Genomic DNA, 57,156 nt, shown 5'->3' on the forward strand with positions numbered 1-57,156 from the left:
GAACCCGAAAAGCGGCGGATCGGCGTGCGCGTACATGGGTACGGCGAGCGGCATGACAACGGCCGCCAACAGCAGGATTCCGCTGATGACATAGGGCAGCGGGCGTGCCGGACCCCGGGTGGGGGAATCGTGGGTGACATTCGTGGCGGACATGAGCGGCTCCTTTGGGCCCTGCATTCCTCGAAATTTCCTGACTTGCTCATGGTAAGGACAAGCGGGGATCCACGGATAGACATCTGGGAAAAAACCTTTGGACAGCTCCCGCCCCGGCCGTCCCTGACGCCACCTGCTGCGGTGCGGTCGTGGCGGTTCCCAAAAACTGGCAAAATGGAACAATGCCCACCCCAGAAACCGTCACGGACCTCATCGCGCCAGGACACACCACCGAGCCGCATTCCACCCCCGGCGCCCCGGCGTCACAAAGTGAATTCGGCTTTGCGGTCACCACGCGCCTGAACGACACCTGCACGCCCGACGACGGCGCCATCGAACGCAACGGCGGAAAATTCCAGGGCCGCACGGGCGTCATCACCACCCCGCACGGGACCATCAAGACCCCGGCGTTCATCGCCGTGGGCACCAAGGCAACGGTGAAGGCGGTGCTGCCGGAGGCCATGGACGAGCTGGGTGCGCAGGCGCTGCTGTCCAACGCCTACCACCTGTATCTGCAGCCCGGCGCCGACATTCTTGACGCCGCGGGCGGGCTGGGCAAGTTCATGAACTGGCAGGGCCCAACGTTCACCGACAGCGGCGGATTCCAGGTCATGAGCCTGGGTTCAGGCTTCAAGAAGGTCATCAACATGGACGCCGCAGCCGCGTCCCCGCACGCCGGGGCCGACGATTCGGTGGCCGTGGGCAAGGAGCGCCTGGCGCACATTGACGACGACGGCGTCTGGTTCAAGTCGCACCTGAACGGGGACATGCACCGCTTCACGCCCGAAGTTTCCATGGCGGTCCAACACCAGATCGGGGCCGACATCATGTTCGCCTTCGACGAGCTCACGACGCTGCTGAACTCGCGCGGCTACCAGGAGATGTCCCTGGAACGCACCCGGCTGTGGGCGCTGCGCTGCATCGCCGAACACTTCAAACTCACCGAAGAGCGCCGCGGCAAGCCCTACCAGGCGTTGTTTGGCGTGATCCAGGGCGCCCAATATGAGGACCTGCGCCGCAAGGCCTCCCACGATCTCGGCGAAATGAACTTCGACGGCTTTGGCATCGGCGGGGCGTTGGAGAAGGAAAACCTGGGCACCATTGTGCGCTGGTGCTCCGAGGAACTGCCGGAGGACAAGCCGCGCCACCTCCTCGGCATCTCCGAACCCGACGACATCTTCACGGCCATTGAAAACGGCGCCGACACCTTCGATTGCGTCTCCCCCACCCGGGTGGCCCGCACCTCCGCGTTCTACACCCCGGACGGCCGCTTCAACCTCTCCGGCGCCAAATACAAACGCGACTTCGGCCCGCTCTCCGCCGAGTGCGACTGCTACACCTGCGAAAACTACACCCGCGCCTACATCCACCACCTGTTCAAGGCCAAGGAAATGGTTTCCTCCACCCTGGTCTCCATCCACAACGAACGCTTTGTGGTGAAAATGGTCGACGACGCCCGCCTCGCCATTGAGGACGGCACGTTCTTCGAGTTCAAGGCCGAAACGCTGCGCCGCTACTACCCGAAACGGTAAGCGCCAGCAGTCCTTCTACAACTTCGGCGGGTGGTTGCGCAATCGGCGGGTGGCAGACCACCCGCTTTTTGCGCAAACACCCGCCGAAACGGTGCCGGCCGCGAAGCACTGCTCAGGCGGACGCCACGTAGGACGGTTCGTGGCGCTTGAACCACCGGATCACCCATGTGGTGATGGGGATGAACAGGAACTCCACCGCGGTTTTGTAGACAAAGCCCACCACGACGTAGTTGGCGAACATCGAGAAGCCCACAATCCCGATGACCGGGGCGGCAATGGCACAAAAGATCAGGGTGTCAACGAATTCGCCCACACCGCTGGACCCCATGAGCCGCGCCCACAGCTTCCGCTCGCCCTGGCGGGCCTTGAGCCGGACCATGATCCAGGAATTGATGGTTTGTCCGGCGAGGAATCCAAGGAGGCTGGCCAGCACGATCTGCGGCACCGGGCCCAGCGCGTCTTCCATGGCGTGTTGTTTTGCCACGCCGTAATCATCGGTGAAGCCGGGCAGGACGATGATCACCCAGTAGCACAGGGACGCAAAAATCGAGAGGGCGAAGGTCGTCAAAATCGCTTTGCGGGCCACCTTGAACCCGTAGATCTCGCTGATCACGTCGCCCAAAATGTAGGCGAACGGGAACAGGAAGAACCCTCCATCGGTCACGATCGGGCCAATGAGCACGCCCTTGGACGCGCCAATGTTCGAAAGAATGACGATGACGGCCATGGCAGCCAGCAAGATCCCAAAGTAGGGGCTGCCAACGGCGGCGAAGGTGGGGACGGCAGTGTTCTTAAGCGGGGTTGCCGAAGCATTGCTTTGCAGCGGGGACATGATGAGTCTCAAATTTCTTTTGTTTAAGTGGTTCGCTCATACCGGGGCCCCGCGGGGAGGCCTGGCCGGTCGGCTGTATTATCACTGGGCCCGTCTGCACCCGGACCACCCCTTATTCTGCCATGTCCGGGATCTTCTGCCCACACGGGCGTTGGAAGCGTTAGGCTGAAATGGAACGCCAAGTGCAACGCAGGTGAAGCTGGGAGTTTCTGAAATGAATTATTGGTGGGTCAGTCACGGCCGCAACTACGAATCAGCCATCAACGACGGCACCCTGTGGTGGTGCCGGAATCCCCACGGCGCCGCTGACGGCTCCGGGGAGCTCATCAAGGACCTGCGCAAGGGCGATGTCGTGTTCAACTACTTCGGTCCCTATGTCAGGGCTGTCAGCGTGGTTTCGGAAACATGGGAGGACAGCCCGCGCCCTGAAGGCTACGAGCAACAGGTCGATGAGCCCGGGCAGGGCTGGCTGGTGCGCACCCAGCCACTGGCACAAAACCTGCAGCTGCACCGCGAACGTGCTGCCGACATCACAGCTGTCGGCGAACCCGGCCCCTTCAACGCGGCAGGAAAACCACAACAACGCTACCTTTCCGCCCTCACCGCCGAAGAAGGCCAGGAACTCCTCGCGGAAGCCGGCGTCACGGCCCCGCAGTCCTCGGCAACAAGCCTCCGCGGCCTGCCCGGCAGCACCTGGGGCGCCGACGAGCCCGACGAAAAAACCCTGACCACCATCCGCCTCGAACAGGCCCACCTGCGCAAGAACCTGCTGCGCGGGCGCATGACCGCCCCCTGCGCCATCTGCGGGGAGCACTACCCGGCCCGGTTGCTGATCGCCGGCCACATCAAGCCCCGCACCCGAAGCAACGACGAAGAGCGCATGGATTTTGAGCACAATGCCATGCTCACCTGCGCCTTGGGTTGCGACGCCCTGTACGAATGGGGCTATGTGGTGGTGGATGCCAAGGGCCGGATCAAGGCCGGCCAGCCCGCTGAAACGCCCCGCATCGAGGCCGCCGTGGAAGCACTTGTGGGCCGCAACTGCACAGCCTTCGATGAGCACACGGCCGCGGCCTTCGAGGAAAACAAGCGGCTCATGCTGGAACCCCAACCGTGAGCCCAACCCGGGCCCTCACTGCTTGGTGACAACGGGCTCCTGCAACTCGGTGACCCACTGCTGGGGGTCTGCACCCATCCCGTAGTCGAGGTACAGCTCCCGGTTCAGCCCGGTTGAGGTGTAGTCGTTGGCGTCAATCCACCGTGCCAGCTCCTGCACCGACGGCATGACATTGTCCATGACACCGCGGTGGATGAGCGTCGCAGCCTGCCCCACCGACGGCAGTTCAACGACGTCGAACGCCCCGTCGCGGACGGTTGCGGGCACCTGGGCGCCGGCATGCACGCGGACGCGGCCGCCGTCGAGCGCTTCATAATAGGCGACACCGGGGCCGGTGGGCTTGATCCCGGCGGCCTCCAGCGACGCGTACAGCTGCCCGTACAGCGGCTGGATGACGGGGCTGATCGACGACGGCTCAAAGCTCTCCGCCTCGGCCGAAAGCTCAGCGAGCCGGAGCGCGGGCAGGGACTTGATGGTGACTTCGTATTCAGGCATGACGCCCTCTCTTTCAATGACGCGGAGTCTCGCCTCGACCGCTGCAAGCCGGACCGTGTCGGCGGCAAGCTGGTCAGCCAGCTCGCCGCGGCGCAAGCGCAGCATGCCGCGCAATTCCCCGGCGCCCAGGTTCTCGTCCAGGATCCGGGACACGGTCTCCAGGGTGAAACCAAGGTTCTTCAGCGCCACGATGCGGTTCAGCCGCGCGAGCTGCGTGGCCTCGTAGAGCCTGTACCCGGTGGAATCAACGCGGGCAGGACGCAGCAATCCGATGGCGTCATAGTGGTGCAGCGTGCGCACCGACACCCGGCCGGCCCTGGCGAAATCTCCTATTTGAAACATGACATCTTCAGGTTTACCGCCTCACACCGTGTCAGGGTCCAGCCCCGGTTCCCCACCTGCGCCCGGCCGGCTATTTGCTGAAGCCGAGGATGTCCGCCACCTTGGTCCAGCCTTCACCGGCGGCAAAGCGTTCCGCCTGCTCTTCGCCGGCGATCAGGTACAGGGTGTCGGCGCCATGGGTGAACGCCTCCTCCCCCAGCCCCGCAACCATTGCCTGTTCGAACACGTGCTCCAGCTCCGCATGCCCCTCGTCGACAACCAAGGCCGCTATAACAGCCAGTTCCTCCCCAAGGCTCAGGCGCCCGCTGGCCACCGGCCGGTCAAAAAGCGCCACCTCAACGAGGTCATAGTTCTCCATGGGGGCGGCCGCGAGGTAGGCGTCAGGGGGCAGGTGTGGGACCAAATCGAGACTCTCCGTCTCAGCGCAAAGCAGCACGTTCCGGGAGGTGGGGCGCAACCCCTTCGTCGTGGCGAAGTCCGCAGCCCCCGCTGGATCAACCGTAACCAGGAGCAGCTCACCGCCGGAGGCCGCGGGTGCGGCCTGGGCGGCATCATCCCCACCGGGCCAAACCATGACGTGTTGGGCCCCCATCGTGACCACGGCACCGGCCACGCCGGAATCCACGTCGTGCAATGCGGCCCAGGCCCGGGCCCAGTCGTGAAATGCATCCTGCCAGATGGCCATGTCCTCATCCTTTTCTCAGCGTGCCAGCACTCCCGCAAAACCGGACGGTCGCGGACGCAGGCCGCACGAGTGCGCAAACCAAGCATAGGCACACCCGGACCATCCAGCCACGAATTCCGGTGGCCACCGCAGCATTGCGCCCGCAGATCGGCGGCAGCCGCTACCATCGAGCCATGACCTCATGGCAGCAGGATGTCCTCGGCCCAAACTTTGAACAGCTCACCCTGGACCTGCCGGCATCCTCGCCGGCCACGCTGGTGCGGTACGCGGGCGACGCGCCCCGGTGGCCGTCCTCAGCCCTGGCCGGCGCCGACGTCCTGTACGTCCACGGCTGGTCTGACTATTTCTTCCAACAGGATCTTGCCGAGTTTTGGCACCGTGCCGGGGCGAACTTTTACGCGCTTGACCTGCACAATTACGGGCGGAGCCTGCGTCCGGGCCTGGTGCCCGGGAAGGTTTCCTCCCTGACCGAGTACGACGCCGATATCGCCGCCGCGCTTGCAGCCATGGGGCGCAGCGGGGCCGCCGAAGAGGTGATGGCGCAGCCTGCCGCCGAAGCGGCCGCGGACCAGCAGACCTTTGAGTCGGCTTTCCTGGAAGAGGCCCGGCACCGGCTCAGTGCCGCCTTTGACGCCCTCACCGGCAGGGAACGGGAGGAAGAGCATCACGAACCCGTGCGCGAGCGTCCGCTGGTGCTGTTGGGGCATTCGACGGGCGGGCTGACGCTGAGCCTGTGGGCCGCGCGGCACCCGGGTGCGGCAGCCGCCGTCGTGCTTAACAGTCCCTGGCTTGAGTTCCAGGCCAGCGAGGTGGGCCGGGCCATGGTTGCCCCGCTGATCCAGGCGCGGACAAGATTCAAGCCGCTGGCGCCGCTGCCCGGCATCGACCCGGGGTTTTACACGCGGGCCGTTTCCAAGCGGTTCGACGGCGAGTGGGACTACGAATCCACGTGGCGGCCCGACCGTGGGTTCCCCGTCACGCCGTCGTTCTTAAACGCCGTGTTTCAGGGGCAGGCGCAGGTGGCCCGGGGCCTGGGCCTGCAGATGCCGGTGCTGGTCATGCTCTCGGACAAGAGTTACCTGCAGCCGAAGTGGTCATCCAGCGCCCTGGCGGCCGACGTGGTGCTGAACGTTGACACCGTCGCCAAGCGGGCCCTTGATCTGGGGTCTCTGGTGACGCTGCACAGGATTCCCGGGGCGTTCCACGACGTGTTTCTGTCCCCGCCCGCGGTGCGCGCACAGGCCTACGCCGGCATGGGCCGCTGGGTCGAGGCGGCCCTGGATGCCGCGGCACATCGACGCTGGGAAGAGCGGGCGGAGCGGGCGCTGGCGCGGGCGAAGGAACGGGCGCAGGAACTTTAGCCAGGCGGGAATCTTCGGCCGGCGCCGGCGGTTGGACGTGGTGAAGCCCGAAAGCGCAACGAAAGGACCACCACCATGAGTTCCACCATGCAGGCCATGAGCTACGCACGCTACGGCGGCACCGACGTACTGGCACAAACGCAACGCCCAACACCGAAGGTTGCACCCGGTGCCGTGTTGATCCGGGTCAAGGCCGCAGGGGTCAACCCTGTTGATTGGAAGATCATGTCGGGCGGCCTCGACGGGTTGATGGACGTGAACTTCCCTGTCATCCCGGGCTGGGACGTGGCTGGCGTCGTCGAGGCTGTCGGCTTTGACACGCCCGATTTCACGGTGGGCGACGAGGTCTACTCTTATGGCCGCCGCGACACCGTCCAGGGCGGCACTTTTGCCGAACTTGTCGCCCTGCCGGCAGCAATTGTCGCCCACAAACCCAGCTCCCTGTCCTGGGAACAAGCCGCGGCACTCCCCCTGACGGGGTTGACGGCCCAGCGCACCATCGATGCCCTGGGGCCCCTCGACGGCCGGACGTTGCTGATCCACAACGGCTCCGGAAGCGTGGGCCGCACGGCCATCCAGTTGGCAGCCCACGCGGGGGCCCGCGTCATTGCCACCGGATCGGCCAAAAACCATCCCCGGCTGCGTGAACTTGGCGCCGAACCGGTTGAATACGGGGCCGGATTGCAGGAGCGCGTCCGGGCGCTGGCGCCCGACGGTGTGGATGCCGTGGCCGATTTCGCCGGCGGCGTCCTCGAGGACACCCTGGCCCTGCTCAAGGAAGGCGGCAGGCAGGCCTCCATCGCCGACTGGACTGTTGCTGAGCACGGCGGCCGCTACATTTGGGTTCGACCCGACGCCCGCGAACTGGAACGGTTGAGCGCGCTGGTCGAGGACGGCACACTGAGCGTGGATGTGGCCGAAACCTTCCCGATGCAGGAAGCCGCCCAGGCTTTCGAGTCGAGCATGTCCGGCCACGGCAGCGGCAAGATCGTGCTCACTCCCTTCACAAGCTGACAACCGTCGCAGCAGGCCCCTGCCTCCCGTCCCACCAAATGCTCTCGCAGCAATGGTGCGTTTTTGGCCAACGCGCTCGCAGCGAGTGCGAGAGCGTTGGCCAGAAAGCAGCCAAAGGTGCGAGAGCGTCGGCAGGCGGGCGGCGCCGTCGTCCTTTGCGGACCCCTGCCGTGAGGACCGGTAGTGCGGACCCGCGCTGTGAGAACGTCATTGAGGGCGGCTGCGGCTACGGTTAAGGGGTCCCGTCCCGATGACCGCAAGGAACCCTGTGGCCCCGAAGAACAAAAAGTCCCGTTTCGGCAACCCGGCCAAGGCTGCCGCCGACACTGCTGCGCGCGGCAGGACGGTCGTATCGTCGGCGGACTCGCGGCTGCAGCGGGCCATGGAGTCGTTGTCGCCGGGATTTGTGGCCTGGCTGGAGGCGCAGGGCCGGCCGGACAAATCGATCGATGCCAGCTTGATGATCGTGGACGATTTCTTTGACATGTACCGCATCATTGAACCCCAGACCGATCCCATGGCGCTGGTTCCCGCAGCAGTACAGGAGGTCATGGAGGTCACGGCCCATGCCAATCCGCTGGGCGTGCTGACCCTGCGTGCCGGCGTTCGGGATTATGTGGACTATCTGGCTCATGCAAAGCTCTGGACGGGATCCGCTGAGGACCTCGCGGCGGTCCAGGCTGAGCTCCAGCGGACGGGCAGGGACGTGGACCCGACAGACGTTGACCGGGCAGACGTGGAAGAGGACTTCCTGGCGCCGGAGGATTACGAATTCGCCGACGTCTACATCCCGGAACTGACGCAGGAGGAAATCCTGGCGACAGTCTTGAACACTCCATTGTGGAAAAACACGATGGCGCTGCTCGACTGGATTGGGGATGGCAGGGATGTCACCGGGCACCACACGCTCCAAGCCGCTGAAGAAGGCGCGGCAACACTGACCCACAGTGGTTTGGGGATGCTGGGCAACGCCGCGAGTTTCACCACTCCCGCAGATCACGACGCCGCACGGCTTACCCTGTACTGGGAAATGTTGGATGTGGCGGGCCTGATCACCATCGACGATTCGCAGGTTTTCGTCACGAAGCCGGTGGTTGATTCTTCGGCTGACGAGGACGACATCATCGAGACCATGAGAGAGCTGATCGGCCTGTTCATTTTCACGGTCACGCTGGCAGGCTCCGAAGATGCCGACTACGAATACTGGCAATTGGAAATGTCGGATTGGTTGACCCAGTGTTCTTCTGTTGCCCCACCCTCATCGGCGCCGATGATCCAGGCCTTGGAAGACCCCGAATCTGTGCACCCGGATCTCCTGGCCATTGCCCAAAACATCGCGCACTGGGCCGAAGAAGGATTGGTCACCGTCGGGGCATTCATCGAGGTCCCGCCGGCCTACCGGGCGGACGTCTTTGACATGCTCAGCGATGACTTGCCGGTCAACGCAGTTGGCCCGGGGGCCGCGCCAGCATCTGAGTGACGCCGCTGGGCCCCAGTGACGCGGCGTTCGCCAAAGAGGCCGCGCCAGGCATCGGGGCGTGCGATGCGCCCACCAAACAGCCACGATTGGGCTGCTTCCACTCACTCTGACCGAAAGGAACTCTGTGGCCAAGAAGCCAGGCAAGTCCAAGAAGTCCCGCTTCGGCAACCCCGCCAAAGCGGCCAGCGACAACAAGGTGCTGTCTTTCACCGACGCCGCTGCACACCGCTCCGTGGAAAAGCTGCTGCCGGCCTTCCACGATTGGCTGGGCCGTGCCGGTGTGGATCCCGGGGAGCGGGAGCGCCTGTCCAGCCTTTTGATGAACTTCTTCAGGAACTACTCGGCCAGCGTGGGTGTCCCGGATGCCAGGGCCTTGGACGTTGACCTGACCACTCAAATACTTGCGGATGCCGGGAGGTTCCACCCTGGAATGCGCGTGGCCATGTGCACCGCCCTGGGCGCGTACCTGAAGTTCCTGTTGTCGATGCAGTTGTGGACAGGTCCGACGGCGGACTTGCAGCAGCTGGTGGCGTTGGCTGACCAAGGAGTCTTCGAACCGCCCGCCCGGGAGTTGGCGGACTATGTCCACCACGAGGGAATGGATCAGGCTGCCGCCGGTGTTGACCGTGCCGGGCGGCAGTATGTGAGCTGGGCTGTGGCACTGTTGCGCTGGATCGGCGACGGCCGGGAGCTGACTGCGACAGGCATGCTGCGGCGCAAGGACATTGCCGAGGCCGCCGCCTGCGTGGAAGTCAATTCCGTGGGGAGTGCACGCCTTGAGCTGCCGTCCTCCGACCCGGATGCCGTTCGAGCTGTCACTTCAATGGCGCATGTGCCTCGCCTGATGCAGTATTGGCGCGCGCTGATTGACATCAAGCTGCTCAAGGTCAGTGGGAAAAAGATTGAGCTGACCAAAGCGGGCAAGGCCTTCCTTGCAGCCCCCGCCCTGGCACCGCAGAAGACGGCCGAGCTGGCTTATTGCTTGTTCCATGACGAGATCGTCCCCTACGACGACTTTGTTCACCCGCGTTCCACCGTGGTCGCGGTCGGCCGGTTGTTGGCCGTTGCCGCATCCGCCAGGCCCGATCTGCCCATCCCCTTTGAACACGATGAATCCATCCACACCCTCCATGACAGCCGGTGGTGGGCGCTGGCGATAGATCGATCGATCAAAAACCTGACCACGGCCGGACTTGTGGAAGAGGGCCCCGACACCACAGTGCCTCCGTCCCTGCGCAGCGCGCTGGCTCCGGTGCTGGAAAGCCTCGACAAGGTGATTGCGGCGAGCCCGACCGACGGATGAGTCGGGCCTCTGTCTACCGGCGGGCCATGCCTGCTGCGTGAACACGCAGCTGCAGCAGCGCCAAGTTGATCAGCGGCACAGCCACCCCGAGTTCAGCGGCGCGGCGGGCGAAGTCCCCCACAATGTGCTCGCCCTCGTTCGGCAGCCCGGCGGCGACGTCACGGTACAGCGACGACGTGAACGTTGAGCCGGGCTGCGTGAGAAAGGCCAGCGTGTTGGCCTGCTCCGACTCCGGCACCGGGAATCCGGCCGCCGCTGACACCATGGAGACCTCCGCCAGCACCTCCGCGACAAATGCTTCGCCACCGGGCACCTCGGCAAGATCGCCCACAGGCCCGCGCATCAAGCACGTCACCACACCCGCCGCAACAATGAAAACCCATTTCTGCCACACCGCATCCAGCCCGTTGGGCGCAGCGACGACGTCAATTCCGGGCACGGCAACCTCGGCCAGGAGCCGCTCCAACCTCGCAGAAGTGCCGCCGCCCTGCTCCCCAAGGGTCCAGCGTGCCAGCGGCTGCAAGATCGCAATGTCACCGTCGCCGTTGATTGTGCCCACCAGGTGCACCACCGAGCCCAGCACCTTGTCCGCGCCAAACGCCGCCGCAAGCGCATCCATGTGGGCCATGCCGTTCAGGAACGGCACGATCAACGTGTCGGGCCCAACTGCTGCGGCAAGGTCGGCGATCGCGTTTTTAAGTCCGGCAGCCTTCACGGTGAGAAGAACGACGTCGAACGTCCCACCCAGCTGCCCCGCCGTGAGCACCCTTGGCTCGATGCGCAGCTCCCGCTCCAGACCGGCAATACGCAGCCCGCGCTGTTTCAGGAACGCCGCACGCTGTTCGCGGACCAGGAACGTCACGTCCCGCCCGGCCTCGGCCAGCCGGGCACCAAAATAGCCGCCCGTGGCCCCTGCCCCAACGATGAGAATTTTCATGCCGTTCCTATTCTTCGCGCACGGTGCCGGCGGTACTCGTGCCAGGTGAGCACCACTATCAGGATATCGAACACGGTCAGCGCCACCAGGCCGGCCGACGGCGTCAGGCTCAGTTGGTAGAGCTGGTACAGGATGAAGATGATGAGGACCGCGAGCATCCACGGGTAGGCCCACATTTTTTGGCGCAGCAGGGCGGTGACCAGGACGACCTTCACAATGCCGTGTGCCAGGAGGTAGATGGCGCCAAAGAGCACCACATGGTCGGTCAGTCCGGCGGTCCCCTGGAGGATGTGGTTGGCGATGAAGTCGTTGGGGTCATCCGTCAGTTCCGGCTGGGTAATGAGCACGGCCAGCTGTTTGATCTTGTCCGGGGCGACAAAAAGCAGAAGCGTGCCGCCCAGCAGTTCCAGCACGCCGTCAAGGCCCTTGAAAATGATGGCGACGTAAAAGAACCTGTCCCACCAGTCGGACTTGCGTGCTGCTTTCATCGGCCCTCCCGCCCCGTCCCTGTGGAGCGTAACACTCAAAGTTTCGAGGCGGCAGGGAACTAACGGCAGCCCGGCCCTGGCGCTTTGCTTGGGCGCTTTGGTTGACGCGGCGGCGGTGGCAGCGGAAGCTTGAGCGTACATGGTCCCCCGTCCGCGGGTGGATCATGCTGGCGCCGCGGCCGCACCTGGCCGCAGCAGCAGTCAACGGCAACCGTCAAACCGGGGTGGTTCGTGGAACAGGTCTCAGCAGACACGCTCAAACAGGCAGGCAAGGTCATTGCCGTGCATATTGCCTACCGCTCCCGAGCCGAGCAGCGCGGACGCACACCCGCCCTGCCGTCCTACTTCCTCAAGGCCACGTCCTCGCTGAGTTTGTCCGAGGCAGGCGTTGAACGTCCGGCAGGCTGCGAACTGTTGGCGTTCGAGGGCGAGATCGCCCTCGTCATTGGAACCGCCGGGCGCCGCATCAGCCCCGAAGCAGCCTGGTCCCACGTCCAGCACATCACGGCGGCCAATGACCTGGGCGTGTACGACCTCAAATATGCCGACAAAGGTTCCAACGTCCGTTCCAAATCCGGCGACGGCTTCACTCCTCTCGGCCCGGGCCTCATCCCGGCCGCAACAGTGGACCCCGCAGGCCTGCGCATCCGTACCTGGCTCAACGGGGCACTTGTCCAGGACGACAGCAGCACGGACCTCCTCTTCCCGTTCAGCCAGATCGTGGCGGACCTGTCCCAGCTGATGACGTTGGAACCCGGGGATGTCATTCTCACGGGAACTCCTGCCGGATCTTCCGTCGCCGTGCCCGGGGACGTGATGGAGGTTGAAGTCGACGAACCGGCATCGGGCCTGTCCACCGGCCGGTTGCGCACCTCCGTGGTCCAGGGCCGGACACCCATGGCTGTCTATGGAAACGGCCCCCGCAGCACCAACGCCGACCGCATCGACGCCTGGGGCTCCCCCGAGGCTGCCGGCCTGCCGCCCCGCGGCCTCAGCGAAGACCTCCGGCGCAAACTGACCAGCGTCGGCACAGCCACCCTCAGCTCCCAGCTGCGCCGCCGCGGCCTGAACAACGTCAGCATCGACGGCCTGGCCAGCACCCGGCCCGGCGTGCGCATCGCCGGCCCCGCCCGCACCCTGCGCTTCGTGCCCAACCGCGAGGACCTCTTCACCGGCCACGGCGGCGGCTACAACGCGCAAAAGCGCATCATCAATTCCCTGCACGACGGCGAGGTGCTGGTCATGGAGGCCCGCGGGGATCCCAGCGCGGGAACCCTGGGCGACGTCCTGGCTTTGCGGGCCCAGGTCCTCGGCGCCGCGGCCGTTGTGACCGACGGCGGCATCCGCGACAGTGTCGAAGTCGCGGCCCTGGACCTGCCCGTTTTCCACGCCGGCGCCCACCCTGCCGTCCTGGGCAGGCGGCACATCCCGTGGGACACGGACATGACCATCTCCTGCGGAGGGGCGACCGTCCAGCCCGGCGACATCATTGTCGGTGACGCTGACGGGCTGCTGGTCATCCCGCCGTCGTGCGCGGAGGAAGTGGCGGACGCCGCCATCGCCCAGGAACACGAGGAAACGTTCATCGCCGAGATGGTCGCGCAGGGCCACAGCGTGGAAGGGCTCTTCCCCATGGATGAGCAATGGCGGGCCAGGTTCACGGAGTGGGCGGCCGGCCGGCCACAGGTGTCCCCACGTCCCAACCCGGGGCCCGGCAGCCCGGCAGAAGGAGCGGATGCCCCATGACCGGTCATTTCATCCCCGACAATCTCCCCGCCCGGATCCAGCACTACATCGACGGCAAACATGTGGATTCGGACGGCGGGGAGAGATTCGACGTGCTGGATCCGGTGTCCAACAGCAACTACGCCACGGCCGCGGCCGGACAGCAGGCTGACATCGACCTGGCCGTGGCCGCCGCGAGCCGGGCCTTCAAGGACGGCCCGTGGCCGCATCTGAAGGCCCGCGAGCGCGCCCGGATCCTCAACAAAATTGCCGACGGCATCGAGGCGCAGGAACACCGGCTGGCCGAACTGGAAACGTTCGACACCGGGCTGCCCATCACCCAGGCCCGCGGGCAGGCGCAGCGCGCGGCGGAGAACTTCCGTTTTTTCGCCGACCTGGTCGTGGCCCAATTTGACGACGCCATGAAGGTCCCCGGCGCGCAGATCAACTATGTCAACCGCAAGCCGATCGGGGTGGCCGGGCTCATCACCCCGTGGAACACGCCGTTCATGCTCGAGTCCTGGAAGCTCGCCCCGGCATTGGCCTCCGGCTGTACGGTGGTGCTTAAGCCGGCTGAGTTCACCCCGCTGTCAGCATCCCTGTGGGCCGGAATTTTCGAGGAAGCCGGGCTCCCGCCGGGCGTGTTCAACCTGGTCAATGGGCTGGGTGAGGACGCCGGCGACGCGCTCGTCAAGCACCCGGGCGTGCCGCTGATCTCCTTCACCGGCGAAACCACCACCGGCCAAACCATCTTCCGCAACGCCGCCACCAGCCTCAAGGGCCTGTCCATGGAACTTGGCGGCAAGAGCCCCTGCGTGGTCTTCGCCGACGCAGACTTCGACGCGGCGATCGACTCCGCGTTGTTCGGTGTTTTCTCGCTCAACGGCGAACGCTGCACGGCGGGCTCACGCATCCTCGTGGAACGGTCCATCTACGACGAATTCTGTGAGAAGTACGCAGCCCGCGCCAGGAACATTGTTGTGGGCGATCCGCACGATCCCGCCACTGAGGTCGGCGCGCTTGTACACCCGGAGCACTACGCCAAGGTCATGTCCTACGTGGAGATCGGCAAGTCCGAGGGCCGCCTGCTCGCCGGCGGCGGCCGCCCGGCCGGCCTGGACACGGGCAATTATGTGGCCCCCACCGTCTTTGCCGACGTGCTGCCCGACGCGCGGATCTTCCAGGAGGAGATCTTCGGCCCCGTTGTCGCCATCACGCCTTTCGAGAACGACGCCGAGGCGCTGGCCTTGGCGAATGGCGTCAAGTACGGCCTGGCCGCCTACGTGTGGACGCGGGACCTGACCCGGGCGCACACCTTCGCCCAGAATTTGGAGGCCGGCATGGTCTGGTTGAATTCGCACAACGTCCGCGACCTGCGCACCCCGTTTGGCGGCGTCAAGGCCTCGGGCCTTGGCCACGAGGGCGGCTTCCGTTCGATCGACTTTTACACGGACCAGCAGGCCGTGCACATCACGCTCGGCGCCGTCCACACACCCCAGTTTGGGGCTGGGCAGCCATGAGCCCGCTCATCCCCACTCCGAGCGTGCCGCCGCCGGACATTGTGCGCTGCGCCTACATGGAGCTGGTGGTCACCGATCTGGCCGCCTCCCGCGACTTTTATGTGGACGTGTTGGGGCTGCACGTCACCTGCGAGGATGCGGACACCATTTACCTGCGCACGCTGGAGGAATTCATCCACCACAACCTGGTGCTGCGGCAGGGCCCCATTGCCGCCGCAGCCGTGGCGGCGTTCCGGGTGCGGACGCCGGCAGATGTGGATGCCGCCGAGGCGTATTACCAGGAGCTGGGCTGCCGCACCGAGCGCCGCCACGGCGGATTCGTCAAGGGCATTGGCGACGCCGTCAGGGTGGAGGACCCGCTCGGCTTCCCCTACGAGTTCTTTTACGAGACCACCCATGTGGAGCGGCTGACCCAGCGCTACGACCTTTACACGGCCGGTGAACTGGTCCGTCTGGACCACTTCAACCAGGTCACCCCGGACGTGCCGCACGGCCAGCAGTACCTGGAGCACCTTGGCTTCCGTGCCTCCGAGCAGATCCAGGACTCTGCCGGCATCACCTACGCCGTCTGGCTGCACAGGAAGCAAACAGTCCATGACACGGCACTGACCAATGGCGATGGCCCGCGCATGCACCATCTGGCCTTTGCCACGCATGAGAAGCACAACATCATCCAGATTTGCGACAAGATGGGTGCCCTGCGGATCTCCGACCGCATTGAGCGCGGTCCCGGCCGGCACGGCGTCTCCAACGCCTTTTACCTGTACATCCTGGACCCGGACGGGCACCGGGTGGAGATCTACACCCAGGACTACTACACGGGAGATCCGGACAACCCCGTCATCACCTGGGACGTCCACGACAACCAGCGCCGGGACTGGTGGGGAAACCCCGTCGTCCCGTCCTGGTACACCAATGCCTCCCCCGTCCTGGATCTGGATGGCAACCCGCAGCCAGTCACCTCACCCGAGGGCATATCAGAGCTGGCCGTCACCGTCGGCGCCGACGGCTTTTCCTACACCCGCGGCGGCCCGGCTCCCGGAGCAACCACCGAACAACGGGGCTTCAAACTTGGCGGACAGTTGTGAGGGGGCAGGCCCATGCTTGACGACGCCACCATTGCGCGCATTGCCGACGAGCTCGTCGAGGCCGCCAACACCCGGGTGCCCGTCCCGCTGCTGACAAAACGGTATCCGCAGATGTCGGTGGAGGACTCCTACCGGGTGCAGAAGCTGTGGCGGGAGCGCGGCGAAGCTGCCGGACGGCTGGTGGCCGGGCACAAGATCGGGCTGACGTCCAAGGCCATGCAGCAGGCCACCGGCATCACCGAACCCGACTACGGCGTCATCTTCAGGGATGCCGTGCTCGAAAGCGGCGCCACGCTGGAGTGGGCGCAGTACACCCGCCCCCGGGTCGAGGTGGAGCTGGCCTTCCTGCTCAAGGAAGATGTCAGCGGCCCGGGCGCCACCTTGTTCGATGTCCTGCGCGCCACCGAATATGTGACCCCGGCCCTGGAGATTCTCGATTCCCGGATTGAAATGGAGGGCCGCAGCATCGTGGACACCATCAGCGACAACGCCGCCCTGGGCGCGGTGGTGGTGGGCGGCACCGCGGTGGCCCCGGACGCTGTCGACCTGCGCTGGGTTGCCGCCATCCTCCACCGCAACCAAACGGTGGAGGAGACCGGGGTGGCGGCCGGCGTGCTGGGCCATCCGGGCCATGGCGTTGCCTGGCTGGCAAACAAGCTCGCCGCCCACGGCGATGTGCTCAAAGCTGGGGAGCTCATCCTGGCCGGCTCCTTCACCCGGCCGCTGTGGGTCAGCGCCGGAGACACCATTTTTGCCGACTACGGAAAGCTGGGGAGCATCACATGCCGCTTCGAGTAACTCCGGACCCTTCGCTGAAGGACGCGCTCGCGGCCGCCGCCCGGCCGCTCGTGGGCATGTGGGTGTGTTCCGGCAGCCCGCTCGTGGCCGAGATCTGCGCCGGGTCAGGCGTGGATGTGCTGCTGATCGACGCGGAGCACAGCCCCAACGGGATCGAGGGGATCCTGGCGCAGCTGCAGGCGGTGCGCGGCTGCCCCGTCACGCCCATGGTCCGTCCGCCGGTCAACGACCCGGTCATCATCAAGCAATATCTGGACCTGGGCGTGCAGTCGCTGCTGATTCCCATGGTCCACACTGTTGCCGACGCCGAGGCCGCGGTGGCCGCCGCGCATTACCCGCCCCGCGGCGTGCGCGGTGTTGGCTCGGCGCTGTCCCGGTCCTCGCGCTGGAACAGGATTCCGGATTATCTGGCCCGGGCCGAGGACACCATCACCGTCATGGTGCAGATCGAATCGGCCCAGGCCGTGGACAACGTCGAAGGCATCCTCGCGGTGGACGGCATCGACGCCATCTTCCTGGGCCCCGCCGACCTCGCCGCCTCCCTGGGCAGGCTGGGACAGCAGGGACACCCCGAGGTGCTGGCCGCCGTCGACCAATGCATTGCGGCGGCGAAGAAGGCGGGCAAGCCGGTGGGCGTGAACGCCTTCGCCGAGGCCACGGCCCGGCACTACCTCGACGCCGGCGCGGACCTGATTCTGGTGGGCGCCGACGTCACCTTGCTGGCCCGGGGCAGCGAGGGGCTGGCCGCCGCGTTCATCCCCGCTTTGACGGATGCCGACGACGACGGCACACCGGCCGGGCGCTGAGGCCCGGCCCCTCGGTTGACCAGCGGCTCAGCCGATCACTGGCTCAGCCGACAGTCAAGACTGTCTTGCCCAGGAGCCTTCCACCTTCCGCGTCTTCGTGCACGGCACGCATCTCCTGCAGCGGCCGACTGTCGACGATGTTGAGCTTGAACCGGCCCTGGTCCAGACGCGACACCATGTCGGCCAGGTGGGCGCCATTGGGCGCAACCCAGACACTCGCTGTCCGCACTGCGCGCTCCTCGTCGGCCGGCACGGCGCCTGCGGAGCTGACGGCAATGCCGCCGTCCGCGACGTAGGCCGTCAGTTTCGCCAAACCCTCCGGGTCGAGGCGGACGTGGTTGATCACGACGTCGAAAGACCCCCCAACGGCGGCTGGGCCCGCGTCCAGATCCAGCGGACCGACGACCCTGGCGGCGCCGTGCTCGAGCAGACGGTCGGCGTGCTGGGGCCCGTCAACGGCCGTCACCGTTGCTCCGGCGTCGGCGGCGAGTTGCACGACGATGCTGCCCACGGCGCCACCGGCACCGTTGACGAGCACGCTCTGCCCGGCCTGGATGTCGGCCAGCTCGATGGCGGCCTGCCGGGCTGCGAGCCCGGTCAGTGGCAGTGCCGCGGCCTCGACCAGCGGCAGGGTGCGGGGCGCGGCAGCGACGAACTCGGCTGCGATGACCGCGTACTCCGCGGCACCGCCATGCGCATTCAATGGGAGCATCCCAATGACGAGGTCATTGATGTGGAACCCGGTGACACCCTCGCCCAGTTCGACGATGGTGCCGGCAACGTCAAGGCCAGGCGTGATGGGCAGCGGAGTCGGGATGGCATCCGCGAGCACACCCAAACGGATGTGGCCGTCCACCGGGTTGAACGAGGTTGCCGCGACCTTCACCAGCACTTGGCCGGGGCCGGGAACGGGGAGTTCCACCTCCTCCGTGCGTAGGACCTCGGTGCCGCCGAACTGGTGGTAGCGAATTGCTTTCACAGGACTCTCCTCACGATTTTTATGATCAACGGCCCTGCGGTACTGAGGGCCGAACGTCGCCTTGGGACTTGCCTAGGCAACTGAGATAACCCTGCCTGACTTGCCTTGGCAAGTCAACCCCGAGCAATCTGGGGTACATTTGGTGTCATGAACGATTCCCCCCGATGGCTCGATGAGCACCAACAGGCGGTGTGGCAGGACCTGCTCACCGTCGTGATCGCACTGCCGACGCTGCTCGATCGCCAGCTGGAACGCGACGCCGAGACGACGAACTACGAATACAGCGTGCTGGCCCGCCTCTCCATGGCCCCGGACCTCACCCTCCGCCTGAGCGAGCTGGCCTCCCAATGCGACAGCAGCCAGCCCCGGATGTCCAAGGTCATGGTCCGCTTCGAGCAACGCGGCTGGGTCACGCGCAGCCCCGATCCGGACAATGGGCGGTACACACTTGCCACGCTGACCGAAACCGGCATGCAGAAAGTCGTTGCCAGCGCCCCTGAGCATGTGAACCGCGTGCGTGAGCTCGTGTTCGATCCGCTGAGCAGCACGCAGCAACGCAACCTTGGTATTGCGCTCGCCCGCATCGCCGGCACGGTCCGGGAAGAACTTGAGCACCGCAGCTGACGGCATCCCCGCAACAACCCCGGGCTTGCGGCGGGGTGGCTGCGAGCGTCCCCTGCATGGTGCTCGACTGCCAGGCATCAGGCCAGACCAGCCGAAGGAGAATCAAGGACATGTCATGGAATGAAGTGGCCGCGGGTGTCTTTGTCAGCAGGTTTGAAGCGGCAGATGTCAACGTTGTGGCCATTATCGGGCCGAACGGACTGACAATTGTCGACTCTGGAGGTTCGCCGGCAGAGGCGCGGGAGATCGTCGACGGCGTGGCGCAGCGATTCAACGTGCCGATCGTTGCCGTCATCAACACCCATGCGCATTACGATCACAGTTTCGGCAATTCCGTCTTTGCCGGCCTCGGGGTTCCGATCTTTGGACACCACCGGATTCCCGCCCACTACGCCGATTTCGAGGGGCCACGTCTGGCAGCGTGGCAGGCCAACCCGGCCCGCGAACCCGACAAGCACTGGCAGGAGGTTCTGCTGACCAGGCCCACCGTCCCCATCGACCGGCCCACGACGCTCACCGCAAGCGGCCGTGACATCAGGTGCATGCCAATTTCCCGGGGCCACACAGACACGGACTTGGCCGTCTTCGTGCCGGATGTCCGGGCGTGGATGCTCGGTGACGTGATTGAGGAGTCCGGCCCTCCCATGTTTGGGTCAGGCAGCTGGCCGCTTGACTGGCCAATCGCCTTGGACGAGGTTCTTCTTGAGCTGCTGCCCGGCGACGCCATTGTTCCGGGGCACGGCCAGGTGGTTGACCGGGCGTTCGTCACACGGCAGGCCTCCACCCTGCGCAGTGTGGCCGACGCCATCCGCGGCTCCCATGAAGCGGGGCACACGATCGACCAGGCGTTGCACGCCGCCGACCTTCCGTGGCCGGACTGGATGCTGCGTTCCGCCTTCGAGCAAGGCTTTTCACAACTCGGCACGGTTCCGCAGGATACGTTGTGATGCGCTGATTTTCCTTGGCGCCTGGAGCGATCAGTGGCGCCGGAAGGCTCTCCAGATTCTTGCGCCCAGAAGGAATGCGACGAGGATGATGACTGCCGGCACGATGAGCCACGCCCATCCGCCGGTCCAGCCAATACCCACCGCTTCCGCATTGGAGAAGGCTTCGACTCCAACAAACAGGAACGCCGAGTGCGCCTCCGCGGGTGCGGCGCTGTCAACCGCAGCGAGCATCCCTCCCGTGTAGGACAGGAATACAGCCCAGTAGGCCAGAAGGGCGATTGCCCCGATGATGACGCCTATCGACCACAGCGGGCGCCGCTCCCCCTCATCACCGTAGCGAGCCGCCAGAACACTGGCGGGGCCAAGGTCGGCCAGTGCACTGGCCAGATCCCTTGGGTCGGTCAGAAGTTCTTGGCGCAGGGATGCGATCGTGGCCTTGCGGTCGGCACCCCGCAAGATCCCTTCGAGATGCCATTCCAGGCGCAGCAGATAAGTGTCGATTCGCATGCGGTCGCGAATCGACCGCCGCGAGCCGCTGGTCATGCGGATTGCATCAGTCATCGGAGTGTCCTTCCAAGGTGAGGGCGTTTTCGACGGCGGCGGACACAAGCTGCCACTGCTGGCTTGCCGCAGCTTTCGCAGCCTGCCCCTGAGGGGTGAGTGTGAAGTACTTGCGGGGCGGGCCGCTGATGGACGTGACGGAACGTGTGGTGACGAGCTTGTCCCGTTCAAGCCTGGCAAGCACGGGGTAGATGAGCCCCGTACTGACGTCCAATCCAAGCTCGGAGAGCCGCTCGACGATCTCATACCCATATGATTCCCGGTCGCCGATCAGCGTGAGGGCGAGCAGTGGCAGCGCCGCGCGGATGACCTGCGCATCCTGCTGGGCCTGTATTCTGGACATGGTATTAGTAAAATACAAATACCGAAAATGCACAAGTCCACTGAAACTGCCGAAGCCCCTGCGGCTAGACTTCGCATGATGAACAAGGTGGAGAAGGAATTGACCAGCGCAACCACAACGTCCCCATTAGATGCCCAACTTTCGGCGTCGCTGGACACGTTCCTGGCTGAGCGTCCCCCCGATGCGGACGAAGATGTGCACATGGTGTCAGCCCTTGTGGATCACGTCATTGAGCGGTGTTCCAAGCCGGGTGATTTGGTGCTGGACCCGTTCGCGGGGTTTGGCACCACCCTTGAGCGGGCCGTTGCCCTGGGACGAAGGGCGCTCGGCATCGAATTGCTGCCCGAGCGTGCGGATTACCTGCGGGAACGCATTCCCGGCGCACGCATTGTTGAGGGGGATGCGCGGGAGCTGTACAGAATTATCCGCAGCACTGAACTGCCCCGCCCTGACGCCAGCGTCGCGCTGATTCTCGCCTCTCCGCCGTACATGACCTCAACGTTTCACGACGCCGACCCCCTCACCGGCTACGAGGAAAACAACGGGGACTACGGCCGCTACCTGGCCGAGCTTGGCCTGGTCGCAGCCCAGTGCGCAAGCATCGTTGTGCCCGGCGGCTTCGTGGTCTGGAACCTGGCGGACATCCACCACATGGGCCGCACCACCCACCTGATCCACGACTGCGCCCTCGTGCTCGGGCAACACCTCACCCCCGTGGGTGTCACCGAGATTCTCTGGGACAAATACCCCCACGACCTGATCGCCGACGCGCTGCTCGTGTTTCAGCGGCCGCCAGCGTAGCCGCCCACCTTCAAGGACAGGCACGACGGCGACCCACCGGCTGGGTACTCCGGCCCACCGAAACCAATGGATCACTCGGGCTCAAAAAAGTAATCCGGGGCGCTTTAAGGCCCTTGGTCACGAGACACCGGGAGGCTGCCGATGCAAGCGGGCGACGAAGCTGTGATTGCTGCGCTGCGTGACGCGGCAGAGAAGGGTTGGTCGGATCTCGCCGCCGGACGATACGACGACATTTCTGCTGAGAACCTCAACGACTTCATCGGACAACTCGGTGCCCGCGCAGCTCGGGACGGTTGATACGATAACGCTGCCTGACCACTTTGCCCTGGCCGGTCGCGCGGAAACCCGAGGTGCGGGCCCGCAAGAGCAGCATTGGACGGCAGTTTTCACAGTGTTCTGCGCCACCGGATCAACTCCGAGGCAGCATGAACCGTTCAAAAAACGCATCCAGCCCTGACATGGCCGTCAGCGGTAGCACGTTGGCCACGTACTGGTCCGGGCGCACCAGCACCACGGCGCCGCCGCGCGAGATTCCGCGCAGCTCAAAGATGTCATTCAACGGGTCGGCGGCGTACACCAGCTCGTATTCAATCAGCCCAAAAGGTCCCGTCCGTGGCAGGAACAGCGACGGCACCCGGCCCAGGGGAACGCCTTCGAAGTCCTGCTGCGCGATGAGTTTCACGTCAAACACGGCGTCGCTGTCCCCATCCACAGGCGTGTACTTCAGCAGCGGCGATTCCGGCGACGAGGAAATCCAGCGAGCCCAGTCCGAAAGAGCGGACGGCTCCCCCACTGCCGGCGCATCGGCAAATGCGTAGATGCGCCAGCGGCCGTCGGCCCGGTGGTGGTGACCCAGCTGCACGGGGTTGGCGTCGGCCACCCTGACCACCGGCGCGGACTTGAACCGTTTGCCGATCGGAAACCCCGTGGCCAGGTCCTGATGCACACCCTCTCCTGTGATCATCGACGGCTGGTATTCCGTCATGAAGCCGGCAGGAAACTCAAAGGTCCGCACGTAGAAATCTTCAAGCTCGGTGGGATTTTCAAAATCCTCCGGCCGCATCGCCATCAGCCGGGACCACTCCAGGTCGAAGTCGATCAAGTTCTTCGCGATCACCTGCCGCTCGGCCGAATAGGTGGCCAGCAGGCTCGCAGGACTCCGCCCCGCCAGCACATGCGCGAGCTTCCAGGCCAGGTTGAAGCCGTCCTGCATGGACACGTTCATGCCCTGCCCGGCCTTGGCGCTGTGCGTGTGGCAGGCGTCGCCCATGATGAAAACCCGAGGCAGCCGGCCGCCGAGCCGGTCCAGGGGGACGTCGTCGAACCTGTCTGTCAGCCGGTGCCCCACCTCGTAGACGCTGCTCCACGCAACGCTCTTCACATCCAGCGTGTAGGGGTGGAGGATCTTGTTGGCCTTGGCAATAATGTCTTCGATGGTGGTGTTGCGGACGGCATGCGCACCGTTTTCCACCACCTCGCCGAGGTCAACATACATGCGGAACAGAGAGCCTCCCTCGCGCGGGATGAGCAGGATGTTCCCGCCGTCCTCGGACTGGATGGCGCACTTGGCGCGGATGTCAGGAAAGTCCGTGACGGCCAGGACGTCCATGACACCCCAGGCATGGTTGGCGTGCACGCTGGTGTGCTTCGCGCCAATTGATTCGCGGACTGCGCTGTGGGCGCCGTCGGCACCCACCACATACTTGGCGTGCACAACGCGTTCGACGCCGGATCCGTCGCCTCCGGTGCGGACCAGTGTCACGGCCACCGGGTATTCACCGCTGGCGGCAATGTCCAGACCGCGAAACTCCCAGCCGTAGTCGGCTTTCATGCGCGAAGGGGAATACGCCATGACCTCCGCAAAGTAGTCAAGCACGCGGGCCTGGTTCACGATCAGGTGCGGGAATTCGCTGATGCCAGTTGTGTCGTCCGGGGCCCTGGCGGCACGGACAATCCTGCTGCGGTCGGCAGGATCCGGCTTCCAAAAGACGGTGGCCGTGATCCGGTATGCCTCGGTGATGATGCGTTCGGCAAAGCCAAAGGCCTGAAACGTCTCCACGCTGCGGGCCTGGATGCCGTCGGCCTGGCCAATCTCCAGGCGTCCCCCACGGCGTTCCACAATACGGGTGTTGATGTCCGGGAACGCGGCCAGTTGGGCTGCCGTGATCATCCCGGCGGGGCCGGTGCCCACGATCAGCACGTCCACCTCAGCGGGCAGTTCCTCCGGACGGTCCAGCCCGATCCCGGCGGCGGCCTTGATGCGCGGGTCCCCGGACACATATCCCTGCTGGTGGAACTGCACCGGCGAACCTCCTCGTTGCACTGTGTCTTCATCGCGTCCACTGTGTCTTCATCGCGTCCACTGTGTCTACATCATGTGCCACTTGGGCACCTCAAACAAGACCGGACCGGCGCGCCCAGGGCAAGGGTCCGGCGTCGTCCGTTGGCGGGCTACGGAAGCCGGGCGGCATGGGCGGCTGCAGTCTCCAAGAGCCGCGGCACACCGGTTTCCAGGGCGGCTCCGAAGGTCTCGCCATCGGCGCGTTCCCCGCGTTTCCACCGGGCGTAAATGGCTTCGCTGAAGATGGCCGCCTTCCAGAGCGCGAGCGTCTGGTACCAAGGCAGTGCGGTCAGGTCCAGACCAAAATGTGCGTTGTACCGCTGCGCCATTTCGGCGCGGTTGAGGTAGCCGGGCTCCGCCGTCACGGGTGTGAGCTCCAGCAGCGTGGCCGGCGTCCCCGCCTGCGCGTACGTCGCAGTGAGGTAGCCCAGATCCGCCAGGGGATCCCCCAGCGTGGCCATCTCCCAGTCCAAAACCGACTTCACATGGGCGGGGCCGCGCCGGCTGAACATCAGGTTCCCCAGCCGGTAATCGCCGTGGATCACGGCACTGCGCTGCGTGTCCGGCCGGTTCACTTCAAGCCACCGCGCCAGCTCAGCCACCTGCGGCAGGTCCCGCGTGGCACCCATCTCCCACAGCGCGGCAAACCGCGACACCTGACGTTGCAGGTACCCGTCCGGGCGTCCGATCCCGGCAATGTCGCCGCTCCCCACGTCCACCGAATGCAGCCGCACGAGCATGTCGGCCGCGGCTTCGCTCGTGGCGCGGCGCTGCGCCGGAGCCCCAAGATGCCCGGGCACGGTGTCCGTAATGACCACCCCGTCCACATGGCCCATCACGTAAAACGGCACGCCCAGCACATTCACATCCGCGCACACGGCCAGGATTTTCGGCACCGGAATGCCCAGCGGCGCGAGCAGCGACTGGACGTGGGCCTCCCGCACCATGTCGTGCGTGGACGGCGGCAGGGGCGGACGCGGACCCCTTCGAAGCACGACGTCGGTTCCCCTCCTTTTGATCCTGAAGGTCACATTGGACTGTCCCCCGCCGATGCGGTGCGCGTGCACCGGCCCGGAGCCGATGCCCTGGGCGTCGAAGAATTCCTCCACCCGTTCCAGGATCAGCAGCGGAGGTGCGTCCTGCCGTGCGGCTTCCTCCGTTGTCTGCACAATGTCCTGCATTCTGCGGCCCTCCTGCATGCTGGCCATCACCGCTCCCCCTCGTGGATGTGGGCTGCGCCCTGAAATGGTTCCCCGTTCTCCACGGCACGGCGCCGTGTCGATGCCGCCCGGCGGGCGATGGCCCATTTGTGAGTTTCGGTGGAACCGTCGTAGATCCGGAACGGGCGCACCTCGTTCAGGTATTGGATCAGCGGGAGCCCGTCCGAGACGCCGTCACCGCCGCACAGCTGGACGGCCCTGTCGATCACCCGGTACACCGCTTCGGAGACGTGCACCTTGGCCACGGAGGACAGCGCCGACCCGGCCTTCGGATCGACCGCAAGCAGGGCCGCGCACTTGGCAATGATGGCGTCGGAGGTTTCAATGTCGATGACGGATTGGGCAATCATGTCCTGTGCGATGCCCAGTTGTGAGAGGTGCGCACCAAAAATCTCCCTGCTGTTGGCGCGGTCGAGCATGATGTCCATGGCCCGGCGGGCAAGCCCCAGCCACCGCATGCAGTGCGTCAGCCGGGCCGGCCCCAGCCGCACCTGCGCATACTTGAACGCCAGCCCTGCTTCACCGAGGACTGCGGAGTCTGGGACGAGGACGTCGTCGAAATGCACATGTGGATGCCCTCCGGGGAGGTACCTGTCCACGGTGTGGATCGGCGCGCCAATCCGCACCCCCGGGGTGTCCATGGGCACCAGGAACATGGTGGCGCCGGCCTGCCCGGTGCCGTCTGGCCCAGTGCTGCCTGGCTTGGCGGCTTCCGCCCCGGTGCGCGCCATGACGATCGCAAACCCGGCGAACGTGGCCCCGCTGGTGAAGCGTTTGTGTCCGGTGATCCGCCAGCCATTGCCGTCGCGGACGGCAGTGGTGGAGAGGGCGTCGGGGTCGGACCCCGCACCGGGGTGCGGCTCGCTCATGGCAAAGCAGGAGCTGATCTCTCCGGCGGCAAGCGGAACCAGGAAGCGTTGCTTTTGCGCGTCGCTGCCGATCAGGTTCAGCATGTGCATGTTGCCCTCGTCCGGTGCCATGCAGTTGAGCACGGCGGCACCGATGGGCGAATACCCGGCTTCCTGGAACACCGGCGACCAGTGTTCGACCGGCAGCCCCTGACCGCCAAATTCCACGGGCACATGCGGGGCAAACACGCCGGCATCCCTCGCCGCAGCGGCCAGCTCCCGCCTGACCGCAACGTTCAGGGCCTGCCCCGGCCGCGGCTCGGCGGGGATCACGGTGTTGCGGATGAAGTCCCTTGTACGCTGCCGCAGGTCTTCAACGGAGGCCGGGTAAAGTCCGGGCCGGGGTGTGGTGTTCACGTGCCGCTCCTTGCATGGACGCCAAGCCGGGGTGTTGTGCCCGGACAGTGGCAGCCCGCCGATCGAAGGCTGCCGGCCCCGCTCATCCGAGCCCGCCCGCGTTGTGCAGGCCGCCGTCGAGGGTGAGGATCTGGCCCGTCACCCAGGAGGCATCGGCGGAGGCGAGGTAGGCAACTGCGGAGGCGACGTCGTCGGGCTCCCCCAACCGCCCCAACGGGTAGGACGCGGCAACTTCCGCCTCGCGCCCCTCGTACAGCGCACCGGCAAACTTGGTCTTGACCACGGCCGGAGCCACGGCATTCACACGAATTTCGGGCGCCAGCTCCATGGCCAGGGTGCGTGTCAGGTGCGACACGGCGGCTTTGCTGATGCCGTACAGGCCCAGGCCGGCAGCGGGAACGTCGCCGCTGACGGACGACACATTCACCACATTCCCGCCCCGCGCCCGAAACCCGAGCCCCGGATGCGCCAGCACGGCCTGCGTCCAGGCGAGCGTGCCGAGGACGTTGACCTCAAAAATTTTGCGCGCCGCGTCCAGTTCCACCGTTTCCAGCGGCCCGTATACGGGGTTGATGCCGGCGTTGTTGACAAGGATGTCCAGCCCGCCAAAATACTGTTCGACGTCGGCCAGCACCTGCGCGCGGTGGTCCGGGTCGTCCGCGCGCCCCGAGATGGCCATGACCGAGCCGTCCGGGAACCCGTGGGCGGCTGCGAGGAGCTGTTCCCCACCACGTGCGGTGAGAAAAACCCGGGCGCCCTCCGCCACCAAGCGGTGGGCGATGGCCAGCCCGATCCCTCTGCTGGCACCAGTGACCAGGGCTTTCCTGCCACGAAAGCGCTGCGCCGGGTGCGCCGTCGCGGGCGTGCTGTCTTGGGGCATGGTGATCCTCTTCGTTGAGTCTCCGGCTGCTTGGCAGCAACCACTGCCAGCATGCTGCGGTTTTCGGCAACGGTCAAGGGACCTCGGCCCGGGCGCGTGATTTCCCGCACCCGGATATCGTCTCAGCCCTTGTCGCGAAGTGCGTTGCGGTTTGCTTCCGTAGTGGCGGTCGAGACGTACAACTGCTCGGGTGTCAGGCCGTCGCGGTTAAAGGGCGGGCAAAGTTCGGCGCGCAGTGCATCCTCAAGGCCGGCGATACTGTCCGGTTCCGAAACCACACAGAAAGATGTGCCGAGGTTGCTCACCATCCAGGCGCTGAGGAGTTCCTCGTCCGTGTCGGTCAGCCGTGGGTGTGCGGACCGTCCGTGCCACTGGGCCTGCAGCCCCAAAATGGCTGCGAGCGAACGGCGAAACGTGGATTTTGAGGTTTGCACGTCATGGTGCCGGGCACGGCTGCGCAAGTTCGTTGCCCGGCCCACATAAATCAGGTCCCCACGCTTCAGGGGCCGCAATTCGGGCGGCCATTCCACATCCTTGGGCAGGCCGCCGGTCAGGAAACACTTGTAAATGCCGGGGCCGAAAGGCATAGCCTGCCACGCGGCCTTGGCAGGCGCAGTCTTTGTCCATTTGAGATCTTCCATGCGTCGACCTTACGGTACGCAGGCAGTGGGCAGTTGCGTCAAGGGCGCCCACGCTCTCCGCAAAACGGACCGGGAGCTTCATTCCCGGTCCGCCCGCAGGAATTTCTCGCTACGCTTCGGCGAGTTCCTCTTCCAGCTCAAATTCAACCGTCGCAACGACTTCCTGCGTTGCGGGATCAATCATGACGGCCTCGAGGTCGTCGTCGAGCATGATGAATTCGCCCTTGTTGGTCTTGAAGTGCCAGGCCAACACGGTTTCGCCGTTGTGCTCATGGTTGGGGTCTCCCATGGTGATCTTCTCCAAGCGGTGTCCGGCCATGTCGCAGAGCTCGCGAATAATCAGCTCAAACTCGGGTGCGTCCTCGAGCTCGGCTTCGGCTCGGCGCTCCGCCAGGTTTGTGACGGTGGCGACGCGCTCGGCGATGTGTGCCGCCAGCTCCTCGGGCTCAAGCACCAGCAGGCCTTCCTGGCCCCGCAGCCACTGCGCATTCAGGCCGGTGACGTCTTCCGTTTCAAACAGTTCCTCGAATTCGTTGTCGACGGCTTCCATGGCGGCCACGCCTTCCGAACGGTCCGCAGCTTCGTCGGCGTCATCCTCGAGGTACGCCTCCGTGTCGCGCTCGGACAGCAGATCGTAAAGTGCGGCGGTCCGGTTGAAGAGCTCCAGGTGTTCCCTCGCACCCATGCCCTCAAGCCCTTCACGGATGTAGCCGTCGAGTTCTTCGCGGTCAGGCGTCATGAAAACATACTGGGCAAATCCGCCGTCGAGCGCCTGTGTGAGATAGAAGTCAACGAAGTAGCTGCGCAAGGCGTTCGGGGCGATTTCCTCGGCATTCAGCAGGGCCAGGTACATCGCGTTAACAACTGTCACATTGTCGCCAACAACGTCCTCGTTGTCAGTGGTGGCGCCCTGGGCGGTCAATACAACTGGAAATTGGTGCGTGGTCATGAAAGTTCCTCACTCTTGGGAGCCGTGGTGCTCCTGACAACTTCACGCTATGTTGCGCCGCCGGACCTGAACCCCAAGGCCGGGTGAACGTCAGGCGAAGATCGGCGGAACATCTGCTCGCTGTTGCGCCCCACACCCCAGGCAACCCGCCCCTGCCGCGTACTCCTACCGCCCCTCGTGCGCCGCCAGGAACTTGTACACCTCGGTCTCGTCAACACCGGGGAAGGCGCCCTGCGGCATGGCTGCCAGCAGGTGCGAGTTGGCCCGCGTTGACGGCCATGCATTCCCGGCCCACTGGGCGGAAAGTTCCGCCGGGGGCCGGCGGCAGCATGCCGGGTCCGGGCACTTGGACTGCGAGCGCTCGGTGGTTTCCCTGCCCCGGAACCACTTCACGTGGGCGTACGGCACCCCAATGCTCAGCGAGTACTCCCCCGAGGAATGCCTTTCGGTCCGGGCGGTGCACCAGAACGTCCCGACGGCGGTGTCGGTGTACTGGTTGAACGCCCGGAACTTGTCGGGCACTTCAAAGACGGCCCGTGAGGTCCAGTAACGGCAGATGGACTGCCCCTCGATGGCGCCTGTGTGATCGGCGGGGAAGTTCACGCCGTCGTTCTCGTAGGCCTTGTGGATGATGCCCGATTCATGCACCTTTTGAAAGTGCGTCGTGATGCCCAAGTGTTCGGTGGCCAGGTTCGTGAATCTGTGGGCGGCCGTTTCATACGAGACGGAAAAGGCGTCCCGAATGTCCTCAATCGCCAGCTCCTTGGCGGCCTTGGCCTCCTTGAGGAAGTCAACGGTGGCGCGTTCGGGCATCAGCAGAGACGCCGCAAAGTAGTTCGTGTACACGCGCTGGCGCAAAAAGTCGGCATAGTTCAGCGGTGTCTGGTGCCCCAAAACGTAGTGGCCCAGCGCCTGCAGCAGCACCGAACGCGGGTCGTGATCGGATCGCTGGCCCTGCGTCAGATAAATTCGGCGATTCTTCAAATCCGTCACCGACCGGGTTGAGTGCGGCAGGTCCCCTACATAGTGCAGGTCAAAACCAAGGTGTTCGGCGACGTCGGCCGCCACATGGTGGGACAGCGGCCCCCGGTCATGCCCCACGGCATTCAACAGCTCCTGCGCCTGCTTCTCAATCTCCGGGTAATAGTTGTTGCGCTCACGCATTTCCATCCGCAGCTCGGTGTTGGCCCGCCGCGCCTCCTCGGGCGTTGCCGACTGCTCATCCAGGCGCCGCTCCAGCTCATGCTGCAGGCCCACCAGGGACTCGAGCACTTCCGTGGAAAGCCGCGAGCTGACGCGGACTGTGGGCAGTCCCAGCGACTGGTACAGCGGTCCGCGCTGCGCCCGTTCCAGCTCAATTTCAAGTGCGGCCCGGCGGCTCGGCGGCTCGGCCCCGAGCAGCTGTTCAAGTCCGACGCCGAGTGCCCCGGCCAACTGTTGCAGCAAGGTCAGCTTGGGCTCGCGTTTGCCGTTTTCAATCAAGGAAAGTTGAGACGGCGCGGCCCCCACTTTCGCCCCGAGGTCATCGAGTGTCATGCCCTGGGTTTTGCGCAGGTGCCGGACCCTTCTGCCCAGGGAAATGACGTCCAGTTCACCTGTGGAGGCAGCTCCCCGATCCCGTGGTGCCAGCGCTTCGCCTAAATTCCAGCCTGCATTATTCATTTCTTGAGGATACGTGAAGAAGTGCCAATCTTTCCACCATTTACCCCTAGCAGCCGCTTGAAAACCTCGGAATAGTGGAAATCACGAAGAAGGAACGCGGATCTCCAGACTCAGCGACGAATCCAGACCCGTCCTTTCGTCAGCACAACCACTACAAGGAGCGAACATCATGACTGCAGCATTTGAACCCGCAACGACGCCGGAGCAGAGCAACGCACAGGCTGCCGCCGCCCTCGAGCTCGAATGGGCAGCCAATCCCCGCTGGGAGGGCATCGAACGCTCCTACCCCGCTGCCGACGTCGTCAAGCTCCGTGGCCGCGTCCAGGAGGAACACACACTGGCCCGCCGAGGTTCTGAAAAGCTCTGGAACCAGCTGACCACTGCGGCACCGGGCGGCTACACCAACGCACTTGGCGCCCTCACCGGCAACCAGGCCGTCCAGCAGGTCAAGGCCGGGTTGAAGGCCATCTACCTCTCCGGCTGGCAGGTTGCCGCGGATGCCAACTCCAACGGCAACACCTACCCGGACCAGTCCCTCTACCCCGTGGACTCGGTGCCCAAGGTGGTCCGCCGCATCAACAACGCCCTCCTGCGCTCGGACCAGATTGAATTCTCGGAAGGTCTCCAGAGTGTTGAGGACTGGCTGGTTCCGATCGTGGCCGACGCCGAGGCCGGCTTTGGCGGCCCGCTGAACGCCTACGAGCTCATGAAGTCCATGATCACCTCCGGCGCGGCCGGCGTCCACTGGGAAGACCAGCTTGCCAGCGAAAAGAAGTGCGGCCACCTGGGCGGCAAGGTTTTGATCCCCACGGCCCAGCATGTCCGCACGCTGAACGCGGCAAGGTTGGCGGCCGACGTCGCCGGTGTCCCCTCCGTGATCATTGCCCGCACCGACGCCGAGGCTGCCACCCTGATCACCACCGACGTGGATGAGCGCGACCAGCCGTTCCTCACCGGCGAGCGCACGGCCGAAGGTTTCTACCACGTGAAAAACGGGCTGGAACCTTCCATTGCCAGGGCCCGCGCCTACGCACCCCACTCGGACCTCATCTGGATGGAGACCGGAACACCCGACCTGGAGCACGCCAAAAAGTTTGCCGAAGGCGTCAAGTCCGAGTTTCCCGACCAGATGCTTGCCTACAACTGCTCACCGTCGTTCAACTGGAAAAAGCACCTGGACGACGCAACGATCGCCAAGTTCCAACGAGAGCTTGGCGCCATGGGATACACCTTCCAGTTCATCACACTGGCCGGTTTCCACTCCCTGAACTACTCGATGTTTGATCTTGCCCATGGCTACGCCCGCAACGGCATGAGTTCCTACGTCGAACTGCAGGAGCGCGAATTCGACTCCGAAGACCGCGGCTACACCGCAACCAAGCACCAGCGCGAAGTGGGCACAGGCTACTTCGATCTGGTGGCGACCGCCCTGAACCCAAACAGCGGCACCCTCGCATTGGCTGGTTCCACCGAAGCCCAGCAGTTCCACTAACGGGCGGGGCGGACCCCTCCCTTACCTCCCCCTTCACATCGAGTTTGCAGTTGTTGGACCAAAACCGCCTTAAACGGCCCGATTCCGTCCAACAACTGCAAACTCGATGAATCCAGACTTGGAGAAATCCCATGAACTCAACGAACAGCCTGAACGGGATCACGTTCAACGGCATCACCCTGACAGCACCGCCCATCCACCGCCAGGAGGAAATCCTGACCCCCGAGGCCCTGGATTTCATCGCAGCATTGAACCGCACGACGACGGCGCGGCGCCTGGAGCTGCTGGCCGCGCGCCGGACCCGCCGCTCCCAGATCCTCAGCGGCTCCGACCCCCGCTACCTGCGCGAAACCTCCACCATCAGGGAGGACCCGAACTGGCGCGTTGCTCCCCCGGCCCCCGGGCTGGAAGACCGCCGCGTGGAAATCACCGGCCCGGTTGACCGCAAGATGACCATCAACGCCATGAACTCCGGCGCCAAGGTGTGGCTGGCCGACATGGAAGACTCCTCCACGCCCACCTGGGGCAACGTCATCCGCGGCCAGCTGAACTTGATCGACGCGCTGGAACGCCGCATCGACTTCACCAGCCCCGAGGGCAAGGAGTACAAGCTGGCCCCGGCGGAGGAACTGCCCACCATCGTGGTCCGTCCCCGCGGCTGGCACCTGCCGGAGAAGCACCTGCTGATCAACGGCAAGCCCATGGCCGGCGGCGTTGTTGACTTCGGCCTGTACTTTTTCCACAACGCCCGCCGGCTGATCGCCCAGGGCAAGGGACCGTACTTTTACCTGCCGAAGATTGAAAACCACCAGGAAGCCCGCCTGTGGAACGACATCTTCATCCAGGCACAGGACCTGCTCGGCATCCCGCAGGGCACCATCCGTGCAACGGTGCTGATCGAGACCATCACGGCCGCCTTTGAGATGGAGGAAATCCTCTACGAGCTGCGCGACCACGCCGCGGGGCTGAACGCCGGCCGTTGGGACTACCTGTTCTCCGTGATCAAGAACTTCCGCACCCGCGGCCCGCGCTTCGTGCTCCCGGACCGCAACCAGATCACCATGACGGCCCCGTTCATGCGCGCCTACACTGAACAGCTGGTCCGGGCCTGCCACCGCCGCGGCGCCATGGCCATCGGCGGCATGGCGGCGTTCGTGCCCAACCGCCGCGATCCGGAGGCCAACGCCAATGCGATGGCGAAGGTCCGCGCCGACAAGACCCGCGAGGCCAACGACGGATTTGACGGCTCCTGGGTGGCCCACCCGGACCTGGTGCCCGTCGCCATGGAGGTCTTCGATGAGATCCTCGGCTGGAACCCCAACCAGATCAGCCGCAGCCGCGAGGACGTGGAGCTCGACGACCGCGCCTTGCTCAACGTTGCCGGCACCGAGGGAAAGATCACCGAGCATGGCGTCCGCGACAACATCTGGGTCGGCATCCAGTACATCGAATCCTGGCTGCGCGGCCACGGTGCCGTCGCCCTGAACAACCTCATGGAGGACGCCGCCACCGCGGAAATCTCCCGCTCCCAGATCTGGCAGTGGATCCACAGCCAGGCCATCACCGACACGGGCGAACTCATCACCTACGACTGGGTCACCGAAATGCTCGAGGAGGAATTCGCCCGGCTCCCCCGCTTCGAGGGCGACCGATTCGACGACGCCCTGGAGATCTTCACGAACGTGGCCATGGGTGAGGAATTCCCCGCCTTCCTGACCACCGACGCCTACGCGAACTACCTGCACGCCGAGCAGACCGAACGGCAGCTCGCAGCAGCATAGATTTGCTTGCCTCCGCCGGATGCGACGCCACTGCAGGCCCGAAATCCGGGTCCCGGTGGGGCAGGCATGATTACCAAAAAGTACAACCTGATGTCCCAAAAAGTGCGACGGCGGTTGGCCGGGTTTCCCAGGAGACGCGCCAACCGTCGTCGTGCTTTGTGCGGAATAAACGCCGCGAATTCCGTGTTTGGGCAGGTATGAAGATTGAAATCTGGTCCGACGTGGCCTGCCCCTGGTGCTACATTGGCAAGCGCCGTTTCGAAACCGCCCTGAACGGCTTCGCGCACAAGGATTCCGTGGAGGTGCAGTGGCGCAGCTACCAGCTGGATCCCACCATTCCCGAGCACTATGACGGCACCGAGCTGAGCTACCTGAGCGAGCGCAAGGGCATGGACCCGACCCAGGTTGCCGGCATGTTCGCGCACGTCACCGAGCAGGCCGCGGGCGAGGGCCTGAGCTACAAGTTCGACGATGTTGTGGTCGCGAACAGCTTCAATGCACACCAGCTGCTGCACCTGGCCGCCGCGCGCGGCTTGGGAGACGCCGTCAAGGAAGCGCTGCTGTCGGGCCACTTTGAGCACGGCCTGGACATTGGTTCCCGCGACGCGCTCGTGCAGCTCGGCACCGAGGCCGGACTGTCGGCCGTTGAGATCAACGAGGCGCTGGACACCGACAAGTATGCCGACGAGGTCCGGCAGGACTTTGCCGACGCCCGCGCCATCGGCGTGACCGGCGTGCCGTTCTTTGTCATCGACAGGAAGTACGGCATCTCCGGCGCCCAGCCCACTGACGTGTTCAGCCAGGCGCTCGAGCAGGCGTGGCAGGAAGCCAACCCGCTGACCATGGTGGCCGCGGCTTCTGATGGATCGGACGCTGAGGTGTGCGGCCCGGACGGCTGCGCCATCTAAGAGTTCGCTGCGTTGGTGCTTTCGGGCCGGACGGGCAGCCACAACGTGCCGCAGCATGAGGGTTTCCACCACCTTGGCGGCTGTCCTTGAACGGAGCACCCCATGCCCGAACCGCAAAGCACCTCTTGGTTACAGCGCCTGCCGCTGTCCACCGTGATCGTCGCTGCCGTGGCGCTGGCGCTCGTTGCGGGATTGGCCGGCGGGTGGATCAGCAGCCTCCTCACCCGCCCGGCAACCACGGCAGCCGCATTGTCCGGGAGCTGCAACGCCACCGAGGTCGCCCAAGGCGTGCTGCCCGGCGTCGTCACCGTCTCCATCCGCAACGGTGAGGCGTCCGGCGTCGGAAGTGGCGTGATTGTGCGCCCTGAGGGCTACATCATGACCAACAACCATGTGATTGCCGCGGCCGCTGATGGTGGCACCATTGACGTGCTGTTCAGTGATGGCAAAAGTTCCGAGGCGGAGCTGGTGGGGCGCGATCCGAAGTCGGACCTGGCCGTCCTGAAAATGAGTGCCGCCAAGGCGCTGCCAACCGTCGCCCTGGGCAAGTCGGCCGGCCTCCGCGTGGGCCAGCCCGTTGTGGCGTTGGGCGCTCCCCTGGGACTTTCAAGCACCGTGACGGCGGGAATTGTCAGTGCCCTTGGCCGCAACGTGCCCGTTCCGGTGGATGCGGAAACCACTGCCACACTGGTGGGCGCCATCCAGACGGACGCCTCCATCAACCCCGGCAATTCCGGCGGAGCGCTCGTTGACTGCTCCGGAAAACTGATTGGCATCAACACAGCCATCGCCACCATCCCCAACGATCTTGACGTGGCCGGCGGCAGCGTGGGCATCGGCTTCGCCGTCCCGATCGACCTCGCTGCCCGCATCACGGACCAGCTTATTGACACCGGCACCGTGGCCTACCCGTACTTTGGGGTGAGCGCGGTTCCGCTGCCGCCCGCTGCTACCGAAGCTTTTGGGGTCGAAAACGGCCTCTACCTGCAGGCCGTCGCGCCCGGCGGGCCCGCAGCCCAGGCCGGGCTTGAGCCCAGCGACGTTGTGACGCTCCTGGACAACCGGCCGGCCACCAGCGCTGCGGTTCTGGCGGAGGTGACGCTGGCGAGGAAGGCGGGCGACACCGTCGAGGCCACCTACGTGCGCGCCGGCAAGACCTCCACAACGACCATCACGCTGGGTGCGCTGCCTTAAACGCTGCAGGCCTGCGAGTCGTGAGATGTGGCGGCTTGGATGGCCCAAAGCCGGCAGATCTCACGGCTCAGGACTGCCGAATGGTGGAGGCCGGCGGGTAGGCTACGATGGCGATTTTGGTCCCGTCCGGCGACCAGCTCGGCACGTTCATGGTGCCTTGTCCGCCAAATACGTAGGCAAGGTCCCGGATGGTGCCGTCCTTTTCCAACAGACGCACGACGACGGGCACATCCGCCGGGTGTCCCACCGTTCCCGGTGGGAAACTGACGTAGGCGATCTGTGTACCGTCCGGCGACGGATGCGGGAACCAGTTCACGCGTTCGTCATGCGTCAACTGCTCAGGTTTGCCGCCCGCGGTGGTGTTTCCGGGTGCTGGCATGCGGAACAGCTGGGCGTGGCCGGGCACCGTGGAGCCGCGTTCGGAGTTGAAGTAAATCCACTGTCCGTCGGGTGAAAACTCTGCGCCGTCGTCGGGAAACTCATCGTCGGTGAGTTGATCATCCGGACCGCCGGCCGCGGGCACCACATAAACGTTGGTGCGGACCTGTCCGCCGCTGACTTCCAGCCCAATGTAGGAGAGGGTTGTCCCGTCCGGCGAGACGCCGTGGAGGTAATGCTTGAAGTTGGGGCCATTGTCGTTCGTGACCCGGCGCGGGGCTGTGCCTGCCGGCGCTGCTGCCGGTTCCGCGCCTGCCGGCGCGCTGCCCGTTCCGCCAAGGTCCACGGCATAAATATGGCCGTCATCGCTGGAGACGTAGGCCGTGCTGCCGTCGGGGCTGAGGACGTGGTCATTGTTGATCTCGGCAATGTCCCCGAGGTCGATCTCTTCCAGCCCGCCGCCGGCACTGTCTGCATCAACTGGAAGCCGAAACAGCCGGCCGTCTCCGTTGATGATGAGACTCTTGCCGTCGGGGCTCCAATTGGGGGCCTCGAAGAGAAGCGTGTCGGATGTGAACCGTACGGTGGCGGATCCGGTCGCCACATTGACTAGTTTGAGTTCGGCTTGTTGTCCCGGAGGCATCTTGTGTCTTCCTGTTTCTGCGGCGACGTGGCAAAGCGGCGAGCGTCGGGGAAATTTACGCTGCGATCGCCAGCTTGCCACGTCGTCGGTGGTTAGGCGGGGAAGAATTCCCTGGCCGGGTTCGTGACTTCCGGTTGTTGGCGGTGCAGTTGCGGCTGGGCCACCCAGCCCACGCCGTTGGAGATCACGCGCTGCACCTGCGGGTGGTGGTAGACCGGGTACTCCTGGTCGCCGGGGCTGAAGTAAAAGATTCGCCCCTTGCCGCGGGAGAACGTCACACCGGACCGGAACACCTCGCCGCCGGCAAAGGAGCTGATGAAGATCAAGTCGTCAGGTTCGGGGATGTCGAACAGTTCACCGTACATTTCCTGCTCCGGGATCACGATGGGGCTGTCCACCCCGGCAGCAATCGGGTGTGACGGCTTGACCGTCCAGACCAGTTCGCGTTCGCCCTCATTGCGCCACTTCAGCGAGCAGGTGGTGCCGAGCAACTTCGTGAAGATCTTCGCGAAATGTGCCGAGTGGAGGGCCACCAGGCCCATGCCGCCCAATACGTGGCGCTGAACGCGTTCAGCCACTTCGTCGGCAACCTGGTCGTGGGCGATGTGCCCCCACCAGAGAAGGACGTCGGTGCCGGCCAGGGTCTCCTCGCTCAGCCCGTGTTCCGGGTCGGCGAGCGTGGCCGTGCTGATGGTGGCGTCCGGGTAAAAGGCACGCAGGCTCTCGGCGATGGCGCCGTGCATGCCGTTCGGGTACATCTCCTTGATGCTGGCGGGCTCATTGTTGAGCTCATGGACCCCTTCGTTCCACACCAGGATGTTGAGTTTCGTGTTCATCTCAGAGCCTCACTTCGCGTTGTTCACGGGCTGACGTGTAGCAGGCGTCAATGACAAGCGCCCGGCTCAGGGCGACGGAGCCGTCGTGGCTGCCCCATTCGTTTTCACCGGCGCGGATGGCGTTGACGAACTCTTCCACGACTGCCGGGTGGTTGCCGTCTTCCAGCGTCTCCGCTTCGTAATCGATGCTGGTCCCGTTGTCGTCGTCGGTGAAGATCCGCAACCCGGCTTCGGAAATCTCGTGCGACTGGGCCGCCCGCAACTCCGCACCGCCATCCGTGCCGTAAACGCGGAAGTCCATCAGGTCCGCCTGGTCGCGGTAGCTGGCCCAGCCGGCTTCCACCAGCAGGGTCACGCCACCCTCCAGCCGGATGAAGGCCGAGGCGAAGTCCTCCACCTCAAATTTATGGCTGGACGACGCCGCAATGTAGTTCACATCGCCGCCCCGCCCCTGGCTGCCCAGTTCCGAATAAGTGGAGGCGGAGACGGAAATGACCTTGGGCTCACCCAGCAGATGCAGCGCATAGTCCAGCACGTGCACGCCGATGTCAGCCAAAGGGCCGCCGCCGGCCAGCTCGGGATTGGTGAACCAGCTGCCGAGTGTGGGAATGCCGCGGCGGCGCAACCATGAGGCCTTCGCGTAGTAGGGCCGGCCCAGCGCACCCTCGTCAATGATGGATTTCAGCTTCGTGACGTCGCCGCGGCGACGGTGGTTGAACACGACGTCCAGGACGCGTCCGGCCTTGCGGGCTGCGGCAACCATGGCGGCGCCTTCCTCACCGTTGCGCGCCAGCGGTTTTTCGCTCAGCACGTGCAAGCCCCGTTCCAGGGCCGCCACGGTGATGGGCGCGTGCAGGAAGGTGGGAACAGCCACGCTGACAGCGTCCAGCCCGTCCAGTTCCACCAGGTCTTCCCACCGTGCGAAGCCGTGCGGGATGTTGAATTCGGACTGGATCGATTCGAGCAGCTCGGTTTCCATGCCGGCCACGGCCACAATTTCAACGCCGTCAATGGCGCTGAAGGCCTTGACGTGCTGCTGGCCCGCCCAGCCGACCCCAACAACTCCAACTTTCAGTGTTGCCGGCACAGTTTTCTCGTTCACTAAGGACACCATTTCCTGCTTGTCGGAGGTTCGTTGCAGTAGCAAAATTTGTGCGCAGGAGACCCCGCACCCCACCAACCTAGTTGAACTAATAACAGTGGTCAATCAAAAGTGAGCACGCCATTCCTCCGCTTTTTGAAAGGAATTTCAACGACTCTTGACCGCAGAAGGGCCCGGAGTTCGGACTTTCGTTCCAATCCCGTCAAAAGCATGGGAGGTTCCGGGCGGTCGCTGCCCGGCAAGAACGACGGCGGCATCTGGGTGAGCATCGCTGCTCACCCGGATGCCGCCGTTGACCGTTCAAGGCAACTGCCGCGATGGTTACTTCACGGCACCGGCTGTCAGGCCCGCCACAAAGTTCTTCTGGAGCAGCAGGAAGCCGATCACGATCGGGATGCTGACCACGACCGAGGCGGCCATGATCTGGTTCCAGTAGACGTTGGTCTGCGTCGAGTACAGCTGCAGGCCGACGGCGAGGGTCCGGTTCGCGTCGGTGGTCATGACGGAGGCGAAAAGCACCTCACCCCAGCTGGTCATGAAGCTGTAAATGGCGACGGCGACCAGGCCCGGCCGGGCCGTGGGCAGGATGATCTTAAAGAGCGCCCGCATGGGGCCACAGCCGTCGACCTTCGCGGCCTCGTCAAGTTCACGCGGGATTCCGTTGAAGTATCCTGCGAGCATCCAGATGGAGAAAGGCAGCGAGAACGTTAGATAAGTGATGATCAGCCCCGCACGGGATCCCACCAGCTGGATGCCGAAATTCGTGTTGATGTTCACGAAGATCAGGAACAGCGGCAGCAGGAACAGCACGCCTGGCAGCATCTGGGTCGAGAGCACCGCACCGGAGAAGAGTGCCCGGCCACGGAACGTGTAGCGGGACACGGCGTAGGCGGCGAAGACGGCGATGATGAGCGAGAGCACCGTGGATATGGTCGAGACGATGACCGAGTTCACGAAGTAGTCGGCCAACGGGATCGTCTTCCACATGTCGATGTACGGCTGGATCGTCAGTCTTTCGGGCCACCAGGAGAATGCACCCTGGACATCCTGGAGCGGCTTCAGGCCGGAGATGACCATGACGTAGATGGGGATGATGGTAAAGATGCTGAGGGCGGTAATCGTGACCACACGGAAGATCTTGGTACCGGTTGTGTCATGCATTGTCTTTCCTCCGGTTCATGAAGAGAACGTAGATTCCGCTGACAACCATCAGGAATAGCAAGAGCAGTACTGACATGGCAGCGCCGGATCCAAAGTTCCAGGTCAGGAACGAAGCGTTGTAAATATGGAATGAAATCAGGTCACCAGCCGGCGGCTGCGCGCCACCAAACAAGACGAAGGGCGTGTTGAAGTCGTTGAAGGTCCACAGGAACATAACCAAGACAAGTGACATGTTCACGGGGCGCAGCATGGGCAGCGTAATGGCCCACCACTGGCGCAGCGGCTTGGCGCCGTCAACGGCCGAGGCCTCGTAGACATCGGTGGGGACTGACTGCAAGCCGGCCATCAACATCAGGAAGGCGAAGGGCCACAGCCGCCAAATAGCCACGATGACCACAGCCAGGAAGGCGTTGTCACCAATGAGCCAGAACGGTTTGTCGCCCGCCAGGCCGAGGTTGTCGAAGAGCAGGTGGTTGAGGGCACCGTTGTCCTTTTGCAGCATGAACTTCCAGGCAATGACACCGGCGTACATCGGCAGCGCGTAGGGGATCAAGAACAGGGTACGGAAGATGGCGCGGCCACGGAACGTTTTCTGCAGGGCGACGGCTGCGGCCATGCCCAGTCCCCAGGAAAGGCCGACCACCAGAATGGTGAAAGCCACCGTGATGCCAAAGGATTTCAGCAGCCCCATGCCGACGGACGAGTTGAAGTCGAGGGCTATTTCGTAGTTTTTGAATCCCACGAACGGGGCATTGCCCCAATTGGAGATGAACATTTTGGTGAGTTTGAGAAAACTCATCCAAATGCCCGTCACCATGGGGATGACGTGGATGACAATCTCAAAGATCACGGCGGGGGCGAGCAGCGCATATGGCAGCCACCAGCCGGCGCGGCGGGGCTGGCGGGCTTTCCTTCCGGTTGCCCCGGCTGCGGGGCCGGAATTCTTTACGGCGGTGGATGCAGACACTGCGGACACGCACCTTTCTTTCATAAACAGTCGGTACTGGCGGGCGGTTGGCCAGGAACGGCCAGCCGCCCACCAGATTTAGTTTCTTGCCGCGGGCCCCTTGGGAGAAGCCGGCGGAGGTGGATGGGCCCCGCCCGCCTGATTCCCGGGAAATCGCGTCAGCGATTTATCGGGGAGGAGCTGGGTGGGGCCCCTGCGCCAGGTTCCCGATAAATCGCGTCAGCGATCTATCGGGCCGTCGCTGGGGACTATCCGGCTGCTTCGACTGCCTGCTGGGCGGTTGTCAGTGCGGCCTTGATGTCTTCCTTGCTGACGGTTCCGCCGGAGGCAACAGTGGCGAACATCTGGTTCATCGCCTTGCCCACGGTGCTTTCAAACTGGTCCTCGGCCGGCACGAGCGGCAGGGGCTTGGACTTGTTGGCGTAAATGTCGGAGAAGGTCTTGGCCAGTTCCGCATCCTCAGTGAAGGTGGGGGTTACGTCCGCCAGGACCGGAAGGGCTGCGAACGGCTTGTCCAACTCGGCTTGCGTGGCCTCACTGGTCATGAACTTCACGAATTCCAGTGCACCGTCCTTGTTCTTCGTGTTCTTGAAGATTGACATGTTGATGCCGGCAACCATTGTTGCAATGTCCTTCGCGCCTTCCGGGGCGGGGAATGCAACCACACCGAATTCGTCGTCCTTCATGCCCTGTGAGGCAATGGAGCTGTTCGCGTTGTTCTGGCTCAGGACCATCGCGGCCTTGCCGTTGGCGAAGTCATTGATGGCCTTCGTTGCATTGTCGTACTGGGCGTTGCCGGGGTCGACAACCTTGTCCGTCTGCATCAGGTCGAGGTACCGCGAGATGCCGTCAACAACGCCGTCGGAGGTGAAGGTGGGCTTGCCGTCAGCGTCGAAGAATTCGGCGTCGTTCTGGGCTGCGTTGATGAACGCGAAGTGGGAGTTCTCGGTGTAGCTGCCGGCCGCGAGTGAGAAACCGTGAACGTCACCGGAGGTGAGCTTCTTGGCGGCTGCAACCATTTCTTCCCAGGTTGTGGGCGGGTTCAACCCGGCGTCCTTGAACATGGCCTTGTTGTAGTAGAGGCCGTAGGCCAGACCGTACAACGGAACAGAGGTGGGGTCTTCGCCGGCGACTCCACCAGTGTCCATGGCGGTCTTGACGAACTTGTCCTTGCCACCGATGGCTTCAAAGGCTGCATCATCGAACGGCATGAAGGCGCCGGTTGACTGCAGGGAGGCCGCCCAGGTATTGCCGATGTTCAATACGTCAGGGGCCTGGCCGGAGGCAACGGCAGTCTGAATGCGGGTCTGAAGGTCGTTCCAGCCAATGACTTCGAGGTTGACCTTGATGCCGGACTCTTCCTCAAACTTCTTCAGCTGCGGCGTGAGGACTTCCTTGTCGTTGTCCAAGCTGGTGCCCTGGTTGCTGGCCCAGTAGGTAAGTGTCTTTCCGTCTGAATCGGAGGACGCGTCGTTTGCAGCGCCGCTGCAGCCCGAGGCTGTGAGCGCGAACGCTGCGATGGCCGCTGCTGCGGCGAGAGATCGAATTTTCACTTCGTTGACTTCCTTGTCTGTGGGGGAGGACCCTGAAAAAAATTTGATGTGTCGCGGCTGGGAAACCCAAGGCGGGACGTGAAACTAAACCTAGACGAACTTATGTCGACCGTCAATCAAAAGTGTGCCTCAATTTTAACTCTTACCGATTTGTAACCGTAGAAACGAGAAGGATGGCCGACGAAATCGCCTCCCGAACCGTCCACAACCACACGAAAACAGCGGAATATCAACGATCTCGTGGACAAGCTGCAGCGTAATGGAAATTACTGAACCGGTTCACTAAACGGGCCGCGTTACCAAGTTGTTACGATCTGGTGGGTGCCCTGGGCGGGCGCGGGCAGCAGGGCGCGGCCGCTCGAGCGGGAGTTCCCTCAGGCGTTAAACGCGTTGTCGGCCAGGGTCTCGCGCGGCAGCAGCACGCCCGGCGCTGCCGCAATATTGCGGGCCTCATGGCCGGAAATCAGCTCCAAGAGCAGCAACGCGGCGTTGCGTCCCATGTCGGCCACGCTTCTTCCCAGCGCAGCCACGGGCGGCGAGCTCAACTGGCACAGAATCGAGTCATCCCAACTCACCACCGAAACCTGCCCGGGCACGCTCAGGCCCAAGCGCCGCAGCGCCTGCAGCCCGCCCACCGCCATCAGGTCGTTGCCATAGACAATGGCGGTTGGGAAGCCTGCCGAACCCGGCACCAAACCCGCCATGAGAGCGATGGTGGCCTTGCCGCCGTCGTCCGCGGAATAGTCAGCCGGACACAGCACAACACTCAGGCCCAGGCGCTCGGCACGGGCCGTGATTTCAGCGAACTTGGCGGCCTCGTGCAACAGCTCCAACGGGCCCGAAACAAAGGCGATGCGCTTGTGCCCGAGCCCGTGCAGGGCGTCAACGACAGTGGCCGCGTCGATGTTCTGGGCAACAGTGACGTTGGCGCTGCGGACCGCCGGCACGGAATTCGGGTCAACGCCCATGCGCACATACGGCAGCCGGTAGCGGTCCAGCAGCGGCGGACGCGGATCCCCCTGGACGTGGTCAAACAAAATGACGCCGTCAACGCGCCGCTCCCCCGCCCATCGTTCATAGATCGGCAGGTCCCGGGCGGCGGGGTCCGCGACGTGCTGCGGGTCCACTATGCGCAGCAGCAGGTTCATGTCGTGGTCGCCCAGAACAGCCTCAATGCCGGCCAGGATCGTCATGTAAAACGGCTCGGCACCAATTTGTTCAGGGTCGCGGTACAGCACAATTCCCACTGTCTCGCTGCGGGATTGGGAGAGGGCGCGGGCACTTGAACTTGGATACCAGCCAAGCTCGGCGGCAAGGGCCAGCACGCGTGCGCGGGTTGCCTCGCTGACACCGGGGTTGCCGTTGAGCGCGTAGGAAACCGACGCCTTGGAGATGCCCAGCCGGCGCGCCAAATCAGTGATTGTCACCTTGCCGGCGGGAAACACCGCCGATTCACTCACGGTTGTACATGCCCGGCGACCAGCCGCTCGACCGAGGACGGCGCCAAAACGTGGTCGATCACCATGCGCCCGGCGCCAAGCACTCCGGCGTGTTCCGCCGCCATCGACTGGACAATGCGCAGGCGGGCGGTGGCAAGCGGAAGCGAGCGCTGGTACACGATTTCACGCACGCCCGCCATCAGATATTCACCGGCAGAGGACAGCCCGCCGCCAATCACAATCACCGACGGGTTCAACAGGTTCACGCTCGCAGCGAGGACATCGCCGACGTCCCGCCCCGCCTGCCGCATGGCTTGGATGGCCGCAAGATTTCCCCGGCGGGCCAACTCCAGGACGTCCTCGCCGGTGTGGGCGGGGACGCCCTTTCCCGTGAGTGCGGCAGCCACCGCCGGCCCGGACGCCATGGCCTCCAAGCAGCCATAATTGCCGCACCGGCAGAGCACGTCGCCGCCGCGCGGGACGCGCACATGCCCGATGTCCCCGGCTGTGCCATCCGCGCCGCGCTGCAGCAGCCCGCCGCTGATAATGCCGGCGCCAATGCCGGTGGCAACCTTGATGAACAGCAGATCGGCGGCGTCGGGCCAGTAGTACGCCCGCTCGCCGAGCGCCATGATGTTTACGTCATTGTCCACGAGCACTTCTGTGGGAAAGCGTTTCTGCACGTAGGCCGGCACGTCAAAGCCGTCCCAGCCGGGCATGATCGGCGGGCTGGCGGGCTTTCCGGTCAAGTGCTCAACCGGTCCGGGCAGGCCAATGCCGATACCCACAAGTTCACGTTCGTGGCGGCCACCCTTGGCGATCACCTGCCCGCAGAGCTCCAGAACCGAGTCCAGGACAACAGTGGGCCCGGCCGAAATATCGATCGACTCCCGCAGCTCGCTCAGCACGGTTCCGCTCAAGTCGGTCAGGGCAATCAACATGTGTGTGGCCCCCACATCCACCGCCAGAATCACCCTGGCGGAGGGATGAAAGGCAAAGCGCGACGGCGGACGGCCGCCGGAGGAGATGGCCTCACCCGCGGGACCAATCAGTCCCGCCGCGCTGAGCGCATCAATCCGGGCGGCCACGGTGGAGCGGGCCAGGCCGGTAACTTCGGCCAGTTCCGCCCGGGTGCGCGCCCGGCCGTCGCGCAGGAGCTGGAACACGTCACCGGCCCGCGAGTGGCTGTACGGTTCCGCTGGTCCGCTGCTGGCGGAGACCGCCCCCTGGTGGTGCTGAACTGATGACTTTGGCATCCCCAATAAATAACACACAGGCTTCCAACTGTCACAATCCGATAGTTAATCCCGTTAAGTGGAACTTTTGCTTGACGGTCGTCAAAAGTTCCCCTAAGTTGAACTGGAACACACATTCATGCCTTCAAGGAGTTCCAATGACGTATTCTCTGCAGCTTTACACGGTCCGCAAGCCCCTTGAGGAAGACCTGCCCGGCACCATTGCCCGCGTTGCGGAGCTGGGCTTCACCAAGGTTGAGCCATACAATTTTGTCGCCACGGCGGACGCGCTGGCTGCCGCCTTTGCCGCGAACGGGATCACGGCACCCTCGGGACACGCTCCCTTGCTCAAGGATGACCAGGACGAAATCTTCGCCGCTGCCAACAAGCTGGGCATCACCACCGTCATCGACCCCTTCATTCCGGCCGAGCAGTGGCAGACCGCCGAGGACATCCAAAAAATTGCTGCCGGCCTGAACGCTGCAGCGAAGAAGGGCGCCGAATACGGTGTCCGCGTGGGCTACCACAACCACGCGTGGGAGCTCGAGTCCAAGATCAACGGCACCACCGCACTCGAGTACTTTGAAACCCTGCTGGATCCGGAACTGGTGCTGGAGGTTGACACCTACTGGGTCTCCGTGGGTGGCGCCAATGCCGTCGACGTACTGACCAGCCTCGGCGAACGCGTGAAGTTCATCCACATCAAGGACGGCCCCCTGACCACTGACAACCTGGCCCAGCAGCCTGCAGGACAGGGCAAGGTGCCGGTTTGGGATGTCATTGAGGCAGCCAAGTCCCTGGAAGTTGGTGTGGTTGAATTCGACGACTATGCCGGAGACATCTTTGACGGCATCGCCCAGAGCCTTGCCTTCCTGAACCGCGGAAAGGCCTGATCACCATGGCAAAAACAGGACCCGTCGGCATCGCCTTCATTGGCGCCGGCAACATCAGCAAGCAGTACCTTGACAACCTGGTCACGTTCCCCGACGTAAAGGTGCTTGTCGTTGCGGACCTCTTTGAGGAAGCTGCCGCCGCCCGGGCCGCCGAGTATGGCATCGAAATTTCCGGTGGCGTTGACGCGGCGCTGAACCATCCCGACGTCGAAATCATTGTGAACCTGACCATCCCGGCAGCCCACGTGGAAGTTGCCACGGCCGCAGTCCGGGCCGGCAAGCACGTGTGGACGGAAAAACCGTTCTCCCTTGACCGTGAAAGCGGCCTGGGCCTGTTGAAGGAAGCGCAGGCTGCCGGAGTGCGGCTCGGCTGCGCACCCGACACCTTCCTTGGTGCGGGACTGCAAACCGCGCGCCGGTTGATCGACGCCGGCGAGATCGGCACACCACTGACGGCGCTGACGATGTTCCAGTCCCCCGGGCCGGAGTCCTGGCACCCGAACCCCGCGTTCCTGTTCCAGGCAGGCGCCGGTCCGCTGTTTGACATGGCGCCCTACTACTTGACCACGCTGGTGCAGGCCTTTGGCCCCATTGCCAAGGTGGCCGCAGTCGGAAGCACCGCCTTCCCCACCCGCACCATTGGTTCGGGCGCCAAGGAAGGCGAGGTGTTCGACGTCGAGGTTCCCACCCATGTCAGCGCCATTGCCCAGTTTGAGTCCGGCGCCTCCTCGCACAGCGTGTTCAGCTTCGAATCGCCCCGGCCCCGCATGGGTTTCGTGGAGATCACCGGCACCGAGGGCACCATCTCGCTGCCCGACCCGAACAACTTCGACGGCGACATCCAGTTGTTCAAGCGCGACGACGAGGACTGGACGAGCATCCCCGCCGTCGGGCCTGCCAACGGCCGCGGACTGGGCGTGCTCGACATGGCCCGTGCCATCCGCGCCGGCGTCCCGCACCGGGCCACCGGCGAGCAGGCTTTCCACGTCCTCGACGCCATGGTTTCCATCTCCGAATCCGTGGACAGCGGCGAATTCGTCCAGGTCGCCAGCACCGCCACGGTCTCGGCACCCCTGCCCGTTGACTGGGCACCCACCGAAGCAACCATCTAGGAACCGCTGACATGACCTCCCCCTCCTCCGATTCCCGCCCGCTGGGCGTGGCCGCCATTGGCTACGCGTTCATGGGCCAGGCGCATTCCAACGCGTGGCGCACAGTGGCAAACCACTTTGACGTTCCCGACTTTGAGCAGAAAGTGCTGGTCGGCAGAAACACCGACGCCGTGGCTGCTGCTGCGAAGAAGTACGGCTGGAGCGAGTCGGCCACGGATTGGCGGGAGGTCATTGCCCGCGATGACATAGACATTGTGGACATTTGCGCTCCGGGCTGGCTGCACGCCGAAATTGCGACGGCGGCCCTGGCCGCGGGCAAGCATGTGCTGGTGGAGAAGCCGCTGGCCAATTCACTGGCCGAGTCCGAGGAGATGGTGGCTGCAGCACAGGCCGCCCGCGGGGTGGGCGTGCGCTCCATGGTGGGTTTCAACTACCGCCGCGTGCCTGCCCTGTCCCTGGCCCGCAAGCTCATCGAGGACGGCGAGCTGGGCACCATCAGGCAGGTCCGCGCGTCGTATCTGCAGGACTGGCTCGCTGACAGCGAGGCGCCCATGACGTGGCGGCTGCGCAAGGAAACCGCAGGATCGGGCGCACTGGGCGACATTGCCTCGCACGCCATCGACCAGATCCAACACCTGCTCGGGGACACCGTCACCTCCGTCTCGGGCAAGCTCCACACCTTTACCACCGAGCGGCCGGGTCCGGACGGGCCGGAACCCGTCACGGTCGACGACGCAGTGTGGGCAACGCTGTCCCTGGCCGGCGGCGCCGTGGCCAGCGTTGACGTTTCGCGGGTGGCGCTGGGACAAAAGAATGCCCTGCGCGTTGAGGTATATGGCACAACCGGGTCAATTACGTTCAACCTGGAAAACCCCAACGAACTGTACTTCCTCAACGGCACCGAGCCCATCGAGGTCCAGGGTTTCCGGCGCATCCTGGTCACCGAACCCGAACACCCCTATATTTCAGGGTGGTGGCCGCAGGGACATGTGATTGGCTGGGAGCACAGCTTCACCCATCAGATTCGCGACTTCCTGCTGAACATTGCCAACGGAACCGACCCCTCGCCGTCGTTCGAGGAAGGGCTCGGCGTGCAGCAGGTGCTTGCGGGCATCGAAGCTTCCGCAGCCGTTGATGGCGCCACCGTTTCCATTTCCTCCCTCGTCCCCACGACTTCCACCTTCATGTCTCCCACCTTCACGTCAAAGGACTAACCCATGGCACGCCCCTATACCTTGTTCACCGGCCAGTGGGCCGACCTCCCGTTTGAAGAAGTGGCCCGTTTGGCTTCCGAGTGGGGCTACGACGGACTGGAAATCGCTTGTTCCGGCGACCACCTGGATCCGTGGCGATGGGACGAGCCCGGCTATGTCGCCGGCAAGCTTGCCTTACTGGACCGCTACAACTTGAAGGTGTGGGCCATCTCCAACCACCTCAAGGGCCAGGCCGTATGCGACAATCCCATCGACTTCCGCCACCAGGCCATTGTTGGCAGCAAGGTGTGGGGCGACGGCGACCCCGAGGGTGTGCGTCAGCGGGCCGCCGAGGAGATGAAGTTGACCGCACGGCTGGCCCAGGCCCTCGGCGTCAAGACGGTGGTTGGCTTCACGGGCTCGTCGATCTGGCAGTACGTCGCCATGTTCCCGCCCGTCCCGGAATCCGTCATTGAGGCTGGGTACCAAGACTTCGCCGACCGCTGGAACCCGATCCTTGACGTATTCGACGAGTGCGGTGTGCGCTTCGCCCACGAGGTGCACCCTTCCGAAATTGCCTACGACTACTGGACCACAGTTCGTTCCCTTGAAGCCATCGGCCACCGCGAGGCGTTCGGCTTGAACTGGGACCCGAGCCACTTCATGTGGCAGGGCATTGACCCGGTCTCCTTCATCTGGGACTTCAAGGACCGGATCTACCACGTTGACTGCAAGGACACGAAGCTGCGCCCCACCGGCCGCAACACCGTGATGGGCTCGCACCTGCCATGGGGCGATCCGCGCCGCGGCTGGGACTTCGTCTCGGCCGGACGCGGCGACGTGCCCTGGGAATCTTCCTTCCGGGCGCTGACCGCCATCGGCTACGACGGCCCCATCTCCATTGAGTGGGAAGACGCGGGCATGGACCGCCTGCAGGGTGCGCCAGAGGCACTTGCGGCACTGAAGAAGTTCGACTTTGCCCCGTCTGCCTTGTCCTTCGACGCCGCATTCAGCAACCAGGACTGACCTTCCGTTTCACAAATGCCGTCGCTCCCGCATTTTGCCGCCCGGTGCACCGGCGGCATTTTACGGGAGCGGCGGCATTTTTCGTTGCGCGGGCTCGAGATAGAGTGGTTGGACTATGAGCATCCCCAAGAACGCACCGGCCTCGGTGCGCATTGACGCGTGGCTGTGGTCCATCCGGGCCTATAAAACCCGGTCCATGGCCACTGCCGCCTGCCGCGCAGGCCATGTGAAACTCAACGATGCCAACGCCAAGGCCGCCCAAACAGTGGTTCCCGGCGACACCATCCGCGTTCGGCAGCCCGGCTACGACAGGATTCTGGAAGTACGCCGGCTCATCAACAAACGTGTTGGCGCCGAGGCGGCCTCTCACTGTTTTACCGACCACACTCCCCCGCGCCCCGTCCTGCCCGCGCTCGGCCTCCCGCAGCGTGACCGCGGCACCGGCCGGCCCACCAAAAAGGACCGGCGGGACATGGACAAGCTGCGCGGCGAAGACTGACGAGGCTCAATTGGGCGGCCTTCGGCGAGTAGAGCATCACAACGACCCGGCCGTGACGTTGACGGCCAAAGCTCCGGCCCTGCGGCGGACGGATGGCCGCAACGCGTCTCGCCAAGCCCTTGCTCTCGCTGCCGTCGAGGGGAACCATAGTGTTTGTGGGGATTGCACAATTCCAAACACCCGTTGCGGAGGGCCGAGCCGTGTTGCATTTGAAAAACTTTGATCTTGAGGATCTGGCCATGGCGCTGGAGAACCATTTCATGGATTACGAAACGTTCTTCTGGGTGGATCCGGCCACGGGCACGATTGAAATGTGGAGCGAAGAAGTTGCGGATGAGGCAGACACCGAGGGCTGGGATGTGGACGACCGCGGCGGCATTCGCATCGATCCGATTGATTCCTACGAGGGCTATCGGGACATGGAACAGTTCATTTCCGGCGTTCAGGACGCCCGCCACCGGGACCGGCTCACTCTGTCAATCGACCGCAACAAGCCGTTCCGCCACTTTAGGGACGCAATCCACCAACTGCCGGGCGAACTCGCCCGGTGGTACGAATTTCACGACGCCGCAATGAAAGTCCGGGCCATCGAGTGGTTGCGGGACAACGAGCTGATCAGCCCGGAAGAAGCCGAAACCGCCCTGGCCACGAGCCCGTGACCCTGAAACGTGAGCAGTGAACCCCGCCGCGAAGCCGCCTGCCCGGCCCGCTCCGGAGGCAACCACACCGTTAAAGCCAGCTGCCGCCGTCGTACTTGAAAAAGTACGACGGCGGCAGCATCTCGCCCAGCGAACCGCCGGGACCAGCGAAACCAGCGGGAGGTTTACGCCTCGACGATGATGACGGTGTAGACCGGCTTGCGGCGCAGCGCCCGGTCGGACCAGCGCAGCAGCGCCTCGGCGATCGCCTTTTCGGCAACCGGGCCCGTCTTCTCGCCGCGGAGTCCGGTGACGGTCTTCTCCACAATTCCGTTGGCCTTCTCCAGGTCCTTCGGCGTGAGGTTGAAGCCCACGGGGAAGAATTCCGGATCTTCTTCGATCTTTCCGGTGTCCGGATTGACGATCAGCAACAGAGTCACGGCACCATCGGCACCCAGGCGGAGGCGGTCCTCCAGGGACTCCTCCGTCGCCGCGCCGGCAACCATGTTCTCGACGTACACGTATGCGGCGGGAACGCTGCCGGCGATCTTGGCCACACCGTCCTTGAGGTCGAGCACGGTGCCGTCCTCAACGATGAACGCGTTCTTCGGGTCAACGCCGGTGCGGACAGCCAGGCCCGCGTTGGCCTTCAGGTGGCGGTATTCACCGTGCACAGGCATGACGTTCTTGGGACGGACCAGGTTGTAGCAGTACACAAGCTCGCCGGCGCTGGCGTGTCCGGAGACGTGTACCTTCGCGTTGCCCTTGTGGATGACGTTGGCGCCCTGCTTGGTGAGGTCGTTGATGAGCCGGTAGATCGAGGACTCGTTGCCGGGCACCAGCGAGCTGGCCAAGAGGACAGTGTCGCCCTCGGTCAGGTTGATCTGGTGGTCGCCGTTGGCCATGCGTGCCAGCGCGGCCATGGGCTCGCCCTGTGAACCGGTGCAGATGAGAACCGCCTTGTTGGGGGCCATCTTTTCCAGTTCCTTGGCGTCAACGAGCATGCCGCGCGGGATCTTCAGGTAGCCCAGTTCACGTGCCGTGGTCATGTTGCGGACCATGGAGCGGCCAACGAAGGCGATCTTGCGGTTGTACTTTTGCGCCGAGTCGATGATCTGCTGGATGCGGTGGACGTGGCTGGCGAAGCTGGACACCACGACGCGGCGCGGGGCCGTGCGCATGACCTGGTCGATGGCCGGGATCAGGTCGGCTTCAGCCGCCAGGAAGCCGGGCACTTCGGCGTTGGTGGAGTCCGGCATGAACAAGTCCACGCCTTCCTCGCCCAGGCGGGCAAAGCCGGCCAGGTCGGTGATGCGCTTGTCCAGCGGGAACTGGTCCATCTTGAAGTCGCCGGTTTCCAGCACCAGGCCGGCAGGCGTGCGGATGGCAACGGCCAGACCGTCCGGGATGGAGTGGTTGACTGCCAGGAATTCGACGTCGAACGGGCCGAACTTGCGGCGGTCGCCTTCCTTGACCTGGATCATCTTGCCCTTGATCCGGTGCTCGTCGAGCTTGGTCTTCAGGAAGGCCAGGGTCAGCTTGGCGGAGATGACGGGGATGTCACCGCGGTGCTTGAGCAGGTACGGGACACCACCGATGTGGTCCTCGTGACCGTGGGTCAGCACCAGGCCGACAACGTCCTGCCAGCGGTTCTTCAAATAAGAGAAATCAGGCAGGATCAAATCAACGCCGGGGTGGTGCTCCTCAGGGAACAGCACGCCGCAGTCGACAATAAGCAGCTTGCCTGCATATTCGAAGACGGTCATGTTGCGGCCGATCTCCCCCAAACCTCCGAGGGCGACGATGCGCATGGCACCATCGGCGAGGGCGGGCGGGCTTTGGCGAACAGTTCTTCTCATGGATTCCAGACTTTATGGTGTTGTGGGCGTCAGGCTGGCGATGTTGCGCCGCCGTTTGTTGCGATTCTTTCGGCCAGGGACTGACCGGTATCGCTAAAAATTTAGGGGGTTGCTTAGCTGATTTTACCACCGCCTCCACAGCGGTAATGCCAGATGCCGCCGTCGTCCGCTAAACGCCGGTGAATGCTCGACGGCGGGACCTCACCTCGCCCGGCCTACATACCTTGTCCGCGGCCTCCCGATAACGGCCGTCGGGCCGTGCCACAGCTTGGCAACAGCCAATGCGTGTTACCGATCCCTTGCGCGAAGCCACTTGACAGCAACACTCTGCTGATATGAGCTGGGACACATCTGAAATTGGATCAATGAGACTGGGGAGTCATAATGAAGGTTCTCAGGAAGACTGCAATTGTCGCTGCTCTCACCATTGCCCTCACCGGCGTCGGGTCAGTCGCACCATCGTCCCAAGCGGAGGCGTACAGCGGTTCATCAAACAAAGGGTGCAACGCATACAAATACGCGCGCGGCGGATACTCGTCCTGCATCGCCACTATCCAACGAATGCTCAACGGCGTCAACGTCGGCTACGGCTCACGCTATGGCGGCTACGGGCTCACGGTCGACAACAGCCTTGGCACCAGCACTTATACACAGGTGCGGCGTTTTCAGAAGTTCGCAGGACTGACGTCAGACGGGATCGTCGGCCGGAAAACCTGGAATCAACTCTGCTTCTATGCCGGTCAGGTGAATTTTAACTACAAGAGTTCCGGCGCGACGCAGAATGCGGCCTGGCGGGCCGCCTACAAGGCTGGCTGCTACGTGGAAATCGAAACGTCCACAGGCATCGGATACAAGACCATTTCCCGGTACTAGCTCCCGGCACTACTGCAGAGCTCGCCGCACGGAACAACAAGCCGTTACCGATTTCCGAAGGAAATCATCGTGCCGAGCGCGGCGATACTGTCCCTCCGCCAACATAAACCTATTCAACCCCACACGGGGTGATGTGTGCCTCCGAAGCCGAGTCCCGCCGGCGTCCTTCCTAAAAAGACAGCTGATGTGCTCGGGAAGGCACGACGACGGGACCCGGGTTTCGCTGGCACCGCACCAGTTACGGGACCACAGGAAGCAGCCACCCTCGGTCCGCTTTGATACCGACACTGACGGTGTCCATGACCTCGAAAATCTCGCTGGCCGCGGCATCGGATACAAGCGCAACTATGCTGCCCGAGTCCGTTTCAACTTCATACTCAACAGATTCACCGTGGAAGATGACGCTGAGTACACGGCCGACTTCCCCGTGGACTGTGTCCGCTTCCGGGTTGAGGGTCAGCAATACCGATTCGGGACGCACCATGAGCAGCACTTCCCCTTCGAGCGTGACGTCGTCATGTGTTTCAACGTCCCGTTCTCGTCCCAAAGCGAATACCCTGGCCCGATTCACCACCGGCTCAGCCAGCAGCGTCGCGTCCAAGAAGTTGGCACGCCCAATGAAATCCGCCACGAAAATGGACGAGGGACGCCGATAAACACGCTCCGGGGTATCAATTTGTTCAATCTGCCCCTGATTCATGACCACGATCCGGTCAGAGAGGGTCATGGCCTCGTCTTGATCGTGGGTGACGAAGATACTGGTGATCCCGAGACGCTTTTGCAGCCGGCGGATTTCATTGCGCATTTGCACACGGAGCTTCGCATCGAGATTGGACAGCGGTTCATCAAAAAGCAAAACCTTGGGCCTCATGACCAAAGCCCTGGCAAGCGCCACCCGCTGTTGCTGGCCACCCGACAACTGATGCGGCGCCCTGTCAGCGTACGGTATGAGGTTCATGATGGTCAGAGCAGTGTCGACTTCTTCCTTTAGTCGTTTGTCCGACGTCTTCTTCAGCTTCAGCCCATAGGCAACATTCTGGCGCACCGACAGGTGAGGGAAGAGTGCATAGGACTGAAACACCATCGACATGGGCCGTTTGTTGGGCGCCACCGACACCATGTCGACTCCGTCAACGGCGACATGCCCGGAGCTGGGAGTCTCAAAGCCGGCAATCATGCGCAGGGTTGACGTCTTGCCACAGCCTGAAGGACCCAACAGGGTCACGAATTCGCCTGCGTTGATATGCAGGTCGACGTTGTCGACGGCGATAGGATCATCGGCGCGGCTGCCGTATCTTTTTGTTAGAGCGGACAACGTGACCTGTCCGCTTTCTTCGGCTGGCGAAAATTCGATGGCTTCGGAGGTGTCGGCAATTGGGTCAGCGGCGGTGAGATTGTCCACGGAAGACCACCTTTCGGATAATGACGTTCAAAATGAGAATGACGATAAGCACAATTCCGATCAGAACCGTGCAGTAGGCAAAGGCGTTGCCGAAACGGCCTGAATCAACTTCCGCCAGAATCTGCGAGGTCATGATTCTGATGCCGGGTGTCGTCAGGAAAATAATGGGCGAGAGTGTGGTCATCGACCGGGCAAAAGCAAAGGTCAAGCCAGTCAAAAGTGCGGACTGGATCAGTGGCAGGGTGACCTTACGGAATGTCGTGGCTGAATCTGCGCCCAGCGACGTTGACGCCTCTTCAATGGCCGGATGCATCTGTTGCAAGGCAGACACCGCTGCGCGTTGCCCGGACGGCAAAGACCTAGCTATGTAAACCATCACGATGGCTACGGCTCCTGCCAAGATGGCGGACCCGCCTGCGAGCGCCGGGAAGACCTGCAGTCCGAATATGTTGACCGGTGAGTTGTAGGTGATCAGGTAACCAATGCCCAGGACGGTACCGGGAACGGCCAGCCCCAACATGCCCACAAAGTCTATGAGTCCGCTGGCCCGTTTCAGTTTGCGCACGACCAACCATCCGATGAGCATGCCCAGGATGCCAGCAATGGGGGCAGCGATCAGGGCCAAGATCGTGGTGTCCACCATGGCCTTGGAACCAAGACCGTTGAGAACAAATTGGTAGTGAGCCAGTGTGAACGTGTTGTTCACACCCGGCACTTTCATGAAGCCACCCGCCAGCACGGTCACGTAGATGGACACAATGAGCGCGGCCAAGAACCCGACGAGAACCAGGATTGGGACTCTGATGACGGGCGCACTGATCTGTTCCGTGGTGCCTGCCGGCTTCCCGGTCACCGAGACCACCGATTTCCGGGACACCCAGTACCGCTGCACAAGGAAGACGAGCAGCGCTGGGAGCATGAGCGTCAATGAGTACGCAGCGCCAGCCTGCATGTTGAACTCACCTGTGACGGCAAGATATGCCCTGCTGGCCAGGACTGTGTAGTCCCCACCAAGCACCAGTGGATTGGCCAGGTCCGCGATTGATTCCACGAACAACAGCAAGAACGACCCTGCGAGTCCTGGGACCAGCATGGGGATGGTGACTGTGAAGAAGACACGCAGTTTGCCAGCGCCAAGGCCTGCCGCTGCTTCATCGAGCGACGGGTCAAGGCTTTCCAACATGCCGCGGATATTCATATAGGCCACAGGGAAGAACGACAGAGACAAAACAATCGTCAGTCCGGGCAGCCCATAAATGTCAGCCTGCCACCCGAAAATCCCGTTGGTGACGGCCCCATTGCGGCCAAATAATGTGATGACAGCGGTTGCAACCGCAAATGGTGGCGCAACAATCGGGATCATTGCCAAGAGATGTAGTGCCCGTTTGCCTCGGAATTTCACCTTGACGTGTGCATATGCGAAGAGGAAGCCCACGAGTGTGCCAGTAACGCCAACGACCAAACCAAGGAGCAGGGTGTTACCGAGGATGCGGTGATTGACGGGGTCAGTCACCATGCGGCCCAGGACCTCCAGGCCTTTCGGCGCGAAAGCCGATGAAAGCAACCCGAAGAGCGGGAAGCCGATGATCATCAGGAGGATTGCGCAAACGATCGTGGTGAGGATGATGACGCTGAGGTCTTTGGCACGCTTCTTGTGAACGCTCCCGCCCGGTTTGGATACCTGGATCCTGCCCGAGGCTGGGGAATCAAGCAATGGAATAGTCATAAGATTCTTTCGGTTCTGAGGAAGGTTCGGCTAGCTCTTGGGTGCCGGAGCAACTTCCCTGTCGAACCGGGACGTGAGCTCATTCCTTGCCTCTCCCATTTCTCGAATGTCGCCGTCCAGCAGCTTCAGCGTTGAGGTGTCCACCATGTCATCGGTGATGACGGCGTCGGGGTTGGTCGGCAGGCTGTAGCTTCCGACCGTCGCAGCAAGATCTTGAGCCTCTGCGGTGAGCGTCCACTCAATGAACTTCTTGGCGGCTTCGGGGTGCTTAGCGTTCTTGATCAGGGACACTGCACCAACTTCAAAGGTGGCACCTTCTTTGGGGAAGGTCGTCTTGAGTTGAGTGAATCCCTCATT

The 57,156-nt window shown here is 63.8% G+C and carries 53 protein-coding genes (2 of these 53 cut by a window edge); 25 read left to right on the top strand and 28 right to left on the bottom strand.

The window, feature by feature from the left end; translation table 11 throughout:
* Nucleotides 1–153, bottom strand: the 5' portion of a protein-coding gene (locus ACT3TS_RS05115) for a DUF3311 domain-containing protein (RefSeq protein ID WP_444530414.1). Its footprint begins 162 nt before the window's first position; the window shows 153 of its 315 coding nt (coding positions 1–153); it begins with the start codon at nt 151–153; the stop codon falls past the left edge of the window.
* 182 nt (nt 154–335) lie between these two features.
* Between ACT3TS_RS05115 and tgt the strand changes: the two genes are divergently transcribed.
* Nucleotides 336–1,685: a tRNA guanosine(34) transglycosylase Tgt gene (gene tgt, locus ACT3TS_RS05120; protein ID WP_444530415.1), complete on the top strand. Its 1,350-nt coding sequence runs from the start codon at nt 336–338 to the stop codon at nt 1,683–1,685.
* Between the two features lie 112 nt (nt 1,686–1,797).
* On the opposite strand, the gene ACT3TS_RS05125 is transcribed toward tgt, so the two are convergent.
* The gene (locus ACT3TS_RS05125) at nt 1,798–2,517 is read right to left on the bottom strand and encodes a queuosine precursor transporter (RefSeq protein ID WP_444530416.1); all 720 of its coding nucleotides are present in this window, start codon (nt 2,515–2,517) and stop codon (nt 1,798–1,800) included.
* A gap of 214 nt (nt 2,518–2,731) precedes the next feature.
* On the opposite strand from ACT3TS_RS05125, the gene ACT3TS_RS05130 reads away from it, so the two are divergent.
* The gene (locus ACT3TS_RS05130; RefSeq protein ID WP_444530417.1) at nt 2,732–3,634 is read left to right on the top strand and encodes a hypothetical protein; all 903 of its coding nucleotides are present in this window, start codon (nt 2,732–2,734) and stop codon (nt 3,632–3,634) included.
* A gap of 15 nt (nt 3,635–3,649) precedes the next feature.
* Here ACT3TS_RS05130 and ACT3TS_RS05135 read toward each other — a convergent pair whose 3' ends face one another.
* Nucleotides 3,650–4,471: a MerR family transcriptional regulator gene (locus tag ACT3TS_RS05135; protein WP_444530418.1), complete on the bottom strand. Its 822-nt coding sequence runs from the start codon at nt 4,469–4,471 to the stop codon at nt 3,650–3,652.
* A 70-nt stretch (nt 4,472–4,541) separates the two neighbouring features.
* A complete protein-coding gene (locus ACT3TS_RS05140) occupies nt 4,542–5,156 on the bottom strand; it encodes a hypothetical protein (protein ID WP_444530419.1) in 615 nt (204 codons plus the stop codon).
* Between the two features lie 173 nt (nt 5,157–5,329).
* Here ACT3TS_RS05140 and ACT3TS_RS05145 point away from each other — a divergent pair, with 173 nt between their 5' ends.
* The 4 genes from ACT3TS_RS05145 to ACT3TS_RS05160 all read left to right on the top strand — a co-directional run bounded on the left by ACT3TS_RS05145 (nt 5,330) and on the right by ACT3TS_RS05160 (nt 10,314).
* A complete protein-coding gene (locus tag ACT3TS_RS05145) occupies nt 5,330–6,517 on the top strand; it encodes an alpha/beta hydrolase (protein ID WP_444530420.1) in 1,188 nt (395 codons plus the stop codon).
* Between the two features lie 87 nt (nt 6,518–6,604).
* Entirely contained in the window at nt 6,605–7,531 is a 927-nt protein-coding gene (locus ACT3TS_RS05150; protein WP_444530494.1) for an NADP-dependent oxidoreductase, read from the top strand.
* Between the two features lie 268 nt (nt 7,532–7,799).
* Nucleotides 7,800–9,011: a hypothetical protein gene (locus tag ACT3TS_RS05155; RefSeq protein WP_444530421.1), complete on the top strand. Its 1,212-nt coding sequence runs from the start codon at nt 7,800–7,802 to the stop codon at nt 9,009–9,011.
* 124 nt (nt 9,012–9,135) lie between these two features.
* Entirely contained in the window at nt 9,136–10,314 is a 1,179-nt protein-coding gene (locus ACT3TS_RS05160) for a hypothetical protein (protein ID WP_444530422.1), read from the top strand.
* A gap of 13 nt (nt 10,315–10,327) precedes the next feature.
* On the opposite strand, the gene ACT3TS_RS05165 is transcribed toward ACT3TS_RS05160, so the two are convergent.
* Both ACT3TS_RS05165 and ACT3TS_RS05170 read right to left on the bottom strand, forming a co-directional pair.
* Nucleotides 10,328–11,251: a ketopantoate reductase family protein gene (locus ACT3TS_RS05165; protein ID WP_444530423.1), complete on the bottom strand. Its 924-nt coding sequence runs from the start codon at nt 11,249–11,251 to the stop codon at nt 10,328–10,330.
* Complete coding sequence (locus ACT3TS_RS05170) at nt 11,248–11,739, bottom strand: DUF2127 domain-containing protein (protein WP_444530424.1); 492 nt, start codon at nt 11,737–11,739, stop codon at nt 11,248–11,250. Before ACT3TS_RS05170 ends, ACT3TS_RS05165 begins: the two co-directional genes overlap by 4 nt.
* 231 nt (nt 11,740–11,970) lie before the next feature.
* On the opposite strand from ACT3TS_RS05170, the gene ACT3TS_RS05175 reads away from it, so the two are divergent.
* Genes ACT3TS_RS05175 through ACT3TS_RS05195 form a run of 5 tightly spaced genes read left to right on the top strand, consistent with a single transcriptional unit; the run spans nt 11,971 to nt 17,676 of the window.
* Nucleotides 11,971–13,485 (top strand): fumarylacetoacetate hydrolase family protein, encoded by a 1,515-nt coding sequence (locus ACT3TS_RS05175; protein ID WP_444530425.1) that lies wholly within the window; start codon nt 11,971–11,973, stop codon nt 13,483–13,485.
* Nucleotides 13,482–14,984, top strand: coding sequence for a 5-carboxymethyl-2-hydroxymuconate semialdehyde dehydrogenase (gene hpaE / locus ACT3TS_RS05180; protein WP_444530426.1), 1,503 nt, complete (start codon nt 13,482–13,484; stop codon nt 14,982–14,984). Before ACT3TS_RS05175 ends, hpaE begins: the two co-directional genes overlap by 4 nt.
* Nucleotides 14,981–16,072, top strand: coding sequence for a 3,4-dihydroxyphenylacetate 2,3-dioxygenase (gene hpaD, locus ACT3TS_RS05185; RefSeq protein ID WP_444530427.1), 1,092 nt, complete (start codon nt 14,981–14,983; stop codon nt 16,070–16,072). Before hpaE ends, hpaD begins: the two co-directional genes overlap by 4 nt.
* Nucleotides 16,073–16,084: 12 nt before the next feature.
* Nucleotides 16,085–16,870 (top strand): 2-oxo-hept-4-ene-1,7-dioate hydratase, encoded by a 786-nt coding sequence (hpaH, locus tag ACT3TS_RS05190; RefSeq protein WP_444530428.1) that lies wholly within the window; start codon nt 16,085–16,087, stop codon nt 16,868–16,870.
* The gene (locus tag ACT3TS_RS05195; RefSeq protein ID WP_444530429.1) at nt 16,855–17,676 is read left to right on the top strand and encodes an HpcH/HpaI aldolase family protein; all 822 of its coding nucleotides are present in this window, start codon (nt 16,855–16,857) and stop codon (nt 17,674–17,676) included. The genes hpaH and ACT3TS_RS05195 overlap by 16 nt, the downstream gene beginning before the upstream one ends.
* A 43-nt stretch (nt 17,677–17,719) precedes the next feature.
* Here ACT3TS_RS05195 and ACT3TS_RS05200 read toward each other — a convergent pair whose 3' ends face one another.
* Nucleotides 17,720–18,655 carry an NADP-dependent oxidoreductase gene (locus ACT3TS_RS05200; RefSeq protein ID WP_444530430.1) on the bottom strand — a complete coding sequence of 312 codons (936 nt, stop codon included), beginning with the start codon at nt 18,653–18,655 and terminating at the stop codon, nt 17,720–17,722.
* A 147-nt stretch (nt 18,656–18,802) separates the two neighbouring features.
* Here ACT3TS_RS05200 and ACT3TS_RS05205 point away from each other — a divergent pair, with 147 nt between their 5' ends.
* Together ACT3TS_RS05205 and ACT3TS_RS05210 are read left to right on the top strand one after the other, a co-directional pair.
* Entirely contained in the window at nt 18,803–19,279 is a 477-nt protein-coding gene (locus ACT3TS_RS05205) for a MarR family winged helix-turn-helix transcriptional regulator (protein WP_444530431.1), read from the top strand.
* A 110-nt stretch (nt 19,280–19,389) separates the two neighbouring features.
* On the top strand, nt 19,390–20,226 hold the full coding sequence (locus ACT3TS_RS05210; RefSeq protein WP_444530432.1) for an MBL fold metallo-hydrolase: 837 nt from the start codon (nt 19,390–19,392) through the stop codon (nt 20,224–20,226).
* A 30-nt stretch (nt 20,227–20,256) separates the two neighbouring features.
* On the opposite strand, the gene ACT3TS_RS05215 is transcribed toward ACT3TS_RS05210, so the two are convergent.
* Together ACT3TS_RS05215 and ACT3TS_RS05220 are read right to left on the bottom strand one after the other, a co-directional pair.
* The gene (locus tag ACT3TS_RS05215) at nt 20,257–20,787 is read right to left on the bottom strand and encodes a hypothetical protein (RefSeq protein ID WP_444530433.1); all 531 of its coding nucleotides are present in this window, start codon (nt 20,785–20,787) and stop codon (nt 20,257–20,259) included.
* Nucleotides 20,780–21,130: a PadR family transcriptional regulator gene (locus ACT3TS_RS05220; protein ID WP_444530434.1), complete on the bottom strand. Its 351-nt coding sequence runs from the start codon at nt 21,128–21,130 to the stop codon at nt 20,780–20,782. The genes ACT3TS_RS05215 and ACT3TS_RS05220 overlap by 8 nt, the downstream gene beginning before the upstream one ends.
* A gap of 75 nt (nt 21,131–21,205) precedes the next feature.
* On the opposite strand from ACT3TS_RS05220, the gene ACT3TS_RS05225 reads away from it, so the two are divergent.
* The gene (locus tag ACT3TS_RS05225) at nt 21,206–21,931 is read left to right on the top strand and encodes a DNA methyltransferase (protein ID WP_444530435.1); all 726 of its coding nucleotides are present in this window, start codon (nt 21,206–21,208) and stop codon (nt 21,929–21,931) included.
* Between the two features lie 409 nt (nt 21,932–22,340).
* Here ACT3TS_RS05225 and ACT3TS_RS05230 read toward each other — a convergent pair whose 3' ends face one another.
* The 7 genes from ACT3TS_RS05230 to ACT3TS_RS05260 form a co-directional block, all read right to left on the bottom strand.
* Nucleotides 22,341–24,233, bottom strand: a complete 1,893-nt coding sequence (locus tag ACT3TS_RS05230) for an FAD-binding monooxygenase (RefSeq protein ID WP_444530436.1) — start codon at nt 24,231–24,233, stop codon at nt 22,341–22,343.
* Nucleotides 24,234–24,382: 149 nt separating this feature from the next.
* Nucleotides 24,383–25,480, bottom strand: coding sequence for a phosphotransferase family protein (locus tag ACT3TS_RS05235; RefSeq protein WP_444530437.1), 1,098 nt, complete (start codon nt 25,478–25,480; stop codon nt 24,383–24,385).
* Nucleotides 25,480–26,757: an acyl-CoA dehydrogenase family protein gene (locus ACT3TS_RS05240; RefSeq protein ID WP_444530438.1), complete on the bottom strand. Its 1,278-nt coding sequence runs from the start codon at nt 26,755–26,757 to the stop codon at nt 25,480–25,482. Before ACT3TS_RS05240 ends, ACT3TS_RS05235 begins: the two co-directional genes overlap by 1 nt.
* Before the next feature lie 82 nt (nt 26,758–26,839).
* Nucleotides 26,840–27,637: an SDR family oxidoreductase gene (locus tag ACT3TS_RS05245; protein WP_444530439.1), complete on the bottom strand. Its 798-nt coding sequence runs from the start codon at nt 27,635–27,637 to the stop codon at nt 26,840–26,842.
* 122 nt (nt 27,638–27,759) lie between these two features.
* The gene (locus ACT3TS_RS05250; RefSeq protein WP_444530440.1) at nt 27,760–28,278 is read right to left on the bottom strand and encodes a GIY-YIG nuclease family protein; all 519 of its coding nucleotides are present in this window, start codon (nt 28,276–28,278) and stop codon (nt 27,760–27,762) included.
* Between the two features lie 109 nt (nt 28,279–28,387).
* The gene (locus ACT3TS_RS05255) at nt 28,388–29,227 is read right to left on the bottom strand and encodes a DMP19 family protein (RefSeq protein WP_444530441.1); all 840 of its coding nucleotides are present in this window, start codon (nt 29,225–29,227) and stop codon (nt 28,388–28,390) included.
* 165 nt (nt 29,228–29,392) lie between these two features.
* On the bottom strand, nt 29,393–30,889 hold the full coding sequence (locus tag ACT3TS_RS05260) for a helix-turn-helix domain-containing protein (RefSeq protein WP_444530442.1): 1,497 nt from the start codon (nt 30,887–30,889) through the stop codon (nt 29,393–29,395).
* A 169-nt stretch (nt 30,890–31,058) separates the two neighbouring features.
* Here ACT3TS_RS05260 and aceA point away from each other — a divergent pair, with 169 nt between their 5' ends.
* The 4 genes from aceA to ACT3TS_RS05280 all read left to right on the top strand — a co-directional run bounded on the left by aceA (nt 31,059) and on the right by ACT3TS_RS05280 (nt 36,264).
* Nucleotides 31,059–32,381 (top strand): isocitrate lyase, encoded by a 1,323-nt coding sequence (gene aceA / locus ACT3TS_RS05265; RefSeq protein ID WP_444530443.1) that lies wholly within the window; start codon nt 31,059–31,061, stop codon nt 32,379–32,381.
* Between the two features lie 131 nt (nt 32,382–32,512).
* Nucleotides 32,513–34,162 (top strand): malate synthase A, encoded by a 1,650-nt coding sequence (gene aceB, locus ACT3TS_RS05270; protein ID WP_444530444.1) that lies wholly within the window; start codon nt 32,513–32,515, stop codon nt 34,160–34,162.
* A 197-nt stretch (nt 34,163–34,359) separates the two neighbouring features.
* Nucleotides 34,360–35,070: a DsbA family oxidoreductase gene (locus tag ACT3TS_RS05275; protein WP_444530445.1), complete on the top strand. Its 711-nt coding sequence runs from the start codon at nt 34,360–34,362 to the stop codon at nt 35,068–35,070.
* Between the two features lie 102 nt (nt 35,071–35,172).
* Nucleotides 35,173–36,264 (top strand): S1C family serine protease, encoded by a 1,092-nt coding sequence (locus ACT3TS_RS05280; protein ID WP_444530446.1) that lies wholly within the window; start codon nt 35,173–35,175, stop codon nt 36,262–36,264.
* Between the two features lie 67 nt (nt 36,265–36,331).
* On the opposite strand, the gene ACT3TS_RS05285 is transcribed toward ACT3TS_RS05280, so the two are convergent.
* The 8 genes from ACT3TS_RS05285 to ACT3TS_RS05320 form a co-directional block, all read right to left on the bottom strand.
* Complete coding sequence (locus tag ACT3TS_RS05285) at nt 36,332–37,246, bottom strand: TolB family protein (RefSeq protein WP_444530447.1); 915 nt, start codon at nt 37,244–37,246, stop codon at nt 36,332–36,334.
* A gap of 131 nt (nt 37,247–37,377) precedes the next feature.
* A complete protein-coding gene (locus ACT3TS_RS05290) occupies nt 37,378–38,121 on the bottom strand; it encodes a ThuA domain-containing protein (protein WP_444530448.1) in 744 nt (247 codons plus the stop codon).
* A 1-nt stretch (nt 38,122) separates the two neighbouring features.
* Nucleotides 38,123–39,223, bottom strand: coding sequence for a Gfo/Idh/MocA family protein (locus ACT3TS_RS05295; RefSeq protein WP_444530449.1), 1,101 nt, complete (start codon nt 39,221–39,223; stop codon nt 38,123–38,125).
* Between the two features lie 321 nt (nt 39,224–39,544).
* Nucleotides 39,545–40,384: a carbohydrate ABC transporter permease gene (locus tag ACT3TS_RS05300; protein WP_444530450.1), complete on the bottom strand. Its 840-nt coding sequence runs from the start codon at nt 40,382–40,384 to the stop codon at nt 39,545–39,547.
* Nucleotides 40,377–41,351, bottom strand: a complete 975-nt coding sequence (locus tag ACT3TS_RS05305) for a carbohydrate ABC transporter permease (RefSeq protein ID WP_444530451.1) — start codon at nt 41,349–41,351, stop codon at nt 40,377–40,379. The genes ACT3TS_RS05300 and ACT3TS_RS05305 overlap by 8 nt, the downstream gene beginning before the upstream one ends.
* Before the next feature lie 248 nt (nt 41,352–41,599).
* Nucleotides 41,600–42,904: an ABC transporter substrate-binding protein gene (locus ACT3TS_RS05310; RefSeq protein ID WP_444530452.1), complete on the bottom strand. Its 1,305-nt coding sequence runs from the start codon at nt 42,902–42,904 to the stop codon at nt 41,600–41,602.
* Between the two features lie 374 nt (nt 42,905–43,278).
* The gene (locus ACT3TS_RS05315) at nt 43,279–44,364 is read right to left on the bottom strand and encodes a LacI family DNA-binding transcriptional regulator (RefSeq protein ID WP_444530453.1); all 1,086 of its coding nucleotides are present in this window, start codon (nt 44,362–44,364) and stop codon (nt 43,279–43,281) included.
* Nucleotides 44,361–45,599 (bottom strand): ROK family transcriptional regulator, encoded by a 1,239-nt coding sequence (locus ACT3TS_RS05320; RefSeq protein WP_444530454.1) that lies wholly within the window; start codon nt 45,597–45,599, stop codon nt 44,361–44,363. Before ACT3TS_RS05320 ends, ACT3TS_RS05315 begins: the two co-directional genes overlap by 4 nt.
* Nucleotides 45,600–45,736: 137 nt before the next feature.
* Here ACT3TS_RS05320 and ACT3TS_RS05325 point away from each other — a divergent pair, with 137 nt between their 5' ends.
* The 6 genes from ACT3TS_RS05325 to ACT3TS_RS05350 all read left to right on the top strand — a co-directional run bounded on the left by ACT3TS_RS05325 (nt 45,737) and on the right by ACT3TS_RS05350 (nt 50,960).
* The gene (locus ACT3TS_RS05325; protein ID WP_444530455.1) at nt 45,737–46,471 is read left to right on the top strand and encodes a sugar phosphate isomerase/epimerase family protein; all 735 of its coding nucleotides are present in this window, start codon (nt 45,737–45,739) and stop codon (nt 46,469–46,471) included.
* A 5-nt stretch (nt 46,472–46,476) separates the two neighbouring features.
* Entirely contained in the window at nt 46,477–47,583 is a 1,107-nt protein-coding gene (locus ACT3TS_RS05330; RefSeq protein WP_444530456.1) for a Gfo/Idh/MocA family protein, read from the top strand.
* An 11-nt stretch (nt 47,584–47,594) separates the two neighbouring features.
* Nucleotides 47,595–48,797 carry a Gfo/Idh/MocA family protein gene (locus ACT3TS_RS05335; protein WP_444530457.1) on the top strand — a complete coding sequence of 401 codons (1,203 nt, stop codon included), beginning with the start codon at nt 47,595–47,597 and terminating at the stop codon, nt 48,795–48,797.
* Between the two features lie 3 nt (nt 48,798–48,800).
* On the top strand, nt 48,801–49,802 hold the full coding sequence (locus ACT3TS_RS05340) for a sugar phosphate isomerase/epimerase family protein (RefSeq protein WP_444530458.1): 1,002 nt from the start codon (nt 48,801–48,803) through the stop codon (nt 49,800–49,802).
* Between the two features lie 115 nt (nt 49,803–49,917).
* A complete protein-coding gene (locus tag ACT3TS_RS05345) occupies nt 49,918–50,301 on the top strand; it encodes an RNA-binding S4 domain-containing protein (RefSeq protein WP_444530459.1) in 384 nt (127 codons plus the stop codon).
* Nucleotides 50,302–50,501: 200 nt separating this feature from the next.
* Complete coding sequence (locus tag ACT3TS_RS05350; RefSeq protein WP_444530460.1) at nt 50,502–50,960, top strand: UPF0158 family protein; 459 nt, start codon at nt 50,502–50,504, stop codon at nt 50,958–50,960.
* A gap of 164 nt (nt 50,961–51,124) precedes the next feature.
* On the opposite strand, the gene ACT3TS_RS05355 is transcribed toward ACT3TS_RS05350, so the two are convergent.
* A complete protein-coding gene (locus ACT3TS_RS05355) occupies nt 51,125–52,798 on the bottom strand; it encodes a ribonuclease J (protein ID WP_444530461.1) in 1,674 nt (557 codons plus the stop codon).
* 384 nt (nt 52,799–53,182) lie between these two features.
* Here ACT3TS_RS05355 and ACT3TS_RS05360 point away from each other — a divergent pair, with 384 nt between their 5' ends.
* A complete protein-coding gene (locus tag ACT3TS_RS05360; RefSeq protein ID WP_444530462.1) occupies nt 53,183–53,671 on the top strand; it encodes a peptidoglycan-binding domain-containing protein in 489 nt (162 codons plus the stop codon).
* A 238-nt stretch (nt 53,672–53,909) separates the two neighbouring features.
* Here ACT3TS_RS05360 and ACT3TS_RS05365 read toward each other — a convergent pair whose 3' ends face one another.
* The 3 genes in view from ACT3TS_RS05365 to ACT3TS_RS05375 are tightly spaced (at most 30 nt apart) and all read right to left on the bottom strand, a layout consistent with a single transcriptional unit that may run on beyond the window.
* A complete protein-coding gene (locus tag ACT3TS_RS05365) occupies nt 53,910–55,073 on the bottom strand; it encodes an ABC transporter ATP-binding protein (protein WP_444530463.1) in 1,164 nt (387 codons plus the stop codon).
* Nucleotides 55,051–56,799, bottom strand: a complete 1,749-nt coding sequence (locus ACT3TS_RS05370; protein ID WP_444530464.1) for an ABC transporter permease — start codon at nt 56,797–56,799, stop codon at nt 55,051–55,053. Before ACT3TS_RS05370 ends, ACT3TS_RS05365 begins: the two co-directional genes overlap by 23 nt.
* A 30-nt stretch (nt 56,800–56,829) precedes the next feature.
* Nucleotides 56,830–57,156, bottom strand: the final stretch of a protein-coding gene (locus ACT3TS_RS05375; RefSeq protein ID WP_444530465.1) for an ABC transporter substrate-binding protein. The gene runs 717 nt beyond the window's last position; 327 of the gene's 1,044 nt are visible here — the last part of the coding sequence; the start codon falls outside the window, past its right edge; it ends in the stop codon at nt 56,830–56,832.

The organism is Specibacter sp. AOP5-B1-6 (assembly GCF_052376555.1).
In the GTDB taxonomy this organism is placed as follows: Bacteria; Actinomycetota; Actinomycetes; order Actinomycetales; family Micrococcaceae; genus Specibacter.

Coding starts and splice junctions, on each gene's coding strand:
- tgt (WP_444530415.1), top strand. CDS start 336: ATGCCCACCCCAGAAACCGTCACGGACCTCATCGCGCCAGGACACACC.
- ACT3TS_RS05125 (WP_444530416.1), bottom strand. CDS start 2,517: ATGTCCCCGCTGCAAAGCAATGCTTCGGCAACCCCGCTTAAGAACACT.
- ACT3TS_RS05130 (WP_444530417.1), top strand. CDS start 2,732: ATGAATTATTGGTGGGTCAGTCACGGCCGCAACTACGAATCAGCCATC.
- ACT3TS_RS05135 (WP_444530418.1), bottom strand. CDS start 4,471: ATGTTTCAAATAGGAGATTTCGCCAGGGCCGGCCGGGTGTCGGTGCGC.
- ACT3TS_RS05140 (WP_444530419.1), bottom strand. CDS start 5,156: ATGGCCATCTGGCAGGATGCATTTCACGACTGGGCCCGGGCCTGGGCC.
- ACT3TS_RS05145 (WP_444530420.1), top strand. CDS start 5,330: ATGACCTCATGGCAGCAGGATGTCCTCGGCCCAAACTTTGAACAGCTC.
- ACT3TS_RS05150 (WP_444530494.1), top strand. CDS start 6,605: ATGCAGGCCATGAGCTACGCACGCTACGGCGGCACCGACGTACTGGCA.
- ACT3TS_RS05165 (WP_444530423.1), bottom strand. CDS start 11,251: ATGAAAATTCTCATCGTTGGGGCAGGGGCCACGGGCGGCTATTTTGGT.
- ACT3TS_RS05170 (WP_444530424.1), bottom strand. CDS start 11,739: ATGAAAGCAGCACGCAAGTCCGACTGGTGGGACAGGTTCTTTTACGTC.
- hpaE (WP_444530426.1), top strand. CDS start 13,482: ATGACCGGTCATTTCATCCCCGACAATCTCCCCGCCCGGATCCAGCAC.
- hpaD (WP_444530427.1), top strand. CDS start 14,981: ATGAGCCCGCTCATCCCCACTCCGAGCGTGCCGCCGCCGGACATTGTG.
- hpaH (WP_444530428.1), top strand. CDS start 16,085: ATGCTTGACGACGCCACCATTGCGCGCATTGCCGACGAGCTCGTCGAG.
- ACT3TS_RS05195 (WP_444530429.1), top strand. CDS start 16,855: ATGCCGCTTCGAGTAACTCCGGACCCTTCGCTGAAGGACGCGCTCGCG.
- ACT3TS_RS05205 (WP_444530431.1), top strand. CDS start 18,803: ATGAACGATTCCCCCCGATGGCTCGATGAGCACCAACAGGCGGTGTGG.
- ACT3TS_RS05210 (WP_444530432.1), top strand. CDS start 19,390: ATGTCATGGAATGAAGTGGCCGCGGGTGTCTTTGTCAGCAGGTTTGAA.
- ACT3TS_RS05215 (WP_444530433.1), bottom strand. CDS start 20,787: ATGACTGATGCAATCCGCATGACCAGCGGCTCGCGGCGGTCGATTCGC.
- ACT3TS_RS05220 (WP_444530434.1), bottom strand. CDS start 21,130: ATGTCCAGAATACAGGCCCAGCAGGATGCGCAGGTCATCCGCGCGGCG.
- ACT3TS_RS05225 (WP_444530435.1), top strand. CDS start 21,206: ATGATGAACAAGGTGGAGAAGGAATTGACCAGCGCAACCACAACGTCC.
- ACT3TS_RS05235 (WP_444530437.1), bottom strand. CDS start 25,480: ATGGCCAGCATGCAGGAGGGCCGCAGAATGCAGGACATTGTGCAGACA.
- ACT3TS_RS05245 (WP_444530439.1), bottom strand. CDS start 27,637: ATGCCCCAAGACAGCACGCCCGCGACGGCGCACCCGGCGCAGCGCTTT.
- ACT3TS_RS05250 (WP_444530440.1), bottom strand. CDS start 28,278: ATGGAAGATCTCAAATGGACAAAGACTGCGCCTGCCAAGGCCGCGTGG.
- ACT3TS_RS05255 (WP_444530441.1), bottom strand. CDS start 29,227: ATGACCACGCACCAATTTCCAGTTGTATTGACCGCCCAGGGCGCCACC.
- ACT3TS_RS05260 (WP_444530442.1), bottom strand. CDS start 30,889: ATGAATAATGCAGGCTGGAATTTAGGCGAAGCGCTGGCACCACGGGAT.
- aceA (WP_444530443.1), top strand. CDS start 31,059: ATGACTGCAGCATTTGAACCCGCAACGACGCCGGAGCAGAGCAACGCA.
- aceB (WP_444530444.1), top strand. CDS start 32,513: ATGAACTCAACGAACAGCCTGAACGGGATCACGTTCAACGGCATCACC.
- ACT3TS_RS05275 (WP_444530445.1), top strand. CDS start 34,360: ATGAAGATTGAAATCTGGTCCGACGTGGCCTGCCCCTGGTGCTACATT.
- ACT3TS_RS05280 (WP_444530446.1), top strand. CDS start 35,173: ATGCCCGAACCGCAAAGCACCTCTTGGTTACAGCGCCTGCCGCTGTCC.
- ACT3TS_RS05290 (WP_444530448.1), bottom strand. CDS start 38,121: ATGAACACGAAACTCAACATCCTGGTGTGGAACGAAGGGGTCCATGAG.
- ACT3TS_RS05300 (WP_444530450.1), bottom strand. CDS start 40,384: ATGCATGACACAACCGGTACCAAGATCTTCCGTGTGGTCACGATTACC.
- ACT3TS_RS05320 (WP_444530454.1), bottom strand. CDS start 45,599: ATGCCAAAGTCATCAGTTCAGCACCACCAGGGGGCGGTCTCCGCCAGC.
- ACT3TS_RS05325 (WP_444530455.1), top strand. CDS start 45,737: ATGACGTATTCTCTGCAGCTTTACACGGTCCGCAAGCCCCTTGAGGAA.
- ACT3TS_RS05330 (WP_444530456.1), top strand. CDS start 46,477: ATGGCAAAAACAGGACCCGTCGGCATCGCCTTCATTGGCGCCGGCAAC.
- ACT3TS_RS05335 (WP_444530457.1), top strand. CDS start 47,595: ATGACCTCCCCCTCCTCCGATTCCCGCCCGCTGGGCGTGGCCGCCATT.
- ACT3TS_RS05340 (WP_444530458.1), top strand. CDS start 48,801: ATGGCACGCCCCTATACCTTGTTCACCGGCCAGTGGGCCGACCTCCCG.
- ACT3TS_RS05345 (WP_444530459.1), top strand. CDS start 49,918: ATGAGCATCCCCAAGAACGCACCGGCCTCGGTGCGCATTGACGCGTGG.
- ACT3TS_RS05355 (WP_444530461.1), bottom strand. CDS start 52,798: ATGAGAAGAACTGTTCGCCAAAGCCCGCCCGCCCTCGCCGATGGTGCC.
- ACT3TS_RS05360 (WP_444530462.1), top strand. CDS start 53,183: ATGAAGGTTCTCAGGAAGACTGCAATTGTCGCTGCTCTCACCATTGCC.
- ACT3TS_RS05370 (WP_444530464.1), bottom strand. CDS start 56,799: ATGACTATTCCATTGCTTGATTCCCCAGCCTCGGGCAGGATCCAGGTA.